This is a genomic window from Pseudomonas sp. NPDC090233 (assembly GCF_044772285.1).
GTDB lineage: Bacteria > Pseudomonadota > Gammaproteobacteria > Pseudomonadales > Pseudomonadaceae > Aquipseudomonas.
Genome location: NZ_JBIVYQ010000001.1, coordinates 155,957 through 209,668, shown reverse-complemented (window position 1 = coordinate 209,668; position 53,712 = coordinate 155,957). Strand labels below are relative to the sequence as shown.

Here is a 53,712-nt window from a genome sequence, read left to right as displayed (position 1 = left end):
ACGCCATGCCGGTTACCGAGCGCGGCCAGTGGTTTGCCGCGCATCCCGATGTACGCAGCCGCGACGGCAGCTTCTGGCAGGACGGCAGCCAGGGCAGCGAACAAGCCGCCGGCTTCATGATCTACCCGGGCCAAGTGCAAGGCATCCTTGGCCAGGACATCCTCCTGGAAGACACCCTCGACCCCGGCCGCCATGCCCACTACCAGGCTGCGCAAGCCGTGATTGCGCGCATGGGTGGGCGGCTGTCGCATGGTTCGACGTTGTTGCGCGAGCTGCGCAAGCCTTCGGCGGTGCTGCCACAGGTGAACCGGGCGTGGCTTGGCCGCGCGGTGGAGTACCGGGACGGCGAGTTGCGGTTGATCGAAGAGGCTGATTGATGGAAGGATTTTCAATGATGCGATGGATTGCCAGAAGCGCCGTGCTGACACTGGCACTGATGGTCAGCGGCTGTTGGAGCCTGGTGGCTCATATGGATGGTGAGCGCTGTGTGTACCCGGGCACACGTTTTGGCTGGAACTTTGCCATGCAGAATGGCGGTACCGGGGGCTGGGTTTTCCTGATCGATACGCCCTTCTCCTTCGCGCTGGATACGGTGTTGCTGCCATACGACCTGACGGCTTTTCTCCCCGAGGATATGGGTGGGGACCATCGCGAATGCAATGTGGATGGCACAATCCACGTGATGTAGGGCAGCCCGTGCGCGAAGGATTGTCGTTCAGTATGGCGGCAGCTGCCCTATCATGGTCGCTGCGCCTTTTTTGCTTCAGGACCGCTTGCCATGCCCTACCCCATCGAACATAAACTCGTCGTCGGCGTTGCCTCCAGTGCCTTGTTCGACCTGACCGTCTCCGACGATATCTACCAGTCCGAGGGGGTCGAGGCTTATCGCCTGCATCAGGAAGCCAACCTCGATGTGCCATTCCCCAAGGGTGTCGCCTTTCCCTTCATCCGCCGGTTTCTGAGCATCAACAAAGCTTTCCCGGAGCAGTTGCCGGTGGAAGTGGTGCTGCTCTCGCGCAACTCACCCGAAACCGGCCTGCGGGTGTTCCGCTCAATCGACCACTACGGCCTGGATATCACCCGCGCGGCCTTCATGTCTGGCCGCTCACCCTACGAGTACATCCCTGCCTTCAACGCGTCGCTGTTCCTCAGCGCCCACGAAGGCGATGTGCAGCGGGCCATCGACGCCGACTACCCCGCCGGCCTGGTGCTGCCGAGCAAGATCTACGACGACGAGATCGACACCGAACTGCGGGTGGCTTTCGACTTCGATGGGGTGATCGCCGATGACGAGGCGGAAAGCGTGTACAAGCAGCGCCAGGACCTGAATGAATTCCAGGCCCATGAACATGCGCACAAGGCCATCCCACACCAGCCCGGGCCGCTGGCAGACCTGTATCGCAAGCTCTCGCTGATCCGCCAGCTCGAAGATCGCAAGCTGGCCGAAGACCCGGCGTACCAGCGCATCCTGCGCATCGCCATCGTCACCGCGCGCAATGCGCCTTCGCATGAGCGAGTAGTGACGACGCTTAAGAACTGGGGGGTTTCGCCGGATGAGTCGTTCTTTCTCGGCGGGATGGAGAAGGACCGGGTGCTGTCGATTCTCAAGCCGCATATGTTCTTTGATGATCAGCGCACGCACCTGACGTCGGCGGCGGGGGATTTGCCGATGGTGCATGTGCCGTTTGGGGTGGCGAACCGAGCGCTGAGTGTCGATGGAGCGTCCTTGCTCGGGCGGGAAGACCGATCAGCGAGGCCCGCCGCCGTGGCCACCCATGCCGAAGCCACCATGCCCGCCGCCACCACCACCACCACCATCGGGCGGCATGAACATCCAGCAACCCGACAAGGTGGATACCAAAGCGGCGACGAGCGCTGCGCGAACTAACTGTTTCAACTTCATCAAAACGCTCCAAAAGCCAAGATCTGCCGCCTGCCTGATGCCAGGTTGGGCAGCGTGCGGATTCTAGGTCCGCGGCGGCTTGGCCTGCGTGCACTTTTACCTATCTTTACACCTGTGCCTGGGCCTCTTGTAGGCACAAGCGGCATCAGCCGCGAAGCAGGCGACGCGGTGCATGGCACCGGCTTAGCCGGTGTTCGCGGCTGAAGCCGCTCCCTCAGGGGTGTGGATAGATAGATTAGAGGCGCGCCATCATCGTTCTCCGGGCACCTTCTGGCTACCCTGATCGGTATTCTCACTCCCGCCCCCATCCCCGCCCTGCTCTTCGTTCATCAGCGGGTCATCATCTGGGTCAGGTACCGTGGGGTGATCTGGATCCACCACCGGATCAGGTGAAGCAGGCAGATCTCGATTGCTGCCGCCTTGTGCTGTGTAATAACTGTTCATCGAAGCATCCCTCAGGCTCGGGGGGTCAGCGAAGCGCAGTGCTTCTGCGCCTACCAACTCAGAGGATTGCCGGCGGTCAGGAGTGCCCCGGCAGCGACCGATGGCGTTCGACAGGAGTACTATTTCTGCTGCTGTACGTTTAGTTTCAGCTTTGTACTTGATTGAAAATGGCCAGAGCGGTGAGCAAAACGATGTGGATGCCTAACAGGCTCACCAACAGCCGTCTCAAATACGGCGGGAAGCGCTCAACTTCGTCTAGGTCAATTAAACGCCTGCGCACAAAGACCCTCGGTACAGCCAGCATCATGGAGATCAACCCTGTGCGCATTACCTTGCCCAGGAGACCTGCCTGTTTGAATGTCTCTTTATTGCTGGTCACGAAAACACAATGCTTGAGAAAGGACTCAAAGCGCTCAGTGTATTTATGTGCGATGTAGCACTGGGCGACCATGGCCAGCAGCATGGGGGCAATGATCAGCAACACAATTAGACCAGGGTGAATTTCATTCACAGTGTCGATCTTAGTACACAGCGTGTACAGGCTGCGCGTTATGGGAAACAACCAACGCTGCAAACAACACGATCTCGATGCTCAACAGGCCGACTAGTACCCCCTTCAATCGTGGCGGAAAGCGTTGCACTTCGTCGACGTCGATCAACCCTCTGCGCCGGAATAGCTTCGGAACAGCCAGCATCACTGAAATCAACCCCGTACGCATAACCTTACCCAGCAGTCCCGCGTGCTGAAACGTCTGCTTATTGCCAATTACAAAACTACAGTTCGTCAGCATGGCCTCTAAGCGCTCTGTATATTTGTGTGCAACGTAACACTGAACAATAATAAGCAACACCATCGGGGCGATAATAAGTAACGCGACCAACCCTGGGTCGATTTGATTCATTCCGCTACCTCGCGATATAACAAGTCACCCATTAACGCTCCTCGTTCACCACCGAAGTCACCCCCAATCTTACCGCCCACAGCCCCGCCCACCACCGCGCAAGCCAGTGCGCCAGGGCCACCAGTGCTAATCCCGAGAACCATTACACAAACACCCGTGCCAGCCATACCGCCCAAATGCCCTCCTATACCGCCTCCCGCGAGGCTACCGATCAAAGAAGAGCTCTCCACATATTTGACGCGCTGGCACTGGTCCTCTCGGCCCGTCGTGCAGGCCTTGTGAATCGACAAGCCAGTTGCTGCCACATCCAGCGCCGTACCGATGTAGGTGCCCTTTTTCACCAGATTGGACGCTTTGGCAACGCCGGACACTTTGTCGGCATAGCCCGCAATTTCACCATGATGCAAATAGCTTCGCGTGGAAATCCCCAGTGCCTGTTTGATCTTCCCCTGATTACGTAACCCTGAGCCGTATGCGGCAATGTTCCCCAGTTGCTTCTCCAGTTTCATGAACAACGCGGTACGCTTGGCGTAAAATGTGTCGCGGGCACTCAGGGTGCCGGGTCTCAAGTAATCACGGTGTAGTTTCTCGATATCCTCAAGTGTGGCCTTGATCTGCTCCAGATCCTTGCTCCACCCCTCGCTGGCCGCACCCGCCCCCATCGAGGCGTTGGCTAGCAGGCTCTGTAGCAACTCGAAGTGTTCCAGGAAGAAATCGTCTGCCTCCACCCCGCTAGTCAACAGGCCCCCATGTGCCTGCGCAGCCTTGGCCATCAGAAACGCTTCTTGGCTGGTGCAAGACGGCGTATCGGCGTCGCCCACGATCACCAACTCGCCAGCCATCACCACGCTGTTGGCGATGTGCGCGTTCAAGACATCGAACTTGCCCTTACCGTGTCCCGACACCGGTGTGGCGGCTTTCAGCGACTGGTAAGACTGGGTCCTCGGGTTGATGAAGCTACGTGCTTCAGACATAGCATCACCTCACGCATACTTTTTGTTGGTCCTTGAGATGCTGGCCCGCACAGCTGGCTTCCAGCAGTTTGCAGCTGGCACTGTCGAGAAACTTAGTGAAGGTGAAATTGGTCAGGGTCGTGCGCCCCGATGTTGCACCGCCAGAAGAACTCGCGGTAGCGGAGGTGCTTTGTTTGACGCCGAAGTTGTAACCGGTAATCTCGATCCACTGGGTGTACCGCTCATCGAGCGCTTCGCCAGCGATATCGGTGATCTGAAGGTAGGCGTCAAATGCCATACTTACCTTTCCTTGGTAATGGTGTGTTCAAACGTTAGGACTGAATGCGACAGGCGTGTCTGAAGAAGGTTCCCTGCCGCAGTAATTTCGAGGAAACCTGCAATGACCATTCGCAGCCTGGCGAAAAATCTGCCGGCAGACCCAGACAACGAGGGCTGGGTGTTAGGCTGGGGCGTCCTGCGTGACCGGCATCCATGGCACTTTGTGGACGTGTATGCCGACCAGCAGACAGCCAGAGTTGAGGCCCAGCGCCGCGGGACTGAATACGTCGTCGAGTATGGCTCGCACCGCCTTGGTTCGGATGAGTTCGTGTGCGGTATTACCCCTCCTGAAGGTTGAGCACTGGGTGTCGAAACTGGCAAGGCCGTTGCGCTTCGGCCACAATCCGTCGCCTGGTTAAAGCTGGAACGCACCGCATGCTGACTACCCTCGCCATTGGCAACTACCGCTCGATCAACCACCTGGTACTCCCGCTGGGCCAACTCAACCTGGTCACAGGCGCCAACGGCAGCGGTAAATCCAACCTGTACAAAGCCCTGCGCCTGCTCGCCGAGACCGCCCAGGGCGGCGTGATCGAAGCCCTCGCGCGTGAAGGCGGACTGGATTCGACTTGGTGGGCCGGCCCGCAAGCGAGTGCGCGAATGAAGCGCGGCGAGGTGCCTATCCAGGGCCAGCACCCGAGCGACGTCAAACGCCTGCGCCTGGGCTTCGCCACCGAGGATTTTGGCTTCGCCATCGCCCTCGGCCTGCCGATCCCACTGCCCTACCCGACCGCCTTCATGCTCGACCCCGAGATCAAGAGCGAAGCCATCTGGGGCGCTGGCGCCTACCGCCCTTCATCGCTGCTGGTGGAGCGCAAGAACGCCATGGTGCGTGCCCGCGAGGGCAACGGCTGGGCTGTGCTAGACCAACACGCCGACAGCGGCGAGAGCTTTTTCAACATCGTCGGCCGCCCTCGCCAGGCCCCGGAGATTGGCCAGTTGCGTGAGTTCATCAACAGCTGGCGGTTCTACGACCACTTCCGCATCGACCGCGATGCCCCGTGCCGCCAACCCCAATTGGGCACGCGTTCGCCGGTGCTTCATCACGATGGCCGCAACCTCGCTTCGGCGCTGCAGACCATCATCGAAATCGGTGAGGTCGAAGACCTCGTCGCCGCGCTGGAAGACGCGTTCCCCGGCAGTCGCTTGGAGATCGATGCACCACCGGGCGGTCTGTTCAGCGTGCGGTTGCACCAGCACGGGCTGCTGCGCCCGCTGGGTGGCGCGGAACTGTCGGACGGCACTCTGCGCTATCTGCTGCTGATGGCCGCGCTGCTGACGCCGCGTCCGCCATCGCTGATGGTGCTCAACGAACCGGAAACCAGCCTGCATGCCGACCTGCTGCCGGCCCTGGCGCGGTTGATCATTCGCGCTTCGCAACGTAGCCAGGTGTGGGTGGTGTCGCACAGCCGGCCGCTGATCGAGGCGTTGAAGGCGTGTGAGGGGTGCAATGTACTGGAGCTGGAGAAGCAGCAGGGGCAGACGCAGTTGCGGGGGGTTGGATTGCTGGATGAACCGCTGTGGCGATGGGTGGATTGACGGCCGGGAAGCAGCACCCGGCCAGGCCGAGCCTTCAGGCAATTTCGATATCCGACAAGCCAAGTACTTCGGCTTGAGCCAGCACCTCTGCAGGCGTGGCATCGGCAGGCGGCATGACCAGGCTGTTCTCGCCGTCACCAAAGTGCAGCACCATCAAGTGAAGCGCCGCTTCGTGTCGAGCGAGACTGGGCTGCTTGAGTTCAAAGGTGTGAGAAGTAGGTTGGCCATTGAGTTGATACTGCACCGTGTAGGGATGCATGAGGACCTCCGAAAGGATTGATGACTCACTACCTGACTTTAAGGGCAGGAAATAATTCAGCGGGAGTTCCTCAAGCGACGTTCAACCGACCACGCTCCAGTGCCGCCTACAACGTGGTCGGCCTGCCATGCCGGTCCAGCTCGAACACCTTGGTATGCCGCACGCAGTCGCGCAACCATCGGGTCGCCGGTCCCAGCCTGCGCTGCTGATGCCAAAGCAGGTCCACGCCGACCAACCAGTCGGTATGCGGGTACGCCTGCAGTTGCAGTTCGACCAGCTCCCCCGAATCCAGCTCCCGCTGGATGAGCTGCCGCGGCAACGTCGCCCAGCCCAAACCGCCCCGCACCATCTCCATCAAAGCCAGATAACTCTCGGCCTGCCAGACCTGCGCTGCGCGCAGATACTCGCTGCTGGGCAGCTTCTGCGCGTGGCCGAAGAACGCCAGACGGCGGTGGGCATGAAGGTCGGCGAAGGGGCAGGTTTGCAGCTGCGCGAGCGGATGCGTGGCGTGGCACACGTGGGCCATGATCAGTTTGCCCAGTTGCTGGAAGGCCAATGTCGGCGGGTAACCCGGCTGGGAAAAGGCGATGCCCAGGTCGGCCTCGCCTTTGTCCACCATCTCGCTCACATCGCCATGGACGGGGTGGCGAATCAGCAGGTCGACAAAAGGAAACGCTTCGTCGAAGGCCTTCAACGCCGGGACCAACGAACCGTACGGCACCTCGATGGCAAGCGTAAGTGCCGGCTCCGCCTGCTCTGCCAGGCCGTCGGCACTGCCTTCCAGGGCATAGCAGCGCTCAAGGATGCCCTCGGCCCGCAACAACAGTTTATGGCCGGCGGCGGTCAATGCCGGTATGCGGCTGGTGCGGTCGAACAACTCCACGCCCAGGTCGGTTTCCAGGTTGCTGATCGCAGCGCTGACCGTCGACTGGGTGCGGCCAAGTCGCCTGGCCGCTGCCGAAAATGAACCTGCCTGCACCGCAGCGACGAACACCTGCAATTGCTCCAGCGAAAAGCGCATCACCGACCCCGCCTTCATGACCTGATCCATCGATGCTAACGATGGTTACTCATTTGTTCCATCGTTTGTTTCGCAGGAGTATCCCCCTCGACACCGCTGACAGCTGCCCGTGCTTCCCTGCGCTGCGTGTCACTCCAGGCGCCAAAACAACGAAAAGAGCCGCACCTTCAGGAGATTCACGCCATGAGCCACACAAAGGTCCACGCGGTGGACGAAGTACTACCACTGCGGCAACTGTTCACCTTCGGCCTGCAGCACGTGCTGGTGATGTATGCCGGCGCTGTCGCGGTCCCGCTCATTCTCGGCAGCGCACTGGGCCTGACCCAGGCGCAGATCGTCACGCTGATCAACGCCAACCTGTTCACCTCCGGCATCGCCACGCTGCTCCAGACCCTTGGCTTCTGGCGCTTCGGCGCACGGCTGCCGCTGATCCAGGGCTGCTCGTTCATCGCGCTGGCACCGATGATCATGATCGGCAAGCAATTCGGCCTGCAGGAAGTGTTTGGCGCCGTGATCGCGGCCGGGGCCATCACCATCGCCATCGCGCCGCTGTTCAGCCGCCTGCTGCGCTTCTTCCCGCCCGTGGTGATCGGTAGCCTGATCACCATCATCGGTATTTCGCTGATGCCAGCAGCGGCCATCTGGCTGGGCGGCGGCAACCCTGACGCGCCAGACTTCGGCAAGCCCGCCAACCTGCTGCTGGGGATAGCGACCGTGGCTATTACCCTGGTGGTGTACGCACGCTTCTCCGGTTTTATCGGAAACCTCAGCGTGCTGATCGGCCTGGTGTGCGGCAGCCTGCTGGCGGCGGCCTTTGGCATGACGCACTTCGGCAACGTCGGCCAGGCCGCCTGGTTCGAACTGAGCCCGCCGATGGCTTTTGGTGTACCGCAGTTTTCCAGTGTGCCAATCCTGATCATGCTGCTGGCGATGCTGGTGATCATGGCCGAGACCACCGGCAACTGCCTGGCCATCGGCAAACTGGTCGGCAAGCCCACCGACCAGACCACGCTCGGCAACGCCTTCCGCGCGGATGGTTTCTCGACCATGCTCGGCGGGCTGTTCAACAGCTTCCCGTACAACGCCTTCACCCAGAATACCGGGCTGATCGCCCTCTCCAACGTCAAGAGCCGCTTCGTGGTCGCCGCCGCTGGCGCGATCATGGTGCTGATGGGCTTGTTCCCGAAATTGGGCGCACTGATCGCCGCCGTGCCTACGCCTGTGCTCGGCGGGTGCGCCATCGTCATGTTCGGCATGACCACCGTGGCGGGTATCCAGGAGCTGTCACGGGTGCCGTTCGAAGGCACGCGCAACGGCATCATTGTCGCCGTGTCGGTGAGCATCGGTGTGTTGCCCATGTCCTTCCCCGCCCTTTTCCATCACCTGAGCGGCCCGCTCAAGCTGGTGCTGGAAAGCGGCATTTTCCTCGGCGCGATTGCCGCCATCACCCTCAACCTGTTGCTCAACAACGACACGGCCACTGCCCACGACACCGGCGATGCCAGCGTGGCCAAGTGACTCGTGCTGCTGCGTACTTACAACCTGCCTGACCCAAGGAGCCATCATGACCACAGCCAACCCGCATGCTTTAAGCGGTGTAACTGCCCTCGATCTCGACCTGCTGCGCCAGTCGATCCAACTGTCGGAACAGTCCCGCGAACGCGGCCGCCACCCTTTCGCGGCCATCGTCGCCGATGCCAGTGGCCGGGTAATCGCCAGCGCCGGTAATAACTCCATGCCACCGCAAGGCGACCCCACACAGCACGCTGAACTGGTCGCCGCCGCGTTGGCCGCCAAAGCGTTGCCGCCTGAAGCGTTGGCCGCGTGCACGCTCTATACCAGCGCCGAGCCGTGCTGCATGTGTGCCGGGGCCGTGTACTGGACCGGCATCGGCCGCGTGGTGTACGCGTTGTCGGAACACACGTTGCTCGGGCTGACCGGGGCGCACCCGGAAAACCCGACGTTCTCCCTGCCCTGCCGTGAGGTGTTTGCCCGAGGTCAGCGTGAAGTTTGCGTGCACGGCCCCTTGTTAGAGGACGAGGCGGCAACAGCGCATGAGGGGTTCTGGAAATGAACGGGGGTGTTTCGATCCACGTGGTCGATGTCGCCAGTGGGCGCGTGGCGCAGGGGATGGGCGTGAGTATTGGCGCGGTCGGCCAAGCGTCCATCCTGGAGGGGAATGTGGATGAGCGGGGGCTGTTGCCGCTGCTGGAGACGCTGGGTGTTTGCTTTGGCGTCGGGGTCTATGAAGTGCGCCTTCAGGTGGCGGCGTTCTATCGCGCGCGCGGAGCTTCGATTGCTGACACTCCCTTTCTGGATGAGTTGGTTTATCGCTTTGGCATTGGTGATGCCAGGGAGCACTACCACTTGCCGTTCAAGCTTACGGCGTGGGGAGTGAGCTGCTTCCGCGGCGGCGCCTGACCGGGCCCGGTAGGAGCGGCTTCAGCCGCGAACACCGGCAACGCCGGTGCCATCCACCGCGTCGCTTGCTTCGCGGCTGAAGCCGCTCCCACTAAGCGGGGTGCGGCGCTCGCTCAGGCTTTGATATTCAACGAGGCTGCGGATACTCGCTGGACACCGAGTTGTTGGCATCCACATCCCTCATTTCTTGATCGACCGGCGATTCATCGTCGGCAGGAAGCGGCACCTCGTTCTCTCTATTGCTCGACTGCTGCGCCGTGTCTTGTTGGGTGCGAGCAGTGCCGTTTTCTCGCTCGACCTGAGCATCCTGATCGGACCCAGGATTGCCAGGCGGCGGATTCCAATCCTCGGGCCGCTTCTCGGACCATTTCTCACCAGCGCCCTGCTTGGGTTCGGACTCTGTTTGCTCCAGGCCGGAGCCGTGACCTGCGCCGGTATCTGGCGCGACCTCGGCGGGGCCTGGGTAGGGAGCATCGGGGCCATTGTGATCGATTGCCATAATCGTTCTCCGGTTTGCAGCGCAGCGTTGCTGCGTGTCTGTAACTCAGAGCAAAAAGCTCGGGTGGTAGTGCCAGAGCACTGACCGGTGGCATGTTGCTTTGACCTAGCCTCGCGTAGGCATTGCCCCGCAATGTAGAAAAACGCCTATTAATGCAGCCCAGCCCACAAAAATATTTTCCTTAACGAAGTCAGGATGATACCCGAAGAACAAGAAACGGTCGAACTCCAAAATTCTCATATAGTACGTTATAAAGAAAAGATTAAAAACCAGGCATAGGCAAAACAATCCATAGCCAAGATTCGGCCCTGAACACCTGGCTCGCAGGGCAAATGCGGCGCATATGCCAAGCACGACACATGAAACGAACAACCAGGCCATTACTTATCCTTCAGCTCAACGAGAACTTGATCACCGGTCAACATGTCCACCCCCACCTCAAACACTATCGAGTGGGTACTCATGGTCTTTATCGCACGCGTTTTATCTGCCTCAATATAACGAAACAGCCGCCAAGCGCCTGGCCTTAACACAATCCGACCCAAATTGTAGGCTGACAGGCCGAGATCCGAAACACCGTAGGCTACGTTACCATCGGACTTTACGCCCCCCGCCGCAACGGCGACATTCTGATAAATTCTCCGTACAGGACCTACGTTATCGTTACGTCTTTGAACAATGTTCATGCCATTTTCATAAATATTGTTCATCCCATGCATCATCATAGGAAAGCCTCCGATAGCACACCCGAGCCCAGCAGTAAATTTGCAGACAGCGATCCCAGTGCCTATCTGCAAAACACCTGCAGTCACGCCAGCTACGAGTTTTGAGTACTCCCAGATTTGACGGAGCAGTTCACGATACTCTTGCTCAAGGGCTTCTCGACCCTCATCAGCAGAAATATTGCCAGCGCGCACATCTTCAACAATCACTTGGCCTAAATACGCAATTTCCTGAGTAAACTGTGCCCTGAGCACATCATCCTGCAAGTGATGGGCGCCAACCTCACACGCATATTGTGTGAGCCGCACTGCCAAATGGCTGACCTCCCAAACCTCGGTCGACGTGGCTGCGTAATTGCCGCTATTCCTCATGCAACATCTCCCCACGTTGCATAGCCGCTCGTATTAGCGGTCAAGTGATGCCAAGCAATAAATCCGTAGCGGATGGCGAGGTATTCCTGAGGATCTTGAGCATTCAGCAGGACTGAGTGAGGAACCTCCATTCGCTGATCAACAATGATTGCATCAGACAGATCAACCTTGAAATAACACTCGTGTTTTCCCGCAGCATTGATGCGATAGAGATTGATTCGACACTCGAGTATTTCTCGATTGGTCAATGCCTCTGCCAACAGCGGAGTAGCTTTATCGATGTACTTGGTTATCAAGATAGGGCGATGTGTGGTCTGCTCGGTGTTGCCCAGATTGGACAAATTATGGCTGAACGAGAGCACCATTATTTCGTCCAGATGAGCACTTTGGCATCGATTGCCAATCGAGTCGGTAGCAGAGCATCCAGCGGAGATAAGACCTTGTCTTCTGCCCGTCATTGACAGGTAACCGTGGGAAGCCATTTCGCCAACTCCTTGTAGGTGAAGGAACGGAGGCTAAAAAATTAACAGTCAGTTTGTATGTAGGATCCGTCCGAGATTATCGACTCAATTTATGTAAGAATATTTCGTCGAACTCAGTCGGAACGACTATTCATGGACCGAACATCAAACCAGACAGCCGCCGCCGACTGAACAAGTGCTAAATGATCACCGGGAACTGTCAGATGGTCCGGGGTCACTGCGGCTCAGGCGACGTGGGCATGTTGTGGCCCAAGTCCTGATCACGCGCTCCAACTGCATCTTGGGCAGATACTCCTGCTCTAGACGCCCCCTTAGACAAGCGTGAACCAAGCAGGCCGGTCATTCGGCATCTTCAACATGATCAATATGTGCGAAACGTTCGACCAGGAAGTCGATAAGGCTGCGGACCCGCGCTGACAGGTGCAGCTGCTGGGGGTAGACCGCATAGACGTCCGCCCGAGTGGGTGTTTCGTCCTCCAGTACCAAGCGTAGCCGGCCGCTGCGTACATAACGGGCGATATCCCACTCTGCACGCATCAGTATCCCGTAACCTTCCAACGCCCAGTTCAGGGCCACCTCCCCGTCATTGCAGCCCAGAGCCCCACGTACCTTGATGTTCTGCGTACGGCTGCCATGGGTGAAACTCCACACGCCGTACGGCGTTTCGTTCTGGCGGATGAAGATGCAGTTGTGCTGCTGCAGATCAGACAGGCGCTGGGGCGTGCCGTGCTTCTCCAGATAAAGCGGTGACGCGCACAGCAGTCGGCGGTTCGAGGCGATCTTGCGGGCATGGAACGCCGCATCCGGCAGCGTGCCGAAGCGGATGCCGAGGTCAAAACCGTGGGCCGCCAGATCCAGCGGGTGGTCGGTGATCTCCAGCTGTATTTCCACATCCGGGTAGCGGCTGAAGAACGCGGCCAGGGCCGGGCCGATATGCCGCCGGCCAAAACCGAGGGAGGCGTTCACGCGGATCAGCCCTTTGGGCGTCGCGCGGCTACTGACGACCATCTGCTCGACCTCGTTGATCTGCGTGAGGATGCGCGCAGCGTGAGAAAAATACAGCTCGCCCTCCGAAGTCAGGCTCATCGAGCGGGTGGTGCGATTGACCAGGCGAACACCGAAACGCGCCTCCAGCGCTGCCAGCCGTTTGCTGACTGCCGGTGGGGTCACGCCAAGCTCGCGTGCCGTGGCCGCAAGGCTGCCCTGGGTGGCGAGCAGGTGGAAAAATGAGAGGTCTAGCGTCTGGTTCATGTCTGGCTCAAGACAAGGACGGACTACACAGAATGAGCGCAGCTATTAGTAACCTCAAGTAATTTATGTAGTGATTTTCAGTAGCTTATTGCCTTGGAATTCCTGCTTAAACTCTGCTCACACCCTGTCACTGGGCGTGAACGACAGGGAAAACAAGAACATCCAACGAAGGTGCTGACTCATGACTGCTTACAATATTGCGGCTGTTCCAGGTGACGGAATTGGTATCGAAGTGATTGCTGCCGGCGTTGAAGTGCTGAAAGCCCTGTCGAAAAAATCCGGGTTCGAAATCGCCTTCAAGGATTTCGATTGGAGTTCGGAGCATTACCTCAAAACCGGTCACTACATCCCTAATGGCGGCCTCGAAGAGCTGAAAACCTTCGACGCCATTTTCTTCGGCGCCGTCGGTGCCCTCAATGTGCCGGACCATATTTCCCTGTGGGGCCTGCGCCTGCCGATCTGCCAGGGTTTCGACCAGTACGCCAACGTGCGTCCGGCCCGGGTACTGCCCGGCGTGAAAAGCCCACTGCACAACGGCGACCAGATCGACTGGGTCGTGGTGCGCGAGAACTCCGAGGGTGAGTACTCCGGCAATGGTGGCCGTGTGCACCGCGGCCTGCCCGAAGAAGTCGCCACCGAGGTGTCGGTGTTTACCCGTGCCGGTGTCGAGCGCATTCACCGATTTGCCTTCCAGCTGGCGCAGGGTCGGCCACGCAAGCACCTGACCCTGGTAACCAAGTCCAACGCACAACGTCACGGCATGGTGCTGTGGGACGAGATTTTCTACGAAGTCGCCAATGACTTCCCGGATGTGAAGATCGACAAGGAACTGGTCGACGCCGTGACCACGCGCATGGTGCTCAAACCGTCCACGCTGGACGTGATTGTCGCCACCAACCTGCACGCCGACATTCTGTCCGACCTGGCCGCCGCGTTGTCTGGCAGCCTGGGTATTGCACCGACCGCCAACCTCAACCCGTCGCGGCAATTCCCATCGATGTTCGAACCTATTCACGGTTCTGCCTTCGACATCACCGGTAAAGGCGTCGCCAACCCGATCGCGACCTTCTGGACCGCAGCGCTGATGCTCGAACACCTGGGCGAGCCGGCTGCCGCCAAACAGTTGATGTCGGCCATCGAAGCCGTGACCGAAAGCGGCCTGCACACCCCGGACCTGGGTGGCACCGCGACCACCCGCCAGATCACCGATGCCGTCATCGCGTTGATCAATCGCTGATCCGATACAGAAGCGTCATCCAGACAAAGCGCCGAGAGGCAGGTCGTTGACCTGTCTCGTCGGTATCACCTGACAAGAATAAAAATCAGGGTCCTGTCATGAAAAGCATTCTGGGAAAGTTGTACGTTCAAGTACTGATTGGGGTCGCCGCCGGTGTACTGCTGGGTGTGTTCTGGCCGGCCATCGGCACTGATCTGAAACCGCTTGGTGATGCGTTCATCAGGCTGATCAAAATGGTGTTCGCCCCGATCATCTTCGCCACGGTGGTACTCGGCATCGCCAGGATGGAGAACATGAAGGAACTGGGCCGCGTCGGCGCCCGGGCGCTCATCTACTTTGAGGTGCTGTCCACGTTTGCCCTGGTCCTGGGGCTGCTGGTCGTCAACTTCGTCAAGCCAGGCGCCGGCATGAACGTCGATGCGGCTCACCTCGACGCCTCCAGCATCGCTACGTACACCTCGGCTGCGCAAAGTGGCGACGGTATCACTGACTTCTTGATGAAGATCATCCCGGTCAGTGTCGCCGATGCATTTGCACAGAATCAGATTTTGCCGATTCTGCTGTTCTCTACCTTGTTCGGTATCGCTTTGGCGCATCTGGGGCCTCGGGGCAAACCCATGGTCGATGTGCTCGAGTCTTTTTCCCACGGCATGTTCCACATTGTCGGCATGATCATGCGCCTTGCACCGCTTGCGGCCTTTGGCGCGATGGCCTTCACCATTGGCAAGTATGGGCTGGGTTCGATCGTGTCGCTTGGCAAGTTGGTGGCGACCATGTACGTCACCTGCTTCCTGTTTGTTGCGGTCGTGCTAGGCCTCATCGCACGCCTGTCTGGCTTCAGCCTGTGGAAGTTTCTCAAGTACCTGAAGGAAGAACTGTTCACTGTGCTGGGTACCAGCTCATCAGAGTCGGTCGTGCCGCAGCTGATGAACAAACTGGAAAAAGCCGGTGTGTCCAAGCCGGTGGTGGGCCTGGTAATTCCATCCGGGCTGACCTTCAACCCTGATGGACAATGCATCTACTACACCATGGCAGCCATCTTCATCGCGCAGGCCACCAACACGCCGCTGACCCTGATGGACCAGTTGATCGTGCTGGGCGTGTTGTTGCTGACCTCCAAGGGCTCTGCGGGTGTCACCGGCTCTGGATTCATCACCCTGGCGGCTACCCTGGCGACGATGGACAAGATTCCGGTAGCCGGGATGGTGCTGCTGCTCGGGGTGGATCGGTTCATGTCTGAAGCCCGCGCTATCACCAATACGATTGGTAATGCGGTGGGCACCATGGCGATTGCCAAATGGGTTGGTGCGCTTGATAAAGAGCAGATGGACCTGGCCCTTGATGGGCAGCCAGCGCCAGCGCCGGAATCGGCGCAGGAACAATTGACTGCATCGAGTCGGCCCGTTAAAACACTGAGAGCTGGCGTTTTGAGCCCGCACGAATAATCCGGTTAAGGTGAGCCGCGCCCTTTCAATGTGGCGTGGCGGGCCAGACTGCTTTGCCTGTGCCCTTCCCTCACTGAAATTGATCAGGCACTGTCTTCGCTATCGTCACGACGCGCAATGCGCCGGTCCACTAGGCAGAGACCCTTCATGGAACGAAAATCAAGCCGCGCAGCCACCTCGGACTGGGTCATACGCAACGCTCGACCCGGCAGCGTGGAACGCATCGAAGCGTGGTTCGGTAGCCACGGCTACGACCCGCACCGTCACGACACCTACTCGATCGGCCGCACCCTGGCCGGTGTGCAGAGCTTTCATTACAAGGGCACGCTGTGCCATGGCGTACCGGGTAACACCCTTGTCCTCCACCCAGACGAAGTGCACGACGGCATGGCGGGTACCGACGCGGGCTTTCGCTACCGCATGGCCTACATCGACCCGGCGCTGATTCAAAACGTACTCGGCGGTGAGCCGTTGCCCTTCATTGCCGGCGGACTGTCCCAAGATCCGCGCCTGTACCGCGCCAGTGAAACCTTCGTGCAGGCACTGGACCAACCGCTGGAAACGCTTGAGGAGCAGGACGCCCTCTACGACCTAGCCATGGCACTGCGTGCAGTCGGCGGCAAACCGCGCGGCCGCAAGCGCCTGGACTACCGCTCGGCCGAGCGCGCCAGGGCATTCATCATGGAGCACCTTCACCTGGGTATTACCCTGGAGATGCTCGAACAGGCCAGCGGGCGCGAGCAATGGAGCTTGTCGCGGGACTTTCGCGCCCTCTACGGCACCAGCCCTTACCGCTTCGTCACGCTGCGGCGCCTGGACAACGCTCGTCGGTTGCTGCTGGATGGTTTCACCCTGGCTGATGCGGCCCTGGCGGCGGGCTTTCATGATCAGAGCCACATGACTCGACACTTCACCCGCTGCTACGGCGTATCACCGCTGCGTTGGCTGGAGCGCTTGCGGCCTGCTCGCTGACTTGCAGGATCGTACAAGAACGACGCGATTCGGGTTCGATAGGCTGAACACCTCAACTACCGAGGATCCATCATGTCCAACACCCAGATACAACGCGCATCATGCCCTGTGAACCTGGCCCAGAAGGCTTCGCTGATCGAACAACAGTGGAGCCCGCGGGTGGTCGCGGAAATGAACGACTACCAGTTCAAGGTTGTGCGCATCGAAGGTGAATTCATCTGGCACTCGCACCCGGAAACGGACGAAGCGTTTCTGGTGCTTGAAGGCACTTTGCGTATCGATCTGCCGGAGGGCTGCGTTTATGTGAAACCGGGCGAATTGTATGTGGTGCCCCGTGGAGTGGAGCACAGGACTGCCGCGCAGGGTGAGGCGAAACTGATGATGATCGAGCCCCGAGGGGTTTTGAATACGGGGCACGAAGGGGGTGAGCGGACTGCGGTGAATGACGTGTGGATTTGAACTGATGATGGCTCAGGTCTGCATTACCTGAGACCATTCAGATGCAGCTCCATGGGTTGCGACCTCAGCGCCGAGCCTTGTCGCAAAGGCTCTGGCTCCCCGACAGGATTGAACCCGGCCGACGCGTACAGCTGCATCGCCGGGCTGTCTGCGATCGTCACCCCCAAGCACACGCGTTCCGCAACGCGACTTGCAGCCCATGTGATGGCTGCATCAAGCAGCGCTCTTCCAGCGCCTGTTCCGCGTGCTGACAGGGTTACCCACATCTGGAAAAGCTCCACGACGGGCTGTGCAGCAGCGATGGATCTACACCAAACCAGGCCACAAGGTTCAGTGCCCTGAAATGCGATCAGCAACTGAGCGCTGGTGGACGTGGCAGCATTAGAAACGCGCGCTGCCCAGTCTGATCGTCTCTGGCAGCCTCATCTTCGTATCGGCTTGAGAACGCATTGGGTGAATCGCGCAAGGCTTGCAGACGTAGATCCCGGTAGACCCGCCATTCGTTCGCCGTTAATGGGTGTATGGTCACCATGCTTCTTCCTGCTGATTCGTTGCTGGGGATGGACGATTTGAGCTCCGCATTGCGAATGCTTTGCCTGGACCGCTCTACAGCTGCGAGCCACTTGGCTGCAGCCGGCTGTACTGATCCTGGCGAATCCAGCCGATATGGGAATGATCATCCGTGCCGGGGAATTCGACCTTGGCCCACCCCGCTTCATACGCGAGCACGCCCACGACATCACCCTTGATGATGTAAGGGCCATTGCCCGCCTGCCCGCTGCGAGTCTTCTGCAGGTATGCCTTGTCGGCGCTGACCGTGACAAGGCCGATCCAGGGTTTGCTGGCAATGCGACTCAGCGTAAGGCCGGTGCTGATCATTGGGCCCAGCACGCTCATGCAACCCGGGTGCTCCTGGCCACGGGGAACCGTCAGCGAAATACTGTCTGAGGTTGTGGCAATGCTGCCTGGATAAGCCTCGCGGCGCCAGGTAGTGACTTGCGTTGGCACCGCGTCATCGAGTTGGCCCTGCAGAAAGAATGCGCAGCGCCGGCTCACACCCTCGCCCAGTTCTTCCGAATAGAAACCTTCGACCTTGCGGTCCGGCGTGACGGCGAGCATCAACGCCTCATATTGGCCGGCTTTCGGCGCGGCATTGCCAGCCAATACCGGCGCAGCGCTTGCTGATGCCAGCATTCCTGTCAGTAGTAACTGTGACAACAAAGTCCCTTTCATTGCATGTTCCTTGTTAGTGAATTCCAAGTTCTCTGATGAGGGTTCAGCTGTACTAATGGTGAGCTGTAGCCGCAAGTTTCGGCGCTGGCAATATACGCTCTCCCCTGGCTGATGTGGCCAGCTATCTGCCCCTGATAAAGTGATGCTTTCCAGGCGCCGCAGTTCGCGGCCCAGTCCAATCTGTGCACTGCGTCACGTACCGCACCCCGCTAGCACATGCGTACTATTTTCCCCGTGCTGCGCCCTCCCGATACTTCCAGCCTTTACCTGTCGCACCTATGGAACGCCAAGCCCGTGAGGGCTGGCCGCCACTTTCGCGTGGCATCTAATGGAATATCTGGAGTCGCCATGAAGCCTTTTTTCAGACTATCCCCGCTCACGTTCGCGATCACCCTCGCCATGCTGCCGAACGCGAACGCAGCGGACTACATCCTCAACAGCGGCCAAGACACCTTCAGCAGTGACCGCGTGATCGATGGCGCGGTGGTGCTGCGCCCCGGCAACGGCGTCCCCGCCAGCCTGACCCTCAACAATGGCGCAGAAGTCATCAGCAACGGCGGGCGTATCGGAGGCTCGCTTAGTAACAACGAAGCCAGCACTGCGATGGCGACTGTCGTGGTCCAAGGCGCAGGCACCCGTTGGGTCGTGCCGCGCACCAACGCCGTTCTGGGTAATACCATCGTCATCGGCGGCTCCGGCCAGGGTACGCTGAACGTGCTGGACGGCGGGCAAGTGTCGGTGCGCGACCTGCAGCTCAGCGACGACGGCAACGCCGGCAATGGCTTCTCCCGGGCGAACCTTCTGGTCAGCGGCCAAGGCTCGAAGGTAGATACGGTCGAAGTGACCTCCGGCGGCGTGTTCCTCTACGACTCGCGCATCACCCTGCAGGAGGGCGGGCAGCTTGCCAGCGAACGCGTGGCCATCAACTCGATCAGCGAGTTGTCCGGTGCGAACACACGCTGGGACAACACCGGCACCTTCAGGAACCGCAACGACCTCAGCCTGAGCGACGGCGCGGTGCTGACCAGCGACTCGATGAATCTGGGCTCGGCCAACCTCGGCCGCAACACCGTTGTCAGCGTGTCCGGCGAAGGCACCCGCCTGGCCACCCGCACAATGACCCTGGGCACCACCACCAACAGCACCAACCTCGTGCTCTCCAACGGGGCCGAGCTGAGCAGCACCGACGGCGTCGACATCAGCGAGCTGACCAACATCAACTCCGCCGCTCGCGGCACCCTCAGCATCGGCGGCGGCGTGGTTCGGGACGACAGCCGCACCGATATCGACGCCCTCACGGCCACCGCCGCACAAGCCGCCGGCCGCCTCGATCCGCAAACGGCGATCCGCTTCGGCGCCGGCAGCGGCGCGCTGGCGTTCAACCACACCGACGGCGACCTGCAAGTGAGCAACAGCATCAGCGGTGCGGGCCGTGTGTACGCCTTCAGCGGCAACACTACCCTCAGAGGCGACCTCAGCGGCATGTCCGGCAGCACGGTGGTGCGTGGCGGGCGCCTGGTGCTGGCCGGCGATGTCGACCAGAGCAACCCGCGCGGCACCTCGCTGCTGAGCGTCGGCAACGGCACCCTGGTGGTCAACGGCACCGTCGGCCACACCGATTCGTTGGGCAACTACAGCAACCGCACCCAAGTCCTGGACGGCGGTGTGCTGGCCGGCAGCGGCCAAGTCGGCACCACCCAGGTCGCCTCGGGCGGCACCCTCTCCCCAGGTGAGGGCGCGCTGGGGGCCTTGTCGATCAGAGGCGATCTGGACATGGCCGCCGGTTCTCGTTACGCCGCGGACATCGCTGGCAATGGCACCGCCGACCGCGTCAACGTCAGCGGCACCGCAACCTTGCGCGGCACACGGGTCGATGTCACCACCCTCAACGACGCGCAGAGCTACCAGACCGGGCAAACCTACACCTTGCTGGCCGCCCAGGGCGGCTTAGTGGACGGCGCTGCCGCCGGCACTGCCTACGCCCAGGCGTTCACCAATTCGGCGTTCCTCGACGTCAGTCTGCAGCGCACCGCCAATGAACTGAACCTGACCGTCGCGCAGAAGCCCACCACGCCAGAGCCGCCTGTCGAGCCACCGGTAGAACCGCCGGTAACGCCGCCTGTAGAACCTCCGGTACAGCCACCGGTTCAGCCGCCTGTAGAGCCACCAGTACAGCCACCGATCGAGCCGCCTGTCGAACCACCCGTACAGCCCCCCGTTCAGCCTCCGGTCCAGCCGCCAGAAACGGGCGGGCCAGCTACACCCGGAATCTTCCAGACCGTGGCGCTCACAGAGAACCAATGGAACACCGCAGGCGCACTCAGCGAACTGGAACAGAGCGGCGACCCGCTGCGTCTGTACAACAATCTGCTGGTGCTCGATGCCGACAGCGCGCGCAATGCCATCGACCAGCTCTCCGGCGACTACCACGGCAGCACCGGCACCGCGCTGATCGCCAATAGCCAGGTGGTTTCCGGCGTGCTGGGCACCCGCCTGCGCAGCCTGCTCGACAGCAACACCGTGCGCATGCCACTCGGCGCGTCGAACTTCATGCCAACTGCCCCTGAAGCGCAGGGTGGCGCCTGGGCGCAAACCTTCGGCAACTGGTCGCGACTGGACGGCAACAACGGCGCCAGCGGCCTGCACCAAAGAACTGGCGGCGTGCTGATTGGCGCGGACGGCAGTATCAGCCAGGACTGGCGCGCCGGCGTGTACGGCGGCTACAGCCGCACCAAGTTCGATGCCGATGACCGTGATGCCGAAGGCCACAGCGACAACTACCACCTGGGCTTGTACACCGCTGCCCAATTCGACGCCCTGCGCCTGAGCGCAGATGTCGGCTACACCTGGCACAAGCTGGACAGCGAGCGCAACGTGGCCTTTGCCGGGTTCAACGACCACCTGAAGGGCAAGCGCGACGCCAACACGCTGCAGGCCAGTGGTGAAGCGGCTTATCGTATCGGCCTGGGCACCGTGGCGCTGGAACCATTCGTGGGCGTGTCGTATGTGAAGTACGACGCCGACAGCTTCCATGAGAAAGGCGGTGCGGCGGCGCTGGATGTGTCCAGTGAGAAGCAGGACACCTGGTTCTCAACGGTGGGCCTGCGCGCTTCAACTCACACCCGCGTGGCCAATCACGACACTCAGGTATATGGCTCGCTGGGATGGCGCCGCGCTTATGGTGATCTGGACCCGCGCAGTACTCAGGCCTTTGCCGGCGGCCCGGACTTTGCGGTGCAGGGGATTGCCCCGACGCGGAATGTGGCGATAACTGAAGTGGGGGCGAAGGTGCAGTTGAATCGCCAGACTGATGTGGGGGTGTCGTATCAGGGGCAGTTTGGGTCGGATGCGCGGTTCCACTCGGTGAATGCGGGGATTACGGTTCGGTTCTGAGGTGCGGCGGTGGGCTTGCACAAGTCACTGCCTGACCGCTCGGGTCTGATGCCAGATAACGGCGGAAGGCCCAAGCGCTTCAGCGACACTGTTTGCCGACAAACAGATGCGAAGCACGCCAGGACAGTGGATGGCCCTGCAACCTGGCATTGATTCTCAAGGCCCCTCCAATCTTCAAGCTTGCATCGCCCCACTTTGTGGGAGCGGGCTTGCCCCGCGAACGCCGGCGCAGCCGGTGCCATCCAACTCTGCTAGCCCCCTGCTCACCCGATGTGATGACTTTTGCTCCGGCTGATTATCTTGAAGTCCCTTATCAGCGCTCAGACGTTACATGTTGTTACGCTCACCGCCGAAAAATACCGGATTTAACCCCTTCCCTGTAGGACGCTTCCCAAAGATACTCGCCTCGCCTGTTTTTCGTTGCACACGCGAAACGTGAGTCCTAGTCTCGGCCAGTCGCTGCCAATTCAGCGACCGACCTTGACGGGCCGTCGATTGTTGTTCGTGTGCATACGCTTATGGCGGCTGTACGTGCGGGCACATTGTGTGCGCCGAGTGCCAACAATCTCGGTCCGTCAACCTACGTACAGCTGCCACCCTTCTTGCTTGACGGCTAATCGGTGTGCAGCTCAACCATTGTTGGAGCGTGAGCATGCTGAAGATAGTTCCCGATCCCCCGCACAACCATCACTCCCTTGAAGAGACACTCATGATGGCGGCCGACTACGCACTCTGTGCCGAAGCCGTCGCCCAGCAAGCCGTACTGATGCAACCCAGGTCACCGATATCGTTGTTGATGATGGCCTCAATGCACGAGCTTGAAAGTCTGCGTCAACTGCTTGAATCAGCATTGACCCAGGTGCAAACACCGCCGGATCCGAAAACGGCGCACTAAGCCACCAGGCAAGCCCCGCACTCACAATCTCCTTTGTAGCAACCTACGAAGGAGCACTAGCCGCAAGTGCGGGCATCTGAACTTTCAGGGAGATTACCGATGCCAACAGACAGCGAAGTCGAACCAACAACACCAGGTACAACCACGTTTTACCAAGGCGAGAACCAGACCCACCCTCTGTTCCGCATCGAAGCCGGCATCCCCTGCCAGAGCGCCCGGGAACAGGCATCAGAACTGATGGGCTATGCTCGCGACCTCAGCATCGACGGCCTGATGGAAGATAAACCGCAGTTGCTTTGGGCGTCACACTATCTCTGTGCTCTGGCCAAAGCTCTGCTGGATGATGCTGAACTGGGCATGATGAAGAAAACTTGAGATGAGATGGTCTCACAAGACCGCCGCGCGTTTTTAAGCGGCCTTGTATCGCGAAAGGGCCGCCAAGCGGCCCCGACATTTTCAGCATCAGACAAACTTCAGGAGACTCACCTAAGTCTGTGAGAACACTGCTCTGAAATACCAGCCACAAAGGCACGCACTCAGCAGCCAACTAGCTTTCGAACACCCACCGCACGCGCAACATACCTTTCAGTTCCTCGACACTTAACGTTATATCCTTCTTGCGATGCACCATAGCGTGGCAGTTTGCGCACAAGGTCACGAGATCAGTCGCGGGGTTCACAGCCTTTTCGCCCCCAAAGTTTGAAATCGGCACCTCATGGTGGACATGGATGAAGCCCTTCGCGTGCTCGCCGTAAGCCTGCTCGAAATCAAACCCACAAGCTTTGCAGTCAAGCCCATGGATGGCGATAGCCTGCATCCTCAGATCTTTACGGCGCTCGTAGCGGGTTCCAAAGTAGCTCGACTTGCTGCCTTCGTTCGCCGATTCAAAGGTCAACGGATCGTCTTCCGACTTCGGTTTTTGCTGCCCAGTCTGCGGGGGCATTAGCTTCGCGTGGCTTAAGATTGCATCATAATCAGCTTGGGAGATGGGCCTAACGCCGTCACGCCAATAGTTTTTCACTCGGGTTGCGGGGACCGTTTCTAGGTACAACCCGTCGATTTTCGAAGGCACTGCTTCTTCAAACGGAGTGAAGTTTTCGATCAAAGCAAATAGATCGCCCTTCGTGCTATTCCGGTCTGCATGTATCTCGCCGATGCGCGCTTTGCCAAAGTAATGAGGATCGGCGCTGAGGCGAAGGGATGCATAGCCTTTGTCTTTGATACGCCCCTTGTAATAAATGACTTCCGTTCCTTCAACGAGCCAAGTGCTGTAGCGCTTCGGGAAGTGATAGACAGCACCTGTCTGATCTTCCCACTGCGATGTGTCATTTTCGACAATGACGACAGGCATTTCCATTTCCTCCTATTGATGGCAACAGCCTACCAAAGAAGAAGAAATTTCCTACAGCTAAGTGATAATCGTTGAGTGCTCAATTTACTTGCAATAACGCCTCGGGTCAGCGTCGAACCTTACGAAGCAGTATCAAATTTGCCCATTGCTCATAGAGCAATCAGCACTGTTGGTCAGACATCAACGACTGAGATCTAAAAAATCCCCAGAAACAACAAAGCCACCCGAAGGTGGCTTAGCCGTTTCAAATAATGGTCGGGACGGAGTGATTCGAACACTCGACCCCTTGCACCCCATGCAAGTGCGCTACCGGGCTGCGCTACGCCCCGACTGGGCTTGAAGCATGTTCTCAATCCTGCCGAGAACGTTGAAGAATGTACCCTAACCTCCTGATAAATGAAACCTTTTTCTCAAAAAAATTTCCATTTATCAGAAAAACCGCAAAGGTCACTTCTTCAACACCACCAACACATCCTCCAACTCAACAATCATCTGCCGAATCAGCTGCTTGTACTGGCTTGACTCATCCTTCACCTCATCACTGGAGAGCCGTAACCGCGCCCCGCCAATGGTGAACCCCTGATCGTAAAGCAGCGCCCGAATCTGGCGAATCATCAGCACATCCTGCCGCTGATAATACCGCCGATTCCCCCGCCGCTTCACAGGGTTCAGCTGAGGAAACTCCTGCTCCCAATACCGCAGCACATGCGGCTTCACCGCACATAACTCGCTCACTTCACCGATGGTGAAGTAGCGTTTGCCCGGTATGGGGGGCAGTTCGTCGTTATGGCTTGGTTCCAGCATAGGCCTCAACCCGGGCCTTCAACTTCTGCCCTGGACGAAAGGTGACGACGCGCCGTGCAGTGATCGGGATCTCTTCCCCTGTCTTGGGGTTGCGGCCCGGCCGCTGGCGTTTGTCGCGAAGGTCGAAGTTGCCGAAACCGGACAACTTGACCTGCTCGTTCTCTTCAAGTGCGTGCCGAATTTCTTCAAAAAACAGCTCGACCAGCTCCTTGGCCTCACGCTTGTTAAGCCCCAGCTCCTCGTACAGCCTTTCGGCCATCTCAGCTTTCGTCAGAGCACCCATGCCGTTATTTCCTTAACGTGGTGTTCAACCTTTGTTCGAGCGAGGTGAGGATGTTTTGCAGGGTAGTGTTCACCTCATCGTCGTTAAGAGTGCGCGATGGATGCTGCCAGGTCAAGCCGACTGCCAGGCTTTTTCTATCAGGATCAATGCCTTTACCTTGGTAGACGTCAAACAGCCTGAGGTCTGTAAGCCATTCGCCTGCATTGTCACGAATTACTTCAAGCACGTCTTGAGACGCTACATCACGTCCTGCGATCAAGGCCAGGTCGCGACGGGTTTCCGGGAACTTGGAGAGTTCGCTGAATTTAGGCAGGCGGCCTTCGACCACATCACCGAGTACCAGCTCGAAGACAAACACCGGGCGGTCCAGGTCCAGGGCTTTGGCAAGCTCCGGGTGGAGGGCGCCGAGGTAGCCTACGTCCTTGCCGTCGCGCTGGATGACAGCGGTCTGGCCTGGGTGCAGGGCTGGGTGTTTGCCGGCGGCGAATTTGAAGTCGCTCAAGGCGCCGGAGTAACCCAGCAGGGCTTCGACGTCAGCCTTCACATCGAAGAAGTCGATGCTGTCGCGGCCGTTGGCCCAGCCTTCAGGCAGGCGGCTGCCGGTAACGACGCCGGCGATCATTGGCTGCTGCTGCAGGTCGCCGAGCTGGCCGACGAAGCGCAGGCCGCTTTCGAACAGGCGCACGCGGTCTTGTTGGCGGTTGAGGTTGTGCTGCAGGGCTTTGACCAGGCCCGGCCACAGCGAGGCGCGCATGGCGGCCATGTCGCTGGAGATTGGGTTGGCCAGCAGCAGCGGCTCTACGCCTGGGCTGAACAGCTCGAACAGTTTCGGGTCGATGAAGCTGTAGGTGATCGCTTCCTGGTAGCCGCGGGCGACCAGCAGGCGGCGCAGGTTCGGCAGCTCACCGCGGGTTTCCGGCTTGGCGGTTGGCGCCAGGCGGGCTTGCGGGTAGCGGACCGGCAGGCTGTTGTAGCCATACAGACGGGCCAGCTCTTCGATCAGGTCGACTTCCAGGCTGATGTCGAAGCGGTGGCTTGGGACGGTGACGGTCCACTGCCCTGCCCCGTTCGCCTCGGTTTTCAGCTCCAGGGCGTTGAGCATCTGCTCGACCTGGGCGGCGTCCATCTCCATGCCGAGCATCTGGGTGATGCGTTCGGCGCGCAGGGTTACCGGGGCGACGTTCGGGAGGTGCTGCTGGCTGACGGCTTCGACGATCGGGCCGGCTTCGCCGCCGACGATTTCCAGCAGCAGCGCGGTGGCGCGCTCCATGGCTTCGCGGGCCAGTTGCGAATCGACGCCGCGCTCGTAGCGGTGCGAGGCATCGGTGTGCAGGCCGTAGGAACGGGCTTTGCCAGCGACGGCGATCTGGTCGAAGAAGGCGCTTTCGAGGAACAGGTCGCGGGTCTTTTCAGTGTTGACGCCGCTGTGCTCGCCACCCATGACGCCGGCGATGGCCAGGGCGCGGGTGTGGTCGGCGATGACCAGGGTGTCGGCGCGCAGGGAGACTTCCTGGCCGTCGAGCAGGACGAGTTTCTCGCCCTCTTCGGCCATGCGCACGCGGATGCCACCGTTGATTTCGGCGAGATCGAAGGCGTGCATCGGCTGGCCGAGTTCGAGCATCACGTAGTTGGTGATGTCGACGGCGGCGTCGATGCTGCGCACGTCGCTGCGGCGCAGGCGCTCGACCATCCACAGCGGGGTTGGCTTGGACAGGTCGACGTTGCGGATGACGCGGCCGAGGTAGCGTGGGCACACGGCCGGGGCCGAGACTTCGACCGGGCGTACTTCGTCGTGGGTAGGCGCAACGGCCGGGACCACCGGGCGGGTGACTGGGACGTTGTACAGGGCGCTGACATCGCGGGCCAGGCCGGCCAGGGACAGGCAGTCACCGCGGTTCGGGGTCAGGCCGATCTCGATGCTGGCGTCGTCCAGACTCAGGTATTGGCGAATATCTTCGCCCACCGGGGCATCGGCGGCCAGTTCGAGCAGGCCGTCGTTTTCTTCGCTGATCTGCAGCTCAGCCGCCGAGCACAGCATGCCGAAGGATTCGACGCCGCGCAGTTTGGCTTTCTTGATCTTGAAGTCGCCTGGCAGTTCGGCGCCGATCATGGCGAACGGGATCTTGATGCCTGGGCGCGCATTAGGGGCGCCGCAGACGACCTGGAAGGTTTCCTGGCCGTTGCTGACCTGGCAGACGCGCAGTTTGTCGGCGTCCGGGTGTTGTTCGGTGGCGAGGATTTCGCCCACGACGATGCCGCTGAACTGGCCGGCAGCGGGGGTTACGCTGTCGACTTCAAGGCCGGCCATGGACAGGCGGGCGACCAGTTCGTCACGGGAGACTTGCGGGTTTACCCAACCGCGCAGCCACTGTTCACTGAATTTCATGCTGTTCTCCTGAAAGTTGCGTCGATTGGGCCTAGCGGAATTGGGCTAAGAACCGCAGGTCGTTGTCGAAGAACAGACGCAAATCGTTGACGCCATAGCGCAGCATGGCCAGGCGCTCGGCGCCCATGCCGAAGGCGAAGCCCTGGAATTCTTCCGGGTCGATGCCGGACATGCGCAGTACATCCGGGTGCACCATGCCGCAGCCCAGCACTTCCAGCCAGCCGGTCTGCTTGCACACGCGGCAGCCTTTGCCGGAACACATCACGCACTGGATGTCGACTTCGGCGGACGGCTCGGTGAAGGGGAAGAACGACGGGCGGAAGCGCACGGCCAGTTCTTTCTCGAAGAACACGCGCAGGAATTCTTCGATGGTGCCCTTGAGGTCGGCAAAGTTGATATCGCGATCGATCAGCAGGCCTTCGACCTGGTGGAACATCGGCGAGTGGGTGATATCCGAGTCGCAGCGGTAGACGCGGCCTGGGCAGACAATGCGAATCGGCGGCTGGCTGGACTCCATGGTCCGCACCTGCACCGGCGAGGTGTGGGTGCGCAGCAGCATGTTGGCATTGAAATAGAAGGTGTCGTGCATCGCCCGGGCCGGGTGGTGGCCGGGGATGTTGAGCGCTTCGAAGTTGTGGTAGTCGTCTTCGACCTCTGGGCCTTCGGCGATGCCGTAGCCAATGTGGGTGAAAAACTGCTCGATGCGCTCGAGGGTACGGGTGATCGGGTGCAGGCCACCGGTGGTCTGGCCACGGCCTGGCAGGGTCACATCAATGCATTCGGCGGCCAGGCGAGCGCTGAGCTCGGCTTCTTCGAAGGCGGCCTTGCGTGCATTGAGCACTTCGGTGACGCGCTCTTTGGCGTCGTTGATCAGCGCGCCGACTTTCGGCCGCTCTTCGGCTGGCAGGTTGCCCAGGGTCTTCATCACCTGGGTCAGCTCGCCTTTCTTGCCGAGATATTGAACCCGGATCTGTTCCAGGGCATTGATGTCTTCAGCGCGCTCCACGGCCTCAAGGGCTTGGGAGACCAGCGCGTCCAGGTTTTCCATGTACAGACTCCAGATACGAAAATAGGGGAAGAGCTTTGTAGGCTCTTCCCCTATCGATGACGTTTTACACCCGGCAGCACACTGCGCCGCCGGATGATTGTCGTGGGTACTTAAGCCAGAACGGCTTTAGCTTTCTCGACAATTGCAGCAAACGCCGCTTTTTCGTTCACTGCCAGGTCAGCCAGAACCTTACGGTCGATTTCGATCGACGCCTTTTTCAGGCCAGCAATCAGACGGCTGTAAGACAGACCGTTGGTGCGGGCACCGGCGTTGATACGAGCGATCCACAGGGCGCGGAACTGACGCTTCTTCTGGCGACGGTCGCGGTAGGCGTATTGGCCTGCCTTGATGACTGCCTGCTTGGCTACGCGGAATACGCGCGAGCGTGCACCGTAGTAACCTTTAGCCAGTTTCAGAATTTTTTTGTGACGCTTACGAGCGATAACGCCGCGCTTAACACGAGCCATGAGTAACTTCCTCTATCTTAACCAGAATTAACGAACGCGCAGCATGCGCTCGACTTTTGCCACGTCGGACGGGTGCAGCAGGCTGCTACCACGCAGTTGACGCTTACGCTTGGTCGACATTTTGGTCAGGATGTGGCTCTTGAAAGCGTGCTTGTGCTTGAAGCCGGTAGCGGTCTTCAGGAAGCGCTTTGCAGCACCGCTCTTGGTTTTCATTTTTGGCATGTTGGAACTCCGCATTCGATAAAATTACACATAATCATCAGGCCTGCCGTGCCCGGGAGATTACTTCTTTTTCTTGGGGGCGATGACCATCATAAGCTGGCGTCCTTCCATCTTCGGATGCTGCTCAACGGTGCCGTATTCGGCGAGGTCAGCTTCAACCCGCTTCAACAGCTCCATGCCCAGCTCCTGGTGGGCCATCTCACGACCACGGAATCTCAGAGAGATCTTGGCCTTGTCCCCATCGGTAAGGAAACGTACCAGGTTGCGTAGTTTTACCTGGTAATCCCCATCCTCCGTCCCTGGACGAAACTTGATTTCTTTGATCTGGATCTGCTTCTGGTTTTTCTTGGCTTCGTTAGCCTGCTTCTTCTTTTCGAAGAGGTGCTTGCCGTAGTCCATGACCTTGCAGACCGGGGGTACCGCGTCTGCAGAGATTTCTACCAGATCCAGCTTCGCTTCATCAGCGATACGCAGCGCTTCATCAATCGAGACGATGCCAACCTGCTCGCCGTCTGCGCCAATTAACCGAACCTCGCGGGCCGAGATATTCTCGTTGATCGGGGCCTTCGGTACAGCACGCTTATCGTTTCTCATTTCACGCTTAATAGTCATTACTCCGATTCTTGGCGACCACGCCGGGAAACCGCTTGTGTCAGGAGCTCAGCGAATTGGGCGACGGGCATGGAGCCCAGGTCTGCGCCTTCGCGAGTACGCACAGCGACGGTTTGCGTTTCGACTTCGCGGTCCCCTATAACCAAAAGGTACGGGACCTTGAGCAAAGTATGCTCGCGGATTTTAAAGCCGATCTTCTCATTTCTCAAGTCCGACTTGGCACGGAAACCGCTACCGTTCAGAGATTTCTCAACCTCGAGGGCGAAATCGGCCTGTTTGTCGGTGATGTTCATGATCACCGCCTGGGTCGGTGCCAGCCACGCCGGGAACACGCCAGCGTAGTGCTCGATGAGCATGCCGATGAAGCGTTCGAACGAGCCGAGGATGGCGCGGTGCAGCATTACCGGGCGCTTGCGCGCGTTGTCTTCGGCGATGTAGCTGGCGTCCAGGCGCTCCGGCAGGTTCGGGTCGTACTGCAGGGTGCCGCACTGCCAGTTACGGCCGAGGCAGTCGCGCAGGGTGAACTCGATCTTCGGGCCGTAGAACGCGCCCTCGCCTGGCTGGTATTCCCATTCCAGGCCGGATTCGTTCAGGGCGTCGGCCAGTGCACCTTCGGCACGGTCCCACAGCTCTTCGGAGCCCACACGCTTGGCCGGGCGGGTCGACAGCTTCATGGCGACGTCGGTGAAACCGAAGTCCTTGTAGACGTCGAGGGTCAGCTTGATGAAGTCGGCGGCTTCTTTCTTCACCTGATCTTCGGTGCAGAAGATGTGCGCGTCGTCCTGTACGAAGCCACGCACGCGCATGATGCCGTGCAGGGCGCCGGACGGCTCGTTACGGTGGCAGGCACCGAATTCGGCCAGGCGCAGCGGCAGGTCGCGGTACGACTTCAGGCCCTGGTTGAACACTTGCACGTGGCACGGGCAGTTCATCGGTTTTACCGCGAAGTCGCGGCTTTCCGACGAGGTGGTGAACATGTTTTCGGCGTAGTTGGACCAGTGGCCGGAGCGCTCCCAGAGGATGCGGTCGACCACTTGCGGGGTCTTGATTTCCTGGTAGCCGTTTTCGCGCTGGATTTTACGCATGTACTGCTCGAGTACCTGGTAAACGGTCCAGCCGTTGGCGTGCCAGAACACCATGCCCGGCGCTTCTTCCTGCAGATGGAACAGGTCGAGCTGCTTGCCGATCTTGCGGTGGTCGCGTTTTTCGGCTTCTTCGATGCGCTGGATGTAGGCCGCCAGCTGCTTCTTGTCAGCCCAGGCAGTGCCGTATACGCGCTGCAGCTGCTCGTTCTTGGCATCGCCGCGCCAGTAGGCGCCGGACAGCTTGGTCAGCTTGAATGCCTTGAGGAAACGAGTGTTCGGCACGTGCGGACCGCGGCACATGTCGACGTATTCTTCGTGATAGTACAGGCCCATGGCCTGCTCGTCGGGCATGTCTTCGACCAGGCGCAGCTTGTAGTCTTCGCCACGGGTCTTGAACACGTCGATGACTTCGGCGCGCGGGGTCATCTTCTTGACCACGTCGTAGTCTTTTTCGATCAGCTGCTGCATGCGCTTTTCGATGGCGGCCAAGTCTTCAGGGGTGAAGGGGCGCTCGTAGGCGATGTCGTAGTAGAAGCCTTCGTCGATGACCGGGCCGATGACCATCTTGGCGGTCGGGTACAACTGCTTCACCGCGTGGCCGATCAGGTGGGCGCACGAGTGACGGATGATCTCCAGTCCCTCTTCATCTTTAGGGGTGATGATCTGCAGTTTGGCGTCGTGGGTGATCAGGTCGCAGGCGTCGACCAGCTTGCCATCGACCTTGCCGGCCAGAGTGGCCTTGGCAAGGCCGGCGCCGATCGAAGCGGCAACATCGGCTACGGAAACCGCGTGATCAAACGCGCGTTGACTGCCATCGGGAAGAGTAATAACGGGCATGGCGCCTCCTCTCCTAGTGGTGACCCCTACCAAAGGTCACGTGGGTTGGGATGAGCCAGTACAAGATCCGACCTGCCTTCTATATAAAGAGAAGCCTGCCTCACAGTGGCAGAAGCCTTTCGGCTTGCCAGGGGGACCTGAGTGACTGGAAAGTAAAAGATAGCTGCACGCTGCAAGTCTGCAGGTGCAAGCCGGGCATGCTAGCACGCGGGTTGCACGGCAGCGCAGAAATATTTGGAAATTACGCGGCAGCGGTGAACTTACACGGAAAATTTTCTATCAGACCTTGGGAAGCAACCTACTCTTGTTGAGACCTTGACCCAAGGAGTAACCGGTTATGCGAGTTCAGTCTCTTCTGGCCCTGGCGGCCGCTGGCGCCCTGCTGCTGCCTGTGGCTGCGACCGCTGGCAACTTCCCTGCCGGGAAGGAGGCAGCCTACATGACCCAATGCACAGAGGTGGCCAGCGGCCAGGGCGTTGACGCCGCGACCGCGAAAAAGCACTGCGAATGCGGCGCGCAGGCCATCAAAAAGAATTTCACCGATAAGGAGATCGAAGACCTGGACAGCAAGGACGGCGTCGACGCCAAGCTGATGCAGAAGGCACAGACTGTCGTGCAGGCCGCCTGCAAGCCAAAATGAGCCGAACGCAGAGGCTTTGAAAGGAATATTTGCCCTGGATCAGCATTCTGCGAAGGTAAAAGGCGCGACACGCGCAGAATTAGACTATGATGTCCCCGTGCCGGATAGCTCAGGCATCCACGGCACTTCGAAAAAATACTAAGTTTCTGGAGATTCATCCCATGTCCAATCGCCAAACCGGTACCGTCAAATGGTTCAATGATGAGAAAGGCTTCGGCTTCATCACCCCACAAGGCGGCGGCGACGACCTGTTCGTACACTTCAAAGCCATCGAATCCGACGGCTTCAAGAGCCTGAAAGAAGGCCAAACTGTTTCCTTCGTCGCCGAGCGCGGCCAGAAGGGCATGCAGGCTGCACAGGTTCGTCCGGAGTAATTCGGAAGCCGTGAAAAAACCCGCCCTTGTGGCGGGTTTTTTTATGCCCGGGACTGGCTCCTGGGTAGTCGGTACCGGCCTCTTCGCGGCTAAAGCCGCTCCTACAGAGGCCAGCGCCTACTGATCAGATCAACCGCAGTTGACGCGAGTTACCACACCCTGCTCATCCACATTCAGGTTCAAACGCTCGGAGCGGTACTCCAGGGTCACCACATCGCGTGGCTTGAGAATGCGCGCCATCTGCGAACCGCTGGCTTTGCGCGCCTGTTCAAGCAGCTCGGCACTGCTTTGCTTGCCGATGGCGAAATCGGCGCCACTGGCCTCACAACGGCCATCATTGCCTGCAGCCGCCGCCGGAGCATCACCACCAGAGTTGCCACCAGTGCTGCAACCAGCCAGCACAGCAGCGACCAGCAAGGTTGCCAGGGAAGCACGGGTACGGAACATGAATCCTCCTAAAAATCGATCTGGGAACTGCCTGTTCGGACACTTCCACTCGGAATTTGTTGCAAAACCGCCCAAGTCTGCCTGAACTCGCCACCATGGGCAGAACGCAATCGTGACCGGATTTTGCCAAACGACTGGTTAGCTTCAGCCGTTTTTTTATGCTTAAGTCGCAGACCCATTGACGCAAAGTCATGATTTACTTTAAGAAGTGAAGGCATAATGCCTGCTTCGAACGCCAGGGTCAGGTGTTCGCCCTTCCGCCCCGGGCCCCACACGAGAGCCTTTCATGAACCACCACATCGATGCCGATATCAAGGTCAAATGGGACGAGGGCCAGAGTGCCTACAGCCCCAGCACACCAGAAGAACTGCTGTTGATTGCCCTTGACCTGCTGGTGCGCGACCGCGGTAGCGAAGCGGCGCGCAGCTTCATCGACCAGGTGTTCGAGCGCTACGCGCCGCATTCAGCTATTGCAATCGAGCCAGGCGCGCGCTGAGCAGGTCGAAAAAGCCCTGGGCGTCACCCTCGCCTATCCACATCACGTTGGCTGGCTGCTTGAGCACGCCGTACCAGTCGGCGACGGTCTGGCCGAAGGTCGGGCCTTCGCGGCTGTCGACGCTCATGTGGATGTGCCGGCCGCTGAACAGCTCGGGCTTGAGCAGGTAAGCAATAACGCTTGCGTCATGGACCGGGCCACCGGGCATGCCGTACAGCTCCATGTCGTGCTTGATGTAGGCATTGAGGATATCCACTACCCGCTTGCTGGACGGGTTGTTTACCGCCGCCAGCTGCTTGAGGCGGGCATCGCTGGTGAGCAGTTTGTGGGTGACATCCAGCGGCAGGTAGGTCAGCGGCACCCCGCTGGCCAGCACCACTTCAGCGGCGTGCGGGTCGGCGTAGAGGTTGAATTCGGCCGCTGGGGTGATGTTGCCACCATTGAAGTGGGCACCGCCCATCACTACCACTTCCTTTATACCTTTGGCGATTTCCGGGCGCTGGATAAGCGCCAGGGCCAGGTTGGTCTGCGGACCAAGCATGGCGATGGTGATGCTGTTGGGCTTGGCGGCACCCAGGGTGTCGACCAGATACTGCACGGCATTGCCTCGGGCCAAGGGCTTTTTCGGTTCATGCACCTCAACCCCGGTCAGGCCTTCTTCGCCGTGCACCTCGGCGGCGTAAATGGGCGCGCGCACCAGTGGGCGCCCTGCACCTGCGTATACCGGGATGTCTTCGCGGCCTGCCCATTCGCGCGCCAGGCGGGCATTGCGCGAGGTCTTGTCGAGGCGCACGTTGCCGGCGACGGTGGTGATGGCGCGGATGTTGAGTTCGTCCGGCGAGGCCATTGCCAGGAACAGCGCGACCACATCGTCGGCGCCGGGGTCGGTGTCGATGATCAGGTCACGCGGGGCGGCCTGGAGGGTGGTGGTGGCGGCGGCGGCCATGAGGGTGAGTCCTTGTAGCAGGGGTTTAAGCATGGGGCACTCCTGTTGCCTTGGCAGTGGATCAATTGCGGCGCAGCGCCGCTAGAAAGTCACCCCGGATATGAGGGCGATATTGCTGTAAGGCTGGCACTCGCCAGTACGCACCACGGCCTTGGCACTGCGCGACAGTTCCTTGAACGCTTCATGGCTCAGCCATTCACGCTTGCCCAGCTTGCCGCGCAGCCGCTCGATCTCTACCAGCCCGGGCGGCACGACCTTCTGCATCTCTTCGGCCAGCACATGCCGCTCCACCTGCATCTCGCTGAGCACTGCACGCAGCACGCTGGCGAAGTCCGGGATGCCCTGGGTCAAGGCCAGGTCGATCAGTTCGACGCCCGGCGGCACGGGCAGCCCGGCATCGCCGATCACCAGAATGTCGCCATGACCAAGGCCGGCAATGGTGCGCGACAGAGCGATATTCAGCAGCGCGGTCTTTTTCATGGGGCCAGCTCCGCCAGGGTGGGGATTGATGGCTGGGCACCGACGCGGGTGACGGACAACGCTGCGGCGCGCTGGCCGAAGGTGATCGCCTCGCCCTCCCCCACGCCGCGCACCAGCGCCGCCGCGAAACCACCGACGAAGGTATCGCCGGCCGCCGTGGTATCCAGTGCCTTTACCTGCTGCGCCGGGAAGTGCTGGCTACCACCAGCGCTGACCAACAGCGCCCCCTGCGCACCGAGGGTGACGATGACTTTGCCCGCACCCAATTGCAGCAGGCGTTCGCCAGCCCGGCGGGCGCTGTCCAGGTCGTTGACCGGCACACCCGTAAGCGCTTCGGCCTCGCTTTCGTTGGGGATGAGGTAATCGATATGGGTGAACCACTCAGCCGGCAGCGGGCCGGTGGCCGGTGCCGGGTTAAGGATCACCTGCTTGCCCAGCTCACGCCCTCTGGCAAGCGTCCAGGCCACGGTTTCAGCGGGCACCTCCAGCTGACAGATAATCAACTCCGCCGCTTGAAGCAACGCATCGAAGCGCTGGACGGAGGCCGGCGTCAACCGGCCATTCCCTCCGGGAATGATGACGATGCAATTCTGGCTGGCTGCGTCTACCGTAATCAACGCCACACCGCTGGATACACCTGGGCACTCATCGACTGCCTGGCAATCGATGCCCTCCACTTCCAGCGCCTTGCGCAACTGCTGACCATAAGCGTCATCGCCGACAGTGCCGACCATCGCCACGCTCGCGCCCAGGCGCGCCACCGCCACCGCCTGGTTGGCGCCCTTGCCACCGGGTACGGTGAAAAAACTCTCGCCGGCCAGTGTTTCACCCGCCCGTGGCAACCGCTCGGCGCGGGCCACCAGGTCCATGTTGAGGCTACCGACCACCACTACCTTGGCACTCATGAGTATTCCTTAGCGGTAATCATTGAACAGGTCCGGGCGTGGCCCGGTGGATTCACGCAGCACGATGCGCGGGGCGACAATGCGCTGCTGCGCGGCATCGCGGCGGGGGCTGGCGATGCGTGACAGCAGCAGCGCCGCGGCGCTTTCGCCCAGCTCGCGGATCGACTGACCGACCGTGGTCAGCGGTGGGTACACGTAGCGGCTGAGTTCGATGTCGTCGAAACCGATCACCGATAGCTCGCCCGGCACGCTGATATTGCGCTCGGCAGCCGCGCGCAGTACGCCGAAGCCGATCATGTCGTTGCCGGCAAAAATCGCCGTGGGGCGCTTGCCGTCGAGCAGTTGCGCGGCGGCTGCATGGCCGCCGGGGCTGGTGAAGTCGCAATGCAGGATGTGATCACCCTTCACGGCAACTTGCGCCTCGCCCATGGCGCGGTGAAAACCTGCCAGACGCAGCTGGCTGACACCGGTTTCGGCCGGGCCGCCGATGTAGGCGATGTCCGTATGCCCCAACTGCAGCAGGTGCTGGGTCGCCAGGTAGGCGCCCTGCTCGTGGTCGATGCGCACCAGGTCGGCGTCGACGCCTTCCAGCTCGCGGTCGACGATCACCATCGGCGTGCGCACACAGGCCAGGCTTTGCAGCAGGTCGCTGTCCTCGCCCACCGAGGCGACCACCAGGCCGTCGATGCGCTTTTCCAGCAGCACGCGCAGGTAGCTGCGCTGCTTCTGCGGGTTGTCGTCGGAGTTGCACAAAATCACGCAATAGCCGTTACGCTCGCAGGCATCCTCGATACCACGCGCCAGCTCGGCGAAGTACGGGTTGACGCTGTTGGGCACCAGCAGCCCGATGGTGGCTGTGGTGCGCGCCTTGAGCGAACGGGCCACGGCGCTGGGCACGTAGTCGAGTTCGACGATGGCCGCCTCGACCTTCAGCCGCACCTGTTCGCTGACCGGGCGTGTCTTATTCAGTACATGGGACACCGTGGTGTAGGAAATACCCGCGAGTGCCGCGACGTCTTTGATGGTTGCCATGTTTTTTCAGTTCCGCCGGCCTGCACGCCGGCTACGGTAGGTGTCGAGCACCACGGCGATGACGATCACCGCCCCGGTGATGATGCGTTTGGTCGGTTCCGAAGCGCCGATCTGCGCCAGGCCTGCAGCCAGGACCGAAATGATCAGCACGCCGAAGAAGGTGCTGATAACCGAGCCGCGCCCGCCCATCAGGCTGGTGCCGCCGATCACCACGGCAGCGATCACCTGCAGTTCCAGACCAGAGCCGGCATTGGGGTCGGCCGCTTCCAGGCGTGAGATCTGGAACAGTGCGGCCAGGCCCGCCAGCAGGCCCATCAGGGCGAACACCAGCACCTTGTACGGGCGCGGGTCGATGCCAGCCAGGCGCACGGCCTCTTCGTTGGTGCCGATACCGATCAGGTAGCGGCCGAACACGGTGCGGGTCAGCACCAGTTGGGCGAGGATGATCACCAGCAAGGCAATGATGAAAGCCGGCGAGATGCCGAAGGCGATCGGGTTGGAAAACCAGGCGTAGGCATCGCCAATGTAGGCCGTGCGCGAGTCGGTGAACTGGTAGGCCAGGCCGCGGGCCATCTCCAGCACACCCAGCGAAACGATGAACGATGGAATGCGCCAGGCCACGGTGACCGCGCCAGTGATACTGCCCGCCATAGCGGCGACGGCCATGCCGAGCAAAGCGGCGGGCAGCACACCCCAGCCCCAGCCGAGGATGGCCACGCTGACCGCAGAGGCCGCCAGCGCCAGCACCGAGCCGACCGACAGGTCAATGCCACCGATGATCAGCACGAAAGTCATACCCACGGCCAGCACCATCAGGTCGGGGATCTGATTGGCGATGGTGCTGAACGTTGCGTACGACCAGAAGTGGCTGCTGAGCAACGAGAACAGCACGATCATGGCCAGCAAGGCACCCGCCAGCCCCAGATAGGTGCCGATGCCGAAATACGTGCCGCTGCGGCGCGCAGGTGCGCCTGTCGGTGTGTCGAGGGGTGTGGTTTTCATGCATCCATCCTGGGGGCTGCGTCGTGCAGCAAGGCTTCACGGTTCTGGTAGCCGGCGAACGCGGCGGCAAGGAGTTGATCCTGGCTCCAGTGGTCACGCTCGAAGGTGTCGATCAGGCGGCCGGCCGAGAGCACGGCGATGCGATCGCAGATCAGCATCAGTTCGCGCAGGTCGCTGGACACCACCACCAAGGCCTTGCCCTGGCGCGCCAGCTCGGCCAGCAGGCCATAGATGTCGAACTTGGCGCCAACGTCGATGCCACGCGTGGGCTCATCGAACAGGATCACCTGGCAGTCGCGCTCCAGCCAGCGGCCGATCACCACCTTCTGCTGGTTACCGCCGGACAACTCGCCAACCGCTTGCGAAGCATTGGCACTGCGGATGCGCATGGCATTGATCTGGCGTTCGGCCAGGGCCTTTTCGGCCTCGCGGTCGACCACTCCGGCGCGGGACAACGCCGCGAGGTTGCCCAGGGCAATGTTGGCGCTGATCGACTGCGTCAGTAGCAGGCCTTCACCCTTGCGGTCCTCAGTGATCAGGGCAATGCCGGCCTTGACCGCTGCCTTGGGCGAATCGATGTTTACCGGCTTGAGTGGCCGGCCGACTTCGATGCTGCCGCTGTCGGCGCGGTCGGCACCGAACATCAGCCGCAGCAGCTCGGTACGCCCGGCACCAATCAGCCCGGAGATGCCAAAGATTTCCCCGGCCCGGACTTCCAGCGAGACGTCGCGCACCTTGTCGCCGCGGCACAGCCGGTCGACCTTGAACAACGGCGCGCCGATCTGCCGGCGGCCCAGGTCGATATGCTCGCCCAGCTCGCGCCCGACCATCAGATTGACCAGCTCGGCGCTGCTGTAACGCTGGATCGACTCGTCGCACACCAGCTTGCCGTCGCGCAGCACGACGATGCGCTGGGCCACGCGTTGCAGCTCTTCGAGGCGATGGGAGATGTAGATGATCGCCACGCCGCGTTGACGCAAGCGCTCGATCTGGGTGAACAGCAGCTCCACCTCACGGGCGGTGAGCATGGCCGTTGGCTCGTCGAAGATCAGCACATGGCAATCGCCAATCAAGTTGCGGGCGATCTCGACCATCTGCTGATGGCCGATACCAAGCTCGTCGACCGGCGTATCTGGGTCGATGGCGTCGAGGCCGACCTGGGCCATGGCAGCCGTGGCCAGTTGGCGCAGGCGCTTGTGGCTGATCCAGCCGAAACGGCTGGGCAGGTTGTCGAGGAACAGGTTCTCGGCGACGGTCAGGGTCGGCAGCAGGTTGAGCTCCTGCATGACCATGCGCACACCCAGGCGCTCGGCCTCACTGCGACTGCCAGGGGCGTAGGCCTGGCCACGGAAGATCATGCTGCCGGTTGTGGGTGTTTCCAGGCCGCTGATGAGCTTGGACAACGTACTCTTGCCCGCGCCGTTCTCGCCAGTCAGGGCCAGCACCTCGCCGGCCCGCAGCGCCAGGCCGACATCACCCAGCACCGGCTGCGCGTAGCTTTTCCCCAGGCCGCTGGCTGTCAGCAGTACTTCATTGGCCTTTGCAGACATGGCCACCTCTCCTGACCGTCAAGGTTTGGTGATGAGTTTGACCGGGGTCTGGATCACGTTATCGGCGTCCACGTCCGGCTTCTCGCCCTTGAGCATTTTCAGCGCTGCCTGGATGCCGTACACCGCCTGCTGGCTGGCAGCCTGATCGAGGGTGGCAAGCACGCGGCCATCCTTGAGCATCGGCTTGATGGCGTTGATATTGTCGTAGCCCACCACTTGCACCTGCCCGGCCTTGCCGGCGGCGCGCACGGCCGACACGGCGCCCAGGGCCATGCTGTCGTTGCCGGCCAGCAGCGCCTTGAGGTCGGGGTATTCGTTGAGCATCGAGGCGGCGACAGCGTTGCCTTTGTCGATTTCCCAGTTGCCGGACTGCACCGAGACGATCTTCATCTTCGCCGCTTCCATGGCGTCCTTGAAGCCGGCGGTGCGTTGCTGGGCGTTGGTGGTGGTCGGCACGCCTTCGATGATGCCGACCTGGTCGCCGGCCTTGAGCTTCTGGTTGGCCAGGTAGTCGCCGACCAAGCGGGCGCCCTTGCGGTTGTCGGGGCCTACGAAGGGTACGCTGATGCCTTTGGCCTTGAGGGTCTCGGGGTCCAGACGATTGTCGATGTTGATCACCACCACGCCCTTGTCCATGGCCTTTTTCACTGCCGATACCAGCGCCTTAGAGTCGGCCGGCGCGATCACCAGGGCCTTGGCGCCCGAGTTGACCATCTGCTCGACGATGCGAATCTGCTCGCCGGTATCGGTTTCGTTCTTGATGCCATTGGCAACCAGGTCAAATTCGTTGGCGTGATCTTTCTGATAGTCCTTGGCGCCGTCTTCCATGGTGCGGAAGAACTCGTTGGCCAGCGACTTCATGACCAGGGCTACTTTGGGCTTCTCTTCGGCATGGGCGGCCGATAGCGGTAGCGCGAGAGACAGCGAGGAAATGACGGCGAGCGCCAGCAGACGACCGGGGAACGGCAGTTTCATGGGAGATGACTCCGAATCTTGTGGTTTTTATCGGATCGCAAACGTTTGCGTTGACTAACTATGGGAATAGGACGTGATTTTGTCAAATCCGTTTCGCTGCCGGTGATGTCACGACACCTGCTGCAGATTACCCGAGATTAATCCGAAAAACCGAACAGGTTTTCCTATGCTTGTTCGGGGCACCGAACGGATGGGGCCTCGTGCATGCACCTACAGCAGCCGTGTTCGTGGCCTTTCGCTTACGTGGTACGAAACCTGCCTTGGTGAGTGCGCAACTCAACAAAAATATCTCACTAGGAAGAGAGCACAATAATGATCAATGTTGCACTGAAGTCCTTCGCCCCCTCTACCCTGGCGCTACTGCTGATCCTGCCAGCCGCGGTTTCGGCCAAAGAAGCCGAAACCCAGCAGAAGCTGGCCAACGTGGTCATCCTTGCCACCGGCGGCACCATTGCCGGTGCGGGCGCCAGCGCCGCCAACAGCGCTACCTACCAGGCCGCCAAGGTCGGAGTCGACAAGCTGATCGCCGGCGTGCCGGAACTGGCCGAAATCGCCAATGTGCGCGGCGAGCAAGTGATGCAGATCGCCTCCGAAAGCATCAGCAATGACGACCTGCTCAAGCTGGGCAAACGCGTAGCCGAATTGGCCGAAAGCAACGACGTTGACGGGATCGTCATCACCCACGGCACCGACACCCTGGAAGAAACCGCCTACTTCCTCAACCTGGTGGAAAAGACCGACAAGCCAATCGTGGTGGTCGGCTCCATGCGCCCAGGTACCGCTATGTCCGCCGACGGCATGCTCAACCTCTACAACGCAGTGGCCGTGGCTGGTGACAAGCAATCCCGGGGCAAGGGCGTGCTGGTGACCATGAACGACGAGATCCAGTCCGGCCGTGATGTCAGCAAGTCGGTCAACATCAAGACCGAGGCTTTCAAGAGCGCCTGGGGCCCAATGGGCATGGTCGTGGAGGGCAAATCGTACTGGTTCCGCCTGCCAGCCAAGCGCCATACCGTGAACTCGGAATTCGACATCAAGCAGATCAGCAGCCTGCCCCAGGTGGACATCGCCTACGGCTATGGCAACGTGACCGACACGGCCTACAAGGCACTGGCACAAAACGGTGCGAAAGCACTGATCCATGCCGGCACCGGCAATGGCTCGGTGTCGTCGCGGGTGGTGCCGGCGCTGCAGGAACTGCGCAAGAACGGCGTACAGATCATTCGTTCGTCGCACGTAAACCAGGGCGGTTTCGTACTGCGCAATGCCGAACAGCCTGACGACAAGAACGACTGGGTCGTGGCGCATGACCTGAACCCGCAGAAGGCGCGAATTCTGGCGATGGTGGCGATGACCAAGACCCAGGACAGCAAAGAGCTGCAGCGGATTTTCTGGGAGTATTGAGGCTCGGCCAGCGCAGCCAGAGTCACGCCCCGGCTGCGCTGGACTTCAACCCCGCCTCGCCTTAGCGAATGTAACTGCCGCCATTCACATCCAGCGTAGCGCCATTGAGTGAAACCTGGGATGGGCGCAGCGTGAATGCAACCAGCTCGGCAACCTCAGCCGGGCTGGCCATGCGCCCCACCGGGATATCGGCAACTGCCGCAGCCTCTCCGTGCTGAGCAATGAATTGTTCGGCCATCTCCGTACGCACCCATCCCGGCGCAATCGCGACTGCCACGATGCCTTCACTGGCTACGCTGCGGGCAAGCGATTTAGTCAGGTTGATCAGCGCTGCCTTGCTTGAACCATACGGCAACGCGTCTGCGGCATACCCACGCTGGGCCGCCCGACTGGCCATGTTGATGATCCGGCCACCACCATGAGCGCGATAATGCGCAACCGCTTCGCGGCACAGATCAGCAGCGGCGAAGAAGTTGACCTGAAATTCGCGCCGCCAGGCTTCGCGCCAGCTTGAAGCCGGCGCATCCAGGGGTATCTCGGTGCGGATACCCGCATTGTTGACCACTGCGTGGATTCGTCCACCGCTCACATCCAGCGCTGCATGCCATAGCTGTTCTGGCCCTGTCTCATCGCTGAGATCGCCCTGCACGGTCCAGCCATTGCCGCCGATCCGCTGCAACAACTGCAGGGCTCCTTGCACATCACGGCTGTAATGGATCACGGGGCGAGCGCCTTCAGCGGCCAGTTGCTCAACGATGGCCGCCCCTATCCCGCCCGAGGCACCTGTCACCAGGACAACCTGCCCGCCGAGGGCTCGTGTGACGTCGCTCATGTGTACTCCCCTTTCTCTTGCTTCAAAAAAATGACTTCAGCGTGTTGACAGACTTCCTGTAACCACAATAGCCTGAATGCAGCGCTGCACACAATGCAGCACTCAATACTGCATCGTCGGCTTACTCTTCTGCGTACAAGAACAAATCACCGGAGAGCATCAACATGGCACAGTCCTATTCCCGCAAGATCAGTTGCAGCCTTGCCTGCATCGCCACGGCGCTGACCCTGCTGATACAGCCCAGCGCACACGCGGAAACACAGACATGGCAGAGCGTGCGAGAAGCCGGGGTGCTTCGCTGCGGTGCAGCAGTGGCCGCACCTTATGTGATGCGCGACCCCGCATCGGGTCAGTACAGCGGTTACTTCGTCGAGCTCTGCCGCGACTTTGCCGAGAACGTCCTGAAGGTGAAGGCACAGTTCGTCGACACCAGCTGGGATAACCAGGTTGCCGGGTTGCAGAGCGGTAAATGGGACATGGCGATGGCGCTCAACAAAACGCCGGAACGTGCCAAAGCGGTCGCGTTTTCGGTGGCGGCCACCGATTACCAGATTTCGCTGCTGATCAACAAAGAAAACCCAAAGTTCGCCGGCCTCGGCAATCAGCTGGCCGACTATGACAAGCCCGGCGTGACGATTGCCGTGATCTCCGGCACCGCAGCGGATAAAGCCGTCTCGTCAGCGATCAGAAATGCCACGCTGATGCGCCTTCCAGGCTCCGATGAGACGCGCATGGCGCTGATGTCCAAGCGCGCTGACATCCTTGCCGACGCCAACGACACCAATCACCTGTTCGCCCTGGCCAATGACTGGACGAACGAAGTGTTGCCAGAACCGGCACTGGCCAAGCAAGGCGTGTCCTTTGCCCTGGCCTTGCAGACGCCCCCCGAAGACATGGCCCAGCTCGATGCCTACCTGACCCAGCGCCGCGAGACCGGTGAGATCGACCGACTGGTGGACAAAGCGTCCGCCGAAATCCTCGCGGGCAAGAAAGCCCAGTAACTCCTGCCGACATGCCGAGGGGCCTGGCCAAGGGCACCCTCGCGGAGACGACAATGATGACCCGTGCTCATTTGGTGGCCTCGCAGCCACAGACTTCGTTCAACCCGAATTTCGCCCAGGGCGGCTCCTTCATCCAGCTTCAAAGCGTGCGCAAGGCCTATTCCGAACAGCTGGTGGTCATGGACGGGATGAACCTGGACATGCGAGCCGATGACCGCCTGGTGATTATCGGCCCGTCCGGAAGCGGTAAAAGTTCGCTGCTGCGGGTGCTGATGGGCCTGGAAGGTATTCAGGGAGGCAGCATTCAGTTCCAAGGCAAACCTTACATCGACGGCAGCCGCAAACACGGCAAACCACTGGATGAATCACTGCACAAGCAGATCGGCATGGTGTTCCAGCACTACACGCTGTTCCCGCACCTCTCGGTGCTCGGCAACCTGACCCTGGCACCGGTCAAGGTCCACGGCCTGAGCAAGGCCGAGGCGACCGAGAAAGCCCGTATCTACCTCGCCCGGCTGGGCCTCGAAAGCAAGCTGCACGCTTACCCCAGCCAGCTTTCCGGCGGCCAGAAGCAACGCGTGGCAATTGCCCGCGCGCTGATGCTTGAACCTCGGCTGATGCTGTTCGATGAAGTGACTTCGGCGCTCGACCCGGAAATGGTCATCGAAGTGCAGAACGTGATGATGCAGCTGGCCGAGCAGAAGATGGCGATGATCATCGTCACCCATGACATGCACTTCGCCCGCCACATCGCCACGCGCGTGGTGTTCTGTGCCAATGGCAAGGTCGTCGAGCAGGGCCATCCCGAACAGATTTTTACCCAACCCAGGGAAGCCCGCACCCGCGAATTCCTGGAAAAGGTCGTGCATTTCGATTGAGGGCACTGCCATGAACTATCAATTCGACTTCCATTTCCTGAGCGGCAGCGTTCCGGCGCTGTTGGACGGGCTCAAGGTCACCCTGGAACTGGCGCTGGTCTCGAACCTGATCGGCCTGACCTGTGGGTTTCTCCTCTGCCTGATGACACTGAGCCGCTGGTTCTTCGTTCGTTGGCCGGCACAGTTGTTCATCGAATTCTTCCGCTGCACCCCGGCACTGCTGCAGATCGTCTGGTTCTTCTATTGCGTGCCGATGTTGTTCGACGTGTTCATCGACCCGATCACCATGGGCTTCCTGGCGCTGGGCCTGAATCTGACCGCGTTCAATGCCGAAGCCTACCGCGCCGGTGTGCAGGCCGTGCCGCGCGAACATCTGGACGCCTCGATCGCCCTGGGCCTGAACAACTGGCAGCGCACGCTTTACGTGGTCCTGCCGCAGTCGCTGCGCAGCGCGCTGCCCGTGCTGATCACCAACGGCATTGGCACCCTGCAGCAGAGCGCGCTGGTCGCCATCGTTGCCGTGGCCGACCTGATGTACGTGGGCAAGAGCCTCGCGACCGAGGCCTACCGCCCACTGGAAACCTACACCCTGATCGCCCTCCTCTATTTCGCCCTGTCGCTGCCGATCGCGCAGCTGGTGCAGTGGTTCGAGCGGCGTCAGGAACTGGCCGGCCAGCACTGAGGAGATAGCCATGCCACTCGATTTTTCGGTTGTACTCGGTTACTGGCCTGTCCTGCTCAACGGCCTGCTGCTGACCCTGGCGTTCACTGGCGCATGCGCCTTGCTGGGTAGCCTGCTCGGCTTCGTCGTCAGCTTGCTGCGCCAGGCGAAGACCCCACTGCTGCGTTTGCCATTGACGCTGTACGTGGAGTTCTTCCGCGGCACGCCGCTGCTGATTCAGCTGTTCTGGGTGTTCTTCTGTTTCCCGGTGGTGTTTGGCCTGGACATTCCGCCGTATGTGTCGGTGCTGATCGCCTTGACGCTGTTCATGGGCGCCATTACCAGCGAGACCTTCCGTGGCGCGTTGAAGTCGATCGCCAGCGAGCAGCACGACGCCTGTACAGCCCTGGGCCTGACCTCGAAGGTCAAGGTGCTCTACGTGGTCTTCCCCCAGGCCCTGCTGCGCGCCGTGCCGCCCCTGCTGTCGAACGTGGTCAGCCTGTTCAAGGAGAGCGCGCTGATCTCCTCGGTAGGTGTTGCCGACCTGATGTTCGTCGGCCAGAACATTTCCAACAGCACTGCACGCCCGGTCGAGTTTCTTTCGGCGGTGGCCGTCATCTATTTCCTCGTGGCCTTCCCACTGACCCGCCTGGTCGGCGTGGTCGAAGGGCGTCTGCTGCGCCGCTATGCCTATTGACCCGACCTGACCGGTCTTCATTACCTGAAATAACCACTCGGAGATTCAACATGAAACTCAACGGTATCCTCCCTGCACTGGTCACCCCATTCGACGCCGCTGGCAACGTCGACCACGACACCCTGGCCTCGATCCTGGAGCATCAGCTCGAAGCAGGCGTCAGCGGTTTCGTACCCCTGGGCTCGACCGGCGAGTACTACGCTTTGGCCAATGACGAGCGTCGCCAGATTCTGGCCACCGTCAAGGAAGTGGTCGGTGAGCGCGGCACATTGATCGCCGGCGCCAACGGGTCCTGCACCCGCGAAGTGCTGGAGCAGGTCAAGCAGACTGTCGATGCCGGTTACACCAACCTGCTGATCGCCCCGCCTTACTACGCCCTGCCTTCCCAGGAGGAGCTGCTGGCCCATTACCACACCATTCTGGAGACATTCCCGGAAATCAACGTGGTGCTGTACAACTACCCGATCCGCACCAACGTTGAAGTGGGCCTGGACGTGATCGCCGCGCTGCACCAGCACCCGCGCGTGATCGGCATCAAGGAAAGCAGCGGCAACCTGCTGCGCGCCATCGAAATCGGTGAAAAATACACAGGCCTCCAGTTGTCCTGCGGCTCGGACGACCAGGCCCTGGACTTCTACCTGTGGGGCGCCGACAGCTGGATCTGCGGCCCGGCCAACATCTTCCCGGAGAAGGTCGTGGCCTTCCACAAGGCCTTCACCGGCGGCGATATCCGCGGCGCTCAGCAGGTCATGCGCAGCCTGTTCCCGGTCATGGCCAACCTGGAAAGCGGTAAATTCGTGCAGAAGGTCAAGTACGGTGCGGAGCTGGCCGGATTCAAGGTCGGCAATGCCCGTGCTCCGCTGCTGCCGCTGACCGATGAAGAAAAGCGCGAATTCCGCAAAGTGTTCGAAGCCTCTCAACAGTAATCGCCTAGGGGCCGCGTTGCGGCCCATTCGCGGGGCAAGCCCGCCCTACAGGTACAGACTCATGCCCACCCCACAACCGTCATCGCAGAACGCCGTCGTCATCGGCGGCGGTATCGTCGGTGTCTGCTGCGCGCTTTATCTGCAACGCGAAGGCCACAAAGTTACGCTCATCGACCCCGCCGAACCTGGCAACAGCACCGCCAAGTGGAGCTGCGGTCAGATGGCGGTCAGTGAAGTCATCCCTTTGTCCAAGCCCGGCATCCTGATGAAAATTCCAGGCTGGCTGATGGACCAGAAAGGCCCCCTGGCCCTGCGCCCGAGCGCACTGCCGGGCATCCTGCCCTGGTTTCTGAGATTTTTGGCTTGCGCACGCGCCTCGAAGATCAACGAGATCGCCCAGGACATGGCGCGCCTGACCCAGCATGTCTATGAAGATTACGCCCCGTTGCTCGACGCCTGCCCCGACAAGGCGCTGCTGGGTGATCGCCCGATTCTCGAAGTGTTCGATTCGCCAGCGGGTCTCGCCCATGAGCGCCCTCATCTGGCGCTGCGCAAGCAACTGGGCTTCAGGTCGGAGGAACTCGACGCTGCTGCCATTGGCGACCTCGAACCCGCCCTGGCGGGAAAATTCCAACAGGGCCTGTTGTTCCCCGACTGGCGCGCCGTCAACGACACTGAAGGCTTCATCGCAGCATTGACCGCGAGTTTCATCGCCCAGGGCGGCGTGCGACTGCGCCAGACGGCGGCGAAGATCGACGAGAACCATGATCGTGCCTGCGGCGTAACCCTGGCCGACGGCACTCGTCTGCCGGCTGATCACCTGGTGGTGGCCGCAGGAACCGGTGCGCGCCCGTTCTTCGACAGCCTCGGGGTGAACATCCCGTTGGCCGGGATTGCAGGCTACCAGGCCGTCTTGCCTCACCCCGATGTCGACATCCGCCACTCGGTGATCTATGCCGACGGTGGCTTCTGCTTCGCCCCGATGACCCGCGGCCTACAAATCGGCGGCACCATCGAGTTCGCCGCCCCGGGTGCCGAGCCGAATTTCAAGCGCGCCGAAATCATCATGGAAAAGGCCCGCCGCGTGTTGCCGCAACTCAACACCCAGGGGATGGAATTCGGGGTCGGCTACCGGCCTTTCCTGCCGGATACCAAGCCGGTCATAGACCGCTCCCCCCGCCTGCACAACGTGATCATGGCCTTCGGTCATGGCCAGCTTGGCCTGACCCTTGGCGCCACCACCGGCCGCCTGGTCGCCGACCTGGTCGCACGACGCACACCGGCACAAAACCTGTCCGCATTCAGCGCACGACGCTTCGCCCTTATTGGAGGTACTGCATGAACCGCTACGACCAGTTCTACATCAATGGCCAGTGGGTCAGCCCGATCAATGGCGGCAGCTTTGACACGTTCGACCCGAGTGACGAAAGCTTGATCACCACGGTGGCATCCGGCTGCGCGGAGGATATCGATGTAGCGGTGAAGGCTGCCCGCAGGGCCTTCGATGAAGGTCCATGGCCGCGCCTGAGCGGCGCCGAACGTGGCGCTTACCTGCGCAAGATCGCCGACGGCATCCGCGCCCGCCAGGAAGCGCTGGCGACCCTCGAAGTGCGTGACAACGGCAAGCCTTTTCCGGAAGCCATGTGGGACATTGGCGACACTGCCGGCTGTTTTGATTTCTACGCCAACCTGGCAGAAGAGCTGGATCGGCATCGCGAGAAGGATGTCGCGTTGTCCGACGACCGCTTCACCTCGATCGCCCGCAAAGAACCGATTGGTGTCGCTGGCGCCATCGTACCGTGGAATTTCCCGATGCTGATGGCTTCGTGGAAGATTGCCCCGGCGTTGGCCGCTGGCTGCTGCATCATCCTCAAACCTGCCGAACAGACGTCGCTGACCGCACTGGAACTGGCCCGCATCGCCGACGAATCCGGCCTGCCAGCGGGTGTGCTGAACATCGTCACCGGCCCTGGCGCCAAGGTCGGGGCCGCCCTGACCGCGCACCCGGGCGTGGACAAGCTGGCGTTCACCGGCAGCGTGCCGGTGGGCAGCCGCATCATGCAGGCGGCCGCCCAGGACATCAAGAATGTGACCCTGGAACTGGGCGGCAAATCGCCATTCGTGATCTTCGCCGACAGCGATATCGAAAAAGCCGTCGAGTGGATCATGTTCGGGATTTTCTGGAACAAAGGTGAAGTCTGCTCGGCTACTTCGCGTGTGCTGGTTGAACGCTCGGCCTATGCACCGCTGCTGGCCCGCCTGGCCGAAGAAACACGCAAGATCAAGATCGGCAATGGCATGGAAGACGGTGTGCTGCTCGGCCCCTTGGTCAACCGCAGCCAGTACGAAGGCACCCTGCGAGCCATTTCCCGTGGCCTGGAAGAAGGCGCACGCCTGGTCTGCGGCGGCGAGCGCCCCGCACATCTGGACAAGGGTTTCTACCTGCAACCGACCGTGTTCGCCGATGTACCGGAAGACAGCTGGATCTGGAACGAGGAAATCTTCGCGCCCGTGGTCTGCATCCGGCCATTCGACAGCGAGGAAGAAGCCGTACAATCGGCCAATAACTCACGCTTTGGCCTGGGCGCTGCGGTGATGTCCAGGGACCTGGAGCGTTGCGAGCGCGTAGCGCGCAGGTTCCGCGCCGGTATCGTCTGGATCAACTGCTCCCAGCCCACCTTCACCGAAGCGCCATGGGGCGGCTACAAGCAGAGCGGCATTGGCCGCGAGCTGGGTGAGTGGGGCCTGAACAACTACCTGGAAACCAAGCAGATCACCCGCTACGACAGCGAACAGCCTTGGGGCTGGTACATCAAGTGAGGTAACTCCCATGCGTTGGAAACAGACACTTCAACTGGCCGAAGTGCACTGCGAGGGCGAGATCGGCAAGGTCATCACCGGCGGCGTCCTGGGTATCCCGGGCGCCACCATGCTCGACAAGATGAACTACATCAATGACGTCGATGACAGCCTGCGTCGCCTGGTCACCCTGGAGCCACGTGGTTGCCTGCAGATGTCGGTGAACCTGCTGCTGCCGCCAACCCGGCCTGAGGCCCACGCCGGCTTCATCGTGTTGCAGGCGGACAAGGCCCACCCCATGTCTGGCAGCAATTGCATCTGCGTGGTCACCGCGCTGCTGGAACTGGGCATGGTGCCGATGCAGGAACCGGAAACCACAGTGGTGCTCGACACCCCTGCCGGTCTGGTGACTGCCCGCGCCCAGTGTGCCGATGGCCGCTGCCTGAGCGTGTCGCTGGACATGGTGCCAGCGTTCGTCGAATACCTGGACCTGGCCGTCGAAACCGAAGCCTTCGGCACGCTCAAGGTCGATGTCGCCTTCGGTGGCGTGTACTACGCGTTGATCGACGTCGAACAGACCGGGTTGTCCATTGCGCCTGAAAATGCCCGGGCGCTCGCCGATGCCGGCGTGGCGTTGAAGGATGTGATCAACCGACAGTTGAGCATCCAGCATCCGCTGCTGCCGTCGGTCAATGAGGTGGCGTATGTGATGTTCCGTAACCGGCTGGACACGCGAACCTATCAAACGTGCACCACCTTGCCCCCCGGCCGGGTCGACCGGTCGCCTTGTGGTACCGGCAGCTCGGCGAACCTTGCCACACTGGCGGCACGCGGCCTGGTGCAAACCGGGGACCATCTGGTGTCGCGCTCGACCATCGGCGGGCAGTTCAATATCACCCTGCTCGGGCACACCGAGGTGGCAGGCAAGCCCGCAGTGTTGCCAAGGGTCTCCGGCCGGGCATGGCTTTACGGCCTGCAGCAGCTGGGCGTAGATCCAGACGACCCTCTTGCGGGCGGATTCATGCTCAGTGACACCTGGGGGGCAGGGTTGAATGGCGCAGGTTGACGCTGATTGAGCCCTCCCCCATGCTGGGTCGGCACAAAGTCAGCAGAGACTGATTTCAACAAGGCCTGGCCTGTATGATACGGGCCAGACCCACCGAGACCGGATGATGGCAAAAGAAAACGACACCGAAAGCGGCCCTCGCCGGCACAGCGGACGCTACATCTATGAAGAGCTTCGCAAGCAGATCCTGACCCTCAAGCTCAAGCCAGGTGTACAACTGGACGAGATATCGTTGGCCGCACAGTTCGGGCTATCCCGCTCACCCGTACGTGACGCCCTGGCGCGGCTGATCACCGAAGGCCTGGTAATCATTCTGCCCAACCGTACGACGCTGGTCACACCGTTCGAGATCGAGGAGTTTCCGAACTACATTTCCGCCCTGGACTTGATCCAGCGGGCGGTTTCTCGCCTGGCGGCAATCCAGCACCGGCCGGAAGACCTTCAAGCGATCCGTGAGGCGGATGCCGCTTACCTGAATGCGGTGACCAGTGGCGATTTCCAGGCCATGTCAGAGCTGAACAAGGCCTTCCATATGGCAATCGCCCATGCCGGTCGCAACCCGTATTTCATTACGTACTACGAGCGCCTACTCGGCGAAGGGCAGCGTCTCCTGCATCTTCACTTCGATCACGTCGTCAGCTCTGCCAATGCCCATCGTCTGGGCCGCGACCATGACGAGATCATCGAAGCCATTGCCGCACGTGACGCCGATGCCGCCGAAGCCGCAGCGCATGAACATACGATGCTGTTCCAGCGGCGCTTCCTTGACTACATGCAACAGAACCTCACGGCACGCATGCCTATCGTCTAGTTCATCCGCGCTCGACGATGGGCCTTGTTAGCGCCTCGGTTTTTCATTGTATGGGCTGTTGCGAAATGCCTTGCAGTGAAATACTGTATGCGCATACAGCAAAACAAGGAAAAGCCCCGTGGCCAGTACCGCCCCCGCAACGCCGAGCCGCTATGAACAACTGGGTGTGCGCATTCAGAAAATCATCAACAGTCCCACCGCCCAACGTAGCCGTGCAGCCCTGATCTTCCGCTTGGAGCAGGAATCGCCAGAGGATTGGGAAGCGCTGCTCGAGGAAATCGCCGAGAACGATAACGTGACGATCGCCCACCGCGACGATGGCGGCGTGCAGATATTCTGGACGGTGCCGAAGGAGGATTGACTGTGCTTGACGCTTAGGCCAGCGCCTGAAGGTAGGCGCTCGCCTGCCGGTAACGGGCCAGCCGCGCCAAATCGGCCGGGCCTGGGCTGGCGATACGCGTCAGGTCGCTGTTATCGGCCAGGTCGGCCATTTTCACCGTGCGGGCGAGCGGGTCGCTGCCCAGGCGTACGACGAAATCTTCGTAGCGCTCGCCGTCGCGCCGGCTCAATGCCAGCAACGCGGCGAGGATCTTGAGATTGAAGCCCTCGCGGGCGAGGTCGGATAGTGTCAGCGGCGTGTCTTCGATCACATCGTGCAGCACGGCGACAATCCGCTGCTCCGCTGTAGAAACCCGCATCATCACACGCAGGGGGTGCAGGATATAGGCAGCGCCACCCTTGTCGTATTGCCCTTCATGCGCCCTGGCGGCCACCACGATGGCCCGTTCCAGTGTAGACATGCGGCCCTCCCCGTTCGGCCATCTCACAGAGCAAGCATAGCCGGGTCGGGTTACAGATGACAGGCCGTCTGCACCGGCCTTTTCACCTGCAGGAAAACTGCTGCCTGACTAGCGCTCGACACCATGCTGAATAACCACTGAATCGGTCCCCAGCTTGGCCATGACATCAGCCTTGCGTGCCTCGGCCTCTTCCTTGGTAGGGAACGGCCCCATCAGCACCACTGGCTTGCCGTCGCGGTACTCGACCGAAGACGGAATGCCCTTCTCGATCAGACGCGCGGTCATGTCGCTCAGCGCGCCCATGTTGGCACCCTGGATTACCTCGACATCCCAGCCTTGTGGTGCCGGCTGATCGGCCAGGGCCTCGGCACGGCGCTGCAAGTCGGCGCCGCCGCAGAGCTCGCGGATGCGCAGGTTGTTGCCGTTGTCGTCGACGATGATGTCGTACTGACCATTGTCGCGCTTGACGGCTACATAGCTGCGGTAGGCTTCGTACTGCCCGGCCGCGTCCTTGCCGCGCACCTGGCCACAGATGGTGCCCTTGGTGTCGATCCGTACGTTGCCGAACTTGGCGGTCTTGGGGTTGTTCAGGTGCTCGGCCACCTGCTTGTGCACGCCCTCGACCTCGTTCTCACAGCCCGCCAGGGCCAGCACTGCCATTACCACCGCCAGTTTGCGCACGCGTGTATCTCCAATTTCGAAGCGGCGGATTCTAGCATGGCGACCCCTGGGCCGAACCGCGACCATACGTTACACCTTGCTACACACGGCTAAACTGTCAAACGTGCAAATGCAAAAAGGGCGATCCTTTCGGATCGCCCTTTCTGATGTTTGGTAGGCACAATTGGACTCGAACCAACGACCCCCACCATGTCAAGGTGGTGCTCTAACCAACTGAGCTATGTGCCTGTCGTGTGGTGCGCATATTAGTGATCGAGTGCGTACCTGTAAAGCGTTTTTTTCAAAAAAATCAAAAACTTTCAGAACGATGCCGGATCGGCAACGCGCGCCCTGCAAGGCACGCAGAATGCAAAAAAGGCGACCCTTTCGGATCGCCTTTTCTGATGTTTGGTAGGCACAATTGGACTCGAACCAACGACCCCCACCATGTCAAGGTGGTGCTCTAACCAACTGAGCTATGTGCCTGTCGTGTG

Annotated in this window: 61 protein-coding genes, 3 tRNA genes and 1 pseudogene (1 of these 65 running past the window's edge); 29 read left to right on the top strand and 36 right to left on the bottom strand. The window is 60.6% G+C overall.

Going from position 1 to position 53,712, the window contains the following annotated elements; all coding sequences use genetic code 11:
• The 3 genes from ACIQUF_RS01240 to ACIQUF_RS01230 form a co-directional block, all read left to right on the top strand.
• Positions 1-377, top strand: the final stretch of a protein-coding gene (locus ACIQUF_RS01240; protein ID WP_403127142.1) for an alpha/beta hydrolase. The gene continues 2,068 nt to the left of window position 1, outside the view; 377 of the gene's 2,445 nt are visible here — the last part of the coding sequence; its start codon lies off the left edge, out of view; the stop codon is at positions 375-377.
• 14 nt (positions 378-391) lie between these two features.
• Entirely contained in the window at positions 392-688 is a 297-nt protein-coding gene (locus ACIQUF_RS01235) for a YceK/YidQ family lipoprotein (protein WP_403127139.1), read from the top strand.
• 90 nt (positions 689-778) lie between these two features.
• The gene (locus ACIQUF_RS01230) at positions 779-1,888 is read left to right on the top strand and encodes a 5'-nucleotidase (protein WP_403127136.1); all 1,110 of its coding nucleotides are present in this window, start codon (positions 779-781) and stop codon (positions 1,886-1,888) included.
• Positions 1,889-2,152: 264 nt separating this feature from the next.
• On the opposite strand, the gene ACIQUF_RS01225 is transcribed toward ACIQUF_RS01230, so the two are convergent.
• The 5 genes and pseudogenes from ACIQUF_RS01225 to ACIQUF_RS01205 form a co-directional block, all read right to left on the bottom strand.
• Positions 2,153-2,347 carry a hypothetical protein gene (locus tag ACIQUF_RS01225; RefSeq protein ID WP_403127133.1) on the bottom strand — a complete coding sequence of 65 codons (195 nt, stop codon included), beginning with the start codon at positions 2,345-2,347 and terminating at the stop codon, positions 2,153-2,155.
• Positions 2,348-2,492: 145 nt separating this feature from the next.
• A complete protein-coding gene (locus ACIQUF_RS01220; protein WP_403127130.1) occupies positions 2,493-2,858 on the bottom strand; it encodes a hypothetical protein in 366 nt (121 codons plus the stop codon).
• 10 nt (positions 2,859-2,868) lie between these two features.
• Positions 2,869-3,249 carry a hypothetical protein gene (locus ACIQUF_RS01215; protein ID WP_403127127.1) on the bottom strand — a complete coding sequence of 127 codons (381 nt, stop codon included), beginning with the start codon at positions 3,247-3,249 and terminating at the stop codon, positions 2,869-2,871.
• Positions 3,246-4,223, bottom strand: a complete 978-nt coding sequence (locus ACIQUF_RS01210; RefSeq protein WP_403127124.1) for a hypothetical protein — start codon at positions 4,221-4,223, stop codon at positions 3,246-3,248. The genes ACIQUF_RS01215 and ACIQUF_RS01210 overlap by 4 nt, the downstream gene beginning before the upstream one ends.
• A gap of 7 nt (positions 4,224-4,230) precedes the next feature.
• Positions 4,231-4,500, bottom strand: a pseudogene (locus ACIQUF_RS01205) (type VI secretion system tube protein Hcp); the annotation flags it as partial.
• A gap of 102 nt (positions 4,501-4,602) precedes the next feature.
• On the opposite strand from ACIQUF_RS01205, the gene ACIQUF_RS01200 reads away from it, so the two are divergent.
• Together ACIQUF_RS01200 and ACIQUF_RS01195 are read left to right on the top strand one after the other, a co-directional pair.
• Entirely contained in the window at positions 4,603-4,839 is a 237-nt protein-coding gene (locus tag ACIQUF_RS01200) for a hypothetical protein (protein ID WP_403127119.1), read from the top strand.
• A 77-nt stretch (positions 4,840-4,916) separates the two neighbouring features.
• Positions 4,917-6,080 (top strand): AAA family ATPase, encoded by a 1,164-nt coding sequence (locus tag ACIQUF_RS01195; protein ID WP_403127117.1) that lies wholly within the window; start codon positions 4,917-4,919, stop codon positions 6,078-6,080.
• Between the two features lie 34 nt (positions 6,081-6,114).
• Here ACIQUF_RS01195 and ACIQUF_RS01190 read toward each other — a convergent pair whose 3' ends face one another.
• Both ACIQUF_RS01190 and ACIQUF_RS01185 read right to left on the bottom strand, forming a co-directional pair.
• A complete protein-coding gene (locus ACIQUF_RS01190) occupies positions 6,115-6,339 on the bottom strand; it encodes a hypothetical protein (protein WP_403127114.1) in 225 nt (74 codons plus the stop codon).
• Between the two features lie 106 nt (positions 6,340-6,445).
• Entirely contained in the window at positions 6,446-7,360 is a 915-nt protein-coding gene (locus ACIQUF_RS01185) for a LysR family transcriptional regulator (RefSeq protein WP_403128860.1), read from the bottom strand.
• A 183-nt stretch (positions 7,361-7,543) separates the two neighbouring features.
• Between ACIQUF_RS01185 and ACIQUF_RS01180 the strand changes: the two genes are divergently transcribed.
• From ACIQUF_RS01180 to ACIQUF_RS01170, 3 genes are read left to right on the top strand one after another with little or no spacing between them, the layout of a single operon-like run.
• Entirely contained in the window at positions 7,544-8,878 is a 1,335-nt protein-coding gene (locus tag ACIQUF_RS01180) for a nucleobase:cation symporter-2 family protein (protein ID WP_403127111.1), read from the top strand.
• A 46-nt stretch (positions 8,879-8,924) separates the two neighbouring features.
• Positions 8,925-9,434, top strand: a complete 510-nt coding sequence (locus tag ACIQUF_RS01175; protein WP_403127108.1) for a nucleoside deaminase — start codon at positions 8,925-8,927, stop codon at positions 9,432-9,434.
• Positions 9,431-9,781, top strand: coding sequence for a hydroxyisourate hydrolase (locus tag ACIQUF_RS01170; protein ID WP_403127104.1), 351 nt, complete (start codon positions 9,431-9,433; stop codon positions 9,779-9,781). Before ACIQUF_RS01175 ends, ACIQUF_RS01170 begins: the two co-directional genes overlap by 4 nt.
• A 127-nt stretch (positions 9,782-9,908) precedes the next feature.
• Here the strand turns inward: ACIQUF_RS01170 and ACIQUF_RS01165 are convergent, their stop codons facing one another.
• From ACIQUF_RS01165 to ACIQUF_RS01150, 4 genes are all read right to left on the bottom strand, one after another.
• Positions 9,909-10,280 (bottom strand): hypothetical protein, encoded by a 372-nt coding sequence (locus ACIQUF_RS01165; protein ID WP_403127101.1) that lies wholly within the window; start codon positions 10,278-10,280, stop codon positions 9,909-9,911.
• Positions 10,281-10,660: 380 nt separating this feature from the next.
• The gene (locus tag ACIQUF_RS01160; RefSeq protein WP_403127098.1) at positions 10,661-11,374 is read right to left on the bottom strand and encodes a DUF4225 domain-containing protein; all 714 of its coding nucleotides are present in this window, start codon (positions 11,372-11,374) and stop codon (positions 10,661-10,663) included.
• Entirely contained in the window at positions 11,371-11,856 is a 486-nt protein-coding gene (locus ACIQUF_RS01155; protein WP_403127096.1) for an Hcp family type VI secretion system effector, read from the bottom strand. Before ACIQUF_RS01155 ends, ACIQUF_RS01160 begins: the two co-directional genes overlap by 4 nt.
• A 339-nt stretch (positions 11,857-12,195) precedes the next feature.
• Positions 12,196-13,107 (bottom strand): LysR family transcriptional regulator, encoded by a 912-nt coding sequence (locus ACIQUF_RS01150; protein WP_403127094.1) that lies wholly within the window; start codon positions 13,105-13,107, stop codon positions 12,196-12,198.
• A gap of 181 nt (positions 13,108-13,288) precedes the next feature.
• Here ACIQUF_RS01150 and ACIQUF_RS01145 point away from each other — a divergent pair, with 181 nt between their 5' ends.
• The 4 genes from ACIQUF_RS01145 to ACIQUF_RS01130 all read left to right on the top strand — a co-directional run bounded on the left by ACIQUF_RS01145 (position 13,289) and on the right by ACIQUF_RS01130 (position 17,220).
• Positions 13,289-14,344, top strand: a complete 1,056-nt coding sequence (locus ACIQUF_RS01145; RefSeq protein WP_403127091.1) for a tartrate dehydrogenase — start codon at positions 13,289-13,291, stop codon at positions 14,342-14,344.
• A 98-nt stretch (positions 14,345-14,442) separates the two neighbouring features.
• On the top strand, positions 14,443-15,789 hold the full coding sequence (locus ACIQUF_RS01140; protein ID WP_403127088.1) for a dicarboxylate/amino acid:cation symporter: 1,347 nt from the start codon (positions 14,443-14,445) through the stop codon (positions 15,787-15,789).
• A gap of 147 nt (positions 15,790-15,936) precedes the next feature.
• Positions 15,937-16,761: an AraC family transcriptional regulator gene (locus ACIQUF_RS01135; protein WP_403127085.1), complete on the top strand. Its 825-nt coding sequence runs from the start codon at positions 15,937-15,939 to the stop codon at positions 16,759-16,761.
• 72 nt (positions 16,762-16,833) lie between these two features.
• Complete coding sequence (locus tag ACIQUF_RS01130) at positions 16,834-17,220, top strand: cupin domain-containing protein (protein ID WP_403127082.1); 387 nt, start codon at positions 16,834-16,836, stop codon at positions 17,218-17,220.
• A 23-nt stretch (positions 17,221-17,243) separates the two neighbouring features.
• Here the strand turns inward: ACIQUF_RS01130 and ACIQUF_RS01125 are convergent, their stop codons facing one another.
• Positions 17,244-17,576, bottom strand: a complete 333-nt coding sequence (locus ACIQUF_RS01125) for a GNAT family N-acetyltransferase (RefSeq protein ID WP_403127079.1) — start codon at positions 17,574-17,576, stop codon at positions 17,244-17,246.
• A gap of 250 nt (positions 17,577-17,826) precedes the next feature.
• Entirely contained in the window at positions 17,827-18,438 is a 612-nt protein-coding gene (locus ACIQUF_RS01120) for a hypothetical protein (RefSeq protein ID WP_403128858.1), read from the bottom strand.
• Between the two features lie 444 nt (positions 18,439-18,882).
• Between ACIQUF_RS01120 and ACIQUF_RS01115 the strand changes: the two genes are divergently transcribed.
• From ACIQUF_RS01115 to ACIQUF_RS01105, 3 genes are all read left to right on the top strand, one after another.
• On the top strand, positions 18,883-21,846 hold the full coding sequence (locus ACIQUF_RS01115; protein WP_403128856.1) for an autotransporter domain-containing protein: 2,964 nt from the start codon (positions 18,883-18,885) through the stop codon (positions 21,844-21,846).
• 652 nt (positions 21,847-22,498) lie between these two features.
• Positions 22,499-22,741, top strand: coding sequence for a hypothetical protein (locus ACIQUF_RS01110; protein ID WP_403127077.1), 243 nt, complete (start codon positions 22,499-22,501; stop codon positions 22,739-22,741).
• Positions 22,742-22,840: 99 nt separating this feature from the next.
• Positions 22,841-23,116 (top strand): DUF3077 domain-containing protein, encoded by a 276-nt coding sequence (locus tag ACIQUF_RS01105; protein WP_403127074.1) that lies wholly within the window; start codon positions 22,841-22,843, stop codon positions 23,114-23,116.
• A 172-nt stretch (positions 23,117-23,288) separates the two neighbouring features.
• Here the strand turns inward: ACIQUF_RS01105 and ACIQUF_RS01100 are convergent, their stop codons facing one another.
• From ACIQUF_RS01100 to thrS, 10 genes are all read right to left on the bottom strand, one after another.
• Positions 23,289-24,092 (bottom strand): HNH endonuclease, encoded by an 804-nt coding sequence (locus ACIQUF_RS01100; RefSeq protein ID WP_403127072.1) that lies wholly within the window; start codon positions 24,090-24,092, stop codon positions 23,289-23,291.
• Positions 24,093-24,344: 252 nt separating this feature from the next.
• A tRNA-Pro gene (locus ACIQUF_RS01095) sits at positions 24,345-24,421 on the bottom strand.
• 118 nt (positions 24,422-24,539) lie between these two features.
• On the bottom strand, positions 24,540-24,896 hold the full coding sequence (locus ACIQUF_RS01090; protein ID WP_008100384.1) for a MerR family transcriptional regulator: 357 nt from the start codon (positions 24,894-24,896) through the stop codon (positions 24,540-24,542).
• Positions 24,877-25,179, bottom strand: a complete 303-nt coding sequence (gene ihfA / locus ACIQUF_RS01085; RefSeq protein ID WP_003250679.1) for an integration host factor subunit alpha — start codon at positions 25,177-25,179, stop codon at positions 24,877-24,879. Before ihfA ends, ACIQUF_RS01090 begins: the two co-directional genes overlap by 20 nt.
• Before the next feature lie 4 nt (positions 25,180-25,183).
• The gene (gene pheT, locus ACIQUF_RS01080) at positions 25,184-27,565 is read right to left on the bottom strand and encodes a phenylalanine--tRNA ligase subunit beta (protein WP_403127068.1); all 2,382 of its coding nucleotides are present in this window, start codon (positions 27,563-27,565) and stop codon (positions 25,184-25,186) included.
• 31 nt (positions 27,566-27,596) lie between these two features.
• Positions 27,597-28,613 (bottom strand): phenylalanine--tRNA ligase subunit alpha, encoded by a 1,017-nt coding sequence (gene pheS / locus ACIQUF_RS01075; protein WP_400794475.1) that lies wholly within the window; start codon positions 28,611-28,613, stop codon positions 27,597-27,599.
• A gap of 110 nt (positions 28,614-28,723) precedes the next feature.
• Positions 28,724-29,080 carry a 50S ribosomal protein L20 gene (gene rplT / locus ACIQUF_RS01070; RefSeq protein ID WP_003250671.1) on the bottom strand — a complete coding sequence of 119 codons (357 nt, stop codon included), beginning with the start codon at positions 29,078-29,080 and terminating at the stop codon, positions 28,724-28,726.
• 27 nt (positions 29,081-29,107) lie between these two features.
• On the bottom strand, positions 29,108-29,302 hold the full coding sequence (rpmI, locus tag ACIQUF_RS01065) for a 50S ribosomal protein L35 (RefSeq protein WP_400794473.1): 195 nt from the start codon (positions 29,300-29,302) through the stop codon (positions 29,108-29,110).
• Between the two features lie 60 nt (positions 29,303-29,362).
• Positions 29,363-29,914 carry a translation initiation factor IF-3 gene (gene infC, locus ACIQUF_RS01060; protein ID WP_012052879.1) on the bottom strand — a complete coding sequence of 184 codons (552 nt, stop codon included), beginning with the start codon at positions 29,912-29,914 and terminating at the stop codon, positions 29,363-29,365.
• A complete protein-coding gene (gene thrS, locus ACIQUF_RS01055; RefSeq protein ID WP_317662715.1) occupies positions 29,914-31,836 on the bottom strand; it encodes a threonine--tRNA ligase in 1,923 nt (640 codons plus the stop codon). Before thrS ends, infC begins: the two co-directional genes overlap by 1 nt.
• 337 nt (positions 31,837-32,173) lie before the next feature.
• Here thrS and ACIQUF_RS01050 point away from each other — a divergent pair, with 337 nt between their 5' ends.
• Together ACIQUF_RS01050 and ACIQUF_RS01045 are read left to right on the top strand one after the other, a co-directional pair.
• Complete coding sequence (locus ACIQUF_RS01050; protein ID WP_403127063.1) at positions 32,174-32,476, top strand: hypothetical protein; 303 nt, start codon at positions 32,174-32,176, stop codon at positions 32,474-32,476.
• A gap of 161 nt (positions 32,477-32,637) precedes the next feature.
• Positions 32,638-32,850, top strand: coding sequence for a cold-shock protein (locus tag ACIQUF_RS01045; RefSeq protein ID WP_012273095.1), 213 nt, complete (start codon positions 32,638-32,640; stop codon positions 32,848-32,850).
• A 129-nt stretch (positions 32,851-32,979) separates the two neighbouring features.
• Here the strand turns inward: ACIQUF_RS01045 and ACIQUF_RS01040 are convergent, their stop codons facing one another.
• Complete coding sequence (locus tag ACIQUF_RS01040; RefSeq protein ID WP_403127060.1) at positions 32,980-33,297, bottom strand: I78 family peptidase inhibitor; 318 nt, start codon at positions 33,295-33,297, stop codon at positions 32,980-32,982.
• Between the two features lie 286 nt (positions 33,298-33,583).
• Between ACIQUF_RS01040 and ACIQUF_RS01035 the strand changes: the two genes are divergently transcribed.
• Complete coding sequence (locus ACIQUF_RS01035; protein ID WP_400794463.1) at positions 33,584-33,793, top strand: hypothetical protein; 210 nt, start codon at positions 33,584-33,586, stop codon at positions 33,791-33,793.
• On the opposite strand, the gene ACIQUF_RS01030 is transcribed toward ACIQUF_RS01035, so the two are convergent.
• The 7 genes from ACIQUF_RS01030 to ACIQUF_RS01000 are packed head-to-tail and all read right to left on the bottom strand — an operon-like array spanning position 33,765 to position 40,683.
• Positions 33,765-34,772, bottom strand: a complete 1,008-nt coding sequence (locus tag ACIQUF_RS01030; protein WP_403127057.1) for a nucleoside hydrolase — start codon at positions 34,770-34,772, stop codon at positions 33,765-33,767. The genes ACIQUF_RS01035 and ACIQUF_RS01030 overlap by 29 nt on opposite strands.
• A 48-nt stretch (positions 34,773-34,820) precedes the next feature.
• On the bottom strand, positions 34,821-35,219 hold the full coding sequence (gene rbsD / locus ACIQUF_RS01025; protein ID WP_403127055.1) for a D-ribose pyranase: 399 nt from the start codon (positions 35,217-35,219) through the stop codon (positions 34,821-34,823).
• Complete coding sequence (gene rbsK / locus ACIQUF_RS01020) at positions 35,216-36,124, bottom strand: ribokinase (RefSeq protein WP_403127052.1); 909 nt, start codon at positions 36,122-36,124, stop codon at positions 35,216-35,218. The genes rbsD and rbsK overlap by 4 nt, the downstream gene beginning before the upstream one ends.
• A 9-nt stretch (positions 36,125-36,133) precedes the next feature.
• Positions 36,134-37,156, bottom strand: coding sequence for a LacI family DNA-binding transcriptional regulator (locus ACIQUF_RS01015; RefSeq protein WP_403127049.1), 1,023 nt, complete (start codon positions 37,154-37,156; stop codon positions 36,134-36,136).
• Positions 37,157-37,162: 6 nt separating this feature from the next.
• Complete coding sequence (locus tag ACIQUF_RS01010) at positions 37,163-38,158, bottom strand: ABC transporter permease (protein WP_403127046.1); 996 nt, start codon at positions 38,156-38,158, stop codon at positions 37,163-37,165.
• On the bottom strand, positions 38,155-39,708 hold the full coding sequence (locus ACIQUF_RS01005) for a sugar ABC transporter ATP-binding protein (RefSeq protein WP_403127043.1): 1,554 nt from the start codon (positions 39,706-39,708) through the stop codon (positions 38,155-38,157). The genes ACIQUF_RS01010 and ACIQUF_RS01005 overlap by 4 nt, the downstream gene beginning before the upstream one ends.
• Positions 39,709-39,726: 18 nt before the next feature.
• Positions 39,727-40,683 carry a sugar ABC transporter substrate-binding protein gene (locus ACIQUF_RS01000; protein ID WP_403127040.1) on the bottom strand — a complete coding sequence of 319 codons (957 nt, stop codon included), beginning with the start codon at positions 40,681-40,683 and terminating at the stop codon, positions 39,727-39,729.
• 312 nt (positions 40,684-40,995) lie between these two features.
• Here ACIQUF_RS01000 and ACIQUF_RS00995 point away from each other — a divergent pair, with 312 nt between their 5' ends.
• Positions 40,996-42,087 carry an asparaginase gene (locus ACIQUF_RS00995; protein WP_403127037.1) on the top strand — a complete coding sequence of 364 codons (1,092 nt, stop codon included), beginning with the start codon at positions 40,996-40,998 and terminating at the stop codon, positions 42,085-42,087.
• Positions 42,088-42,148: 61 nt separating this feature from the next.
• Here the strand turns inward: ACIQUF_RS00995 and ACIQUF_RS00990 are convergent, their stop codons facing one another.
• Positions 42,149-42,919: an SDR family NAD(P)-dependent oxidoreductase gene (locus ACIQUF_RS00990; protein WP_403127034.1), complete on the bottom strand. Its 771-nt coding sequence runs from the start codon at positions 42,917-42,919 to the stop codon at positions 42,149-42,151.
• A 164-nt stretch (positions 42,920-43,083) separates the two neighbouring features.
• On the opposite strand from ACIQUF_RS00990, the gene ACIQUF_RS00985 reads away from it, so the two are divergent.
• From ACIQUF_RS00985 to ACIQUF_RS00940, 10 genes are all read left to right on the top strand, one after another.
• Complete coding sequence (locus ACIQUF_RS00985; RefSeq protein ID WP_403127032.1) at positions 43,084-43,920, top strand: transporter substrate-binding domain-containing protein; 837 nt, start codon at positions 43,084-43,086, stop codon at positions 43,918-43,920.
• 56 nt (positions 43,921-43,976) lie between these two features.
• Positions 43,977-44,798: an amino acid ABC transporter ATP-binding protein gene (locus ACIQUF_RS00980; RefSeq protein ID WP_403128854.1), complete on the top strand. Its 822-nt coding sequence runs from the start codon at positions 43,977-43,979 to the stop codon at positions 44,796-44,798.
• 10 nt (positions 44,799-44,808) lie between these two features.
• Entirely contained in the window at positions 44,809-45,480 is a 672-nt protein-coding gene (locus ACIQUF_RS00975; protein ID WP_403127029.1) for an amino acid ABC transporter permease, read from the top strand.
• 10 nt (positions 45,481-45,490) lie between these two features.
• A complete protein-coding gene (locus ACIQUF_RS00970) occupies positions 45,491-46,156 on the top strand; it encodes an amino acid ABC transporter permease (protein ID WP_403127026.1) in 666 nt (221 codons plus the stop codon).
• 50 nt (positions 46,157-46,206) lie between these two features.
• On the top strand, positions 46,207-47,082 hold the full coding sequence (locus ACIQUF_RS00965; protein WP_403127023.1) for a dihydrodipicolinate synthase family protein: 876 nt from the start codon (positions 46,207-46,209) through the stop codon (positions 47,080-47,082).
• A gap of 61 nt (positions 47,083-47,143) precedes the next feature.
• Complete coding sequence (locus ACIQUF_RS00960; protein ID WP_403127020.1) at positions 47,144-48,424, top strand: NAD(P)/FAD-dependent oxidoreductase; 1,281 nt, start codon at positions 47,144-47,146, stop codon at positions 48,422-48,424.
• A complete protein-coding gene (locus tag ACIQUF_RS00955; protein WP_403127017.1) occupies positions 48,421-49,902 on the top strand; it encodes an aldehyde dehydrogenase family protein in 1,482 nt (493 codons plus the stop codon). Before ACIQUF_RS00960 ends, ACIQUF_RS00955 begins: the two co-directional genes overlap by 4 nt.
• A 10-nt stretch (positions 49,903-49,912) precedes the next feature.
• On the top strand, positions 49,913-50,947 hold the full coding sequence (locus ACIQUF_RS00950) for a proline racemase family protein (RefSeq protein WP_403127014.1): 1,035 nt from the start codon (positions 49,913-49,915) through the stop codon (positions 50,945-50,947).
• Between the two features lie 103 nt (positions 50,948-51,050).
• Complete coding sequence (locus tag ACIQUF_RS00945) at positions 51,051-51,758, top strand: GntR family transcriptional regulator (protein ID WP_403127012.1); 708 nt, start codon at positions 51,051-51,053, stop codon at positions 51,756-51,758.
• A 118-nt stretch (positions 51,759-51,876) separates the two neighbouring features.
• A complete protein-coding gene (locus ACIQUF_RS00940) occupies positions 51,877-52,119 on the top strand; it encodes a DUF1654 domain-containing protein (protein WP_403127009.1) in 243 nt (80 codons plus the stop codon).
• A gap of 13 nt (positions 52,120-52,132) precedes the next feature.
• On the opposite strand, the gene ACIQUF_RS00935 is transcribed toward ACIQUF_RS00940, so the two are convergent.
• The 4 genes from ACIQUF_RS00935 to ACIQUF_RS00920 form a co-directional block, all read right to left on the bottom strand.
• Entirely contained in the window at positions 52,133-52,558 is a 426-nt protein-coding gene (locus ACIQUF_RS00935; RefSeq protein WP_403127004.1) for a GTP pyrophosphokinase, read from the bottom strand.
• 108 nt (positions 52,559-52,666) lie between these two features.
• Positions 52,667-53,239, bottom strand: coding sequence for an SPOR domain-containing protein (locus ACIQUF_RS00930; RefSeq protein ID WP_403127001.1), 573 nt, complete (start codon positions 53,237-53,239; stop codon positions 52,667-52,669).
• A gap of 151 nt (positions 53,240-53,390) precedes the next feature.
• Positions 53,391-53,467 (bottom strand) — tRNA-Val (locus tag ACIQUF_RS00925).
• Between the two features lie 160 nt (positions 53,468-53,627).
• Positions 53,628-53,704: transfer RNA gene (locus tag ACIQUF_RS00920), tRNA-Val, on the bottom strand.
• Between the last annotated feature and the right edge of the window lie 8 nt (positions 53,705-53,712).

What these genes read in the sequence shown, in the direction of transcription:
- ACIQUF_RS01235 (WP_403127139.1), top strand. Translation starts at nt 392, where the DNA reads ATGATGCGATGGATTGCCAGAAGCGCCGTGCTGACACTGGCACTGATG.
- ACIQUF_RS01230 (WP_403127136.1), top strand. Translation starts at nt 779, where the DNA reads ATGCCCTACCCCATCGAACATAAACTCGTCGTCGGCGTTGCCTCCAGT.
- ACIQUF_RS01225 (WP_403127133.1), bottom strand. Translation starts at nt 2,347, where the DNA reads ATGAACAGTTATTACACAGCACAAGGCGGCAGCAATCGAGATCTGCCT.
- ACIQUF_RS01215 (WP_403127127.1), bottom strand. Translation starts at nt 3,249, where the DNA reads ATGAATCAAATCGACCCAGGGTTGGTCGCGTTACTTATTATCGCCCCG.
- ACIQUF_RS01210 (WP_403127124.1), bottom strand. Translation starts at nt 4,223, where the DNA reads ATGTCTGAAGCACGTAGCTTCATCAACCCGAGGACCCAGTCTTACCAG.
- ACIQUF_RS01200 (WP_403127119.1), top strand. Translation starts at nt 4,603, where the DNA reads ATGACCATTCGCAGCCTGGCGAAAAATCTGCCGGCAGACCCAGACAAC.
- ACIQUF_RS01195 (WP_403127117.1), top strand. Translation starts at nt 4,917, where the DNA reads ATGCTGACTACCCTCGCCATTGGCAACTACCGCTCGATCAACCACCTG.
- ACIQUF_RS01190 (WP_403127114.1), bottom strand. Translation starts at nt 6,339, where the DNA reads ATGCATCCCTACACGGTGCAGTATCAACTCAATGGCCAACCTACTTCT.
- ACIQUF_RS01185 (WP_403128860.1), bottom strand. Translation starts at nt 7,360, where the DNA reads ATGCGCTTTTCGCTGGAGCAATTGCAGGTGTTCGTCGCTGCGGTGCAG.
- ACIQUF_RS01180 (WP_403127111.1), top strand. Translation starts at nt 7,544, where the DNA reads ATGAGCCACACAAAGGTCCACGCGGTGGACGAAGTACTACCACTGCGG.
- ACIQUF_RS01175 (WP_403127108.1), top strand. Translation starts at nt 8,925, where the DNA reads ATGACCACAGCCAACCCGCATGCTTTAAGCGGTGTAACTGCCCTCGAT.
- ACIQUF_RS01170 (WP_403127104.1), top strand. Translation starts at nt 9,431, where the DNA reads ATGAACGGGGGTGTTTCGATCCACGTGGTCGATGTCGCCAGTGGGCGC.
- ACIQUF_RS01165 (WP_403127101.1), bottom strand. Translation starts at nt 10,280, where the DNA reads ATGGCAATCGATCACAATGGCCCCGATGCTCCCTACCCAGGCCCCGCC.
- ACIQUF_RS01160 (WP_403127098.1), bottom strand. Translation starts at nt 11,374, where the DNA reads ATGAGGAATAGCGGCAATTACGCAGCCACGTCGACCGAGGTTTGGGAG.
- ACIQUF_RS01155 (WP_403127096.1), bottom strand. Translation starts at nt 11,856, where the DNA reads ATGGCTTCCCACGGTTACCTGTCAATGACGGGCAGAAGACAAGGTCTT.
- ACIQUF_RS01150 (WP_403127094.1), bottom strand. Translation starts at nt 13,107, where the DNA reads ATGAACCAGACGCTAGACCTCTCATTTTTCCACCTGCTCGCCACCCAG.
- ACIQUF_RS01145 (WP_403127091.1), top strand. Translation starts at nt 13,289, where the DNA reads ATGACTGCTTACAATATTGCGGCTGTTCCAGGTGACGGAATTGGTATC.
- ACIQUF_RS01140 (WP_403127088.1), top strand. Translation starts at nt 14,443, where the DNA reads ATGAAAAGCATTCTGGGAAAGTTGTACGTTCAAGTACTGATTGGGGTC.
- ACIQUF_RS01135 (WP_403127085.1), top strand. Translation starts at nt 15,937, where the DNA reads ATGGAACGAAAATCAAGCCGCGCAGCCACCTCGGACTGGGTCATACGC.
- ACIQUF_RS01130 (WP_403127082.1), top strand. Translation starts at nt 16,834, where the DNA reads ATGTCCAACACCCAGATACAACGCGCATCATGCCCTGTGAACCTGGCC.
- ACIQUF_RS01110 (WP_403127077.1), top strand. Translation starts at nt 22,499, where the DNA reads ATGCTGAAGATAGTTCCCGATCCCCCGCACAACCATCACTCCCTTGAA.
- ACIQUF_RS01105 (WP_403127074.1), top strand. Translation starts at nt 22,841, where the DNA reads ATGCCAACAGACAGCGAAGTCGAACCAACAACACCAGGTACAACCACG.
- ACIQUF_RS01100 (WP_403127072.1), bottom strand. Translation starts at nt 24,092, where the DNA reads ATGCCTGTCGTCATTGTCGAAAATGACACATCGCAGTGGGAAGATCAG.
- ACIQUF_RS01090 (WP_008100384.1), bottom strand. Translation starts at nt 24,896, where the DNA reads ATGCTGGAACCAAGCCATAACGACGAACTGCCCCCCATACCGGGCAAA.
- ihfA (WP_003250679.1), bottom strand. Translation starts at nt 25,179, where the DNA reads ATGGGTGCTCTGACGAAAGCTGAGATGGCCGAAAGGCTGTACGAGGAG.
- pheT (WP_403127068.1), bottom strand. Translation starts at nt 27,565, where the DNA reads ATGAAATTCAGTGAACAGTGGCTGCGCGGTTGGGTAAACCCGCAAGTC.
- pheS (WP_400794475.1), bottom strand. Translation starts at nt 28,613, where the DNA reads ATGGAAAACCTGGACGCGCTGGTCTCCCAAGCCCTTGAGGCCGTGGAG.
- rplT (WP_003250671.1), bottom strand. Translation starts at nt 29,080, where the DNA reads ATGGCTCGTGTTAAGCGCGGCGTTATCGCTCGTAAGCGTCACAAAAAA.
- rpmI (WP_400794473.1), bottom strand. Translation starts at nt 29,302, where the DNA reads ATGCCAAAAATGAAAACCAAGAGCGGTGCTGCAAAGCGCTTCCTGAAG.
- infC (WP_012052879.1), bottom strand. Translation starts at nt 29,914, where the DNA reads ATGACTATTAAGCGTGAAATGAGAAACGATAAGCGTGCTGTACCGAAG.
- thrS (WP_317662715.1), bottom strand. Translation starts at nt 31,836, where the DNA reads ATGCCCGTTATTACTCTTCCCGATGGCAGTCAACGCGCGTTTGATCAC.
- ACIQUF_RS01050 (WP_403127063.1), top strand. Translation starts at nt 32,174, where the DNA reads ATGCGAGTTCAGTCTCTTCTGGCCCTGGCGGCCGCTGGCGCCCTGCTG.
- ACIQUF_RS01045 (WP_012273095.1), top strand. Translation starts at nt 32,638, where the DNA reads ATGTCCAATCGCCAAACCGGTACCGTCAAATGGTTCAATGATGAGAAA.
- ACIQUF_RS01040 (WP_403127060.1), bottom strand. Translation starts at nt 33,297, where the DNA reads ATGTTCCGTACCCGTGCTTCCCTGGCAACCTTGCTGGTCGCTGCTGTG.
- ACIQUF_RS01035 (WP_400794463.1), top strand. Translation starts at nt 33,584, where the DNA reads ATGAACCACCACATCGATGCCGATATCAAGGTCAAATGGGACGAGGGC.
- ACIQUF_RS01030 (WP_403127057.1), bottom strand. Translation starts at nt 34,772, where the DNA reads ATGCTTAAACCCCTGCTACAAGGACTCACCCTCATGGCCGCCGCCGCC.
- rbsD (WP_403127055.1), bottom strand. Translation starts at nt 35,219, where the DNA reads ATGAAAAAGACCGCGCTGCTGAATATCGCTCTGTCGCGCACCATTGCC.
- rbsK (WP_403127052.1), bottom strand. Translation starts at nt 36,124, where the DNA reads ATGAGTGCCAAGGTAGTGGTGGTCGGTAGCCTCAACATGGACCTGGTG.
- ACIQUF_RS01015 (WP_403127049.1), bottom strand. Translation starts at nt 37,156, where the DNA reads ATGGCAACCATCAAAGACGTCGCGGCACTCGCGGGTATTTCCTACACC.
- ACIQUF_RS01010 (WP_403127046.1), bottom strand. Translation starts at nt 38,158, where the DNA reads ATGAAAACCACACCCCTCGACACACCGACAGGCGCACCTGCGCGCCGC.
- ACIQUF_RS01005 (WP_403127043.1), bottom strand. Translation starts at nt 39,708, where the DNA reads ATGTCTGCAAAGGCCAATGAAGTACTGCTGACAGCCAGCGGCCTGGGG.
- ACIQUF_RS01000 (WP_403127040.1), bottom strand. Translation starts at nt 40,683, where the DNA reads ATGAAACTGCCGTTCCCCGGTCGTCTGCTGGCGCTCGCCGTCATTTCC.
- ACIQUF_RS00995 (WP_403127037.1), top strand. Translation starts at nt 40,996, where the DNA reads ATGATCAATGTTGCACTGAAGTCCTTCGCCCCCTCTACCCTGGCGCTA.
- ACIQUF_RS00990 (WP_403127034.1), bottom strand. Translation starts at nt 42,919, where the DNA reads ATGAGCGACGTCACACGAGCCCTCGGCGGGCAGGTTGTCCTGGTGACA.
- ACIQUF_RS00985 (WP_403127032.1), top strand. Translation starts at nt 43,084, where the DNA reads ATGGCACAGTCCTATTCCCGCAAGATCAGTTGCAGCCTTGCCTGCATC.
- ACIQUF_RS00980 (WP_403128854.1), top strand. Translation starts at nt 43,977, where the DNA reads ATGACCCGTGCTCATTTGGTGGCCTCGCAGCCACAGACTTCGTTCAAC.
- ACIQUF_RS00975 (WP_403127029.1), top strand. Translation starts at nt 44,809, where the DNA reads ATGAACTATCAATTCGACTTCCATTTCCTGAGCGGCAGCGTTCCGGCG.
- ACIQUF_RS00970 (WP_403127026.1), top strand. Translation starts at nt 45,491, where the DNA reads ATGCCACTCGATTTTTCGGTTGTACTCGGTTACTGGCCTGTCCTGCTC.
- ACIQUF_RS00965 (WP_403127023.1), top strand. Translation starts at nt 46,207, where the DNA reads ATGAAACTCAACGGTATCCTCCCTGCACTGGTCACCCCATTCGACGCC.
- ACIQUF_RS00960 (WP_403127020.1), top strand. Translation starts at nt 47,144, where the DNA reads ATGCCCACCCCACAACCGTCATCGCAGAACGCCGTCGTCATCGGCGGC.
- ACIQUF_RS00955 (WP_403127017.1), top strand. Translation starts at nt 48,421, where the DNA reads ATGAACCGCTACGACCAGTTCTACATCAATGGCCAGTGGGTCAGCCCG.
- ACIQUF_RS00950 (WP_403127014.1), top strand. Translation starts at nt 49,913, where the DNA reads ATGCGTTGGAAACAGACACTTCAACTGGCCGAAGTGCACTGCGAGGGC.
- ACIQUF_RS00945 (WP_403127012.1), top strand. Translation starts at nt 51,051, where the DNA reads ATGATGGCAAAAGAAAACGACACCGAAAGCGGCCCTCGCCGGCACAGC.
- ACIQUF_RS00935 (WP_403127004.1), bottom strand. Translation starts at nt 52,558, where the DNA reads ATGTCTACACTGGAACGGGCCATCGTGGTGGCCGCCAGGGCGCATGAA.